Raw genomic sequence first — 56,668 nt, 5'->3', positions numbered from 1 at the left:
CAGCGCCAGCGGAATCAGCAGGCCCTGGCCGAAATACAGGCCGGCAATGACGATGCTGGCCACCAGCAGCCCGGTGAGCAGGCGCAGCGCGGGCACCATGTCGGCCAGCTGTGCCAGGCCCGGCAGGGCCGAACGCACGCTGCGCGCGAAATCGGCATGGGTGGCGGCATGGGTAGCGGAATTCGTGGCTGCATTGGCAGCATTGCCGCCTTCGGCGGCTGCAGGAAGGGCCTGCCGTGAAGGCGGCGGCGCAGGGTCGGGATGTGGGTTCATGGAAACGGGATGTCAGGGCTGGGATGCAGGTATGGATACTGCCTCACATCCGCATATCGGGGGATTGCACAGCGCGCCGCAGGCCTGCCCTGTCAGCGGGCACCGCAATTGCCGGAACGCCGTTGCCGCCGGCGCATCGGCCCGATCACCAGCGCACACGCACCACGGTCCCCCCACCGGCCCGCGGCAGGATATCCAGCACAGCCCCGATGGCATGGGCGCGGCGATGCATGCCTGCCAGGCCCATGCCCTGCAGGCCAGGCGGGATGGCACCCTGCGCAGGGCCAGGGTCGGAAGGCAGGCCGCAGCCGTCATCTTCCACGCGCAGTTCCCAGTGCAATGCACGCCGGGCATCGCGGCCAGGGCTTGCAGCATCTGCACGATCCACCGGCTCCAGCACCAGCCACAGCGTGGTGGCGCGCGCATGCTGCAGCGCATTGCTCACGGCCTCCTGGGCGATGGCCAGCAACTGCTGGGACGGCTGGCCACGCGGCAGGTCTGGCAGGTCTTGCAAGACTGGCAGGTCTGGCACCCCGCGCAGCCCGGCGGCGGCATGCGGATCGGCCACGCTCCAGCAGATGCGCATGCCGCGCCGGTCCAGCACGGGCTGCAGCCGGTGGCGCAGGCGCGCCAGCCGCACGGGCAAGGCGTCTTCCATGGCGTCCATGGCATCCACCATGAGCCGCAGGTCCAGCAAGCCCTGCTCCAGCAATTCCTGCGCCTGGCGCTGGCGGGTCTCGCGCGGGTCCAGCAAGGCCATGGCATGCACCAGCAGCCCGCCCACGCCGTCGTGCAGGTCGGCGGCAATGCGCCGGCGCTCGGCCTGCACTTCGCGCGAGGGCCGGGGACTGCGCCGGCGCCGCCACAGCAGCAGCCTGTGCAGTCGCCAGGCGCCCATGGCGCACAGCAGCGCCGTGGATACCAGCAGCGCCAGGCTGGCCAGGCTCAGCCACGGCGGGGCCTGGGCGCCCGCCTGCCAGAGCCAGGCGCACAGGCCCAGCATCTGCAGCAGGCCCAGGGCCAGGCAGATGGCCAGCGTGCGAAGGGGATCTTTCATGGCCAAGCCGTGCCAGGCGCGGCCGCCATGGCCCGGGCGGCGGCAGGCCGCTGCGGGCAGGACGCCGCCCCAGGATCAGAACAGGCCGCGCAGCGATGCAAAGCGTACCGCCTGGGCGCGTGTGCGCACCTGCAGCTTGCGGTAGATGTTCTTGATGTGCGTGTTGACCGTCATGGCGCTGATCATCAGGCGCGAGCCGATCTCGGCGCTGGTGTAGCCGCTGGCGACCATGCGCAGCACCTCGCGCTCGCGGGTGGACAGGCGGTCTGCCTCGTCGGGCGTGCGGCGCTTGGGCTCGGCGCCCTGGGTCTTGTCGAAGCGCTGCAGCAACCTGCGCGCCAGGCTGGGGGTGACGGATGCGCCGCCATTGGCCACCTGCAGCACGGCCTGCGGATAGTTGCCGAACCAGGAGTTCTTGACGAGGTAGCCCGTGGCGCCCAGCTCGAAGGCGCGCAGCACCTGTTCGTCGTTTTCCATCACGGAGATGATGACGGCCTCGGCCGTGGGCCGCACGGTCTTCATCATGTCCAGCAGCTCGAAGCCCTCGCCGTCACCCAGGTTCAGGTCCACCAGCATCACGTCGAATTCATGCTGGCGGATGGCCTTGCGCCCGTCGCGCACGCTGCCGGCCTGGGCCACGACCAGAGTGCGCGGGTCGTTCATGATTTCCTGCGCAATGACCATGCGGATATGGGCATCGTCGTCCACCAGCAGCACCCGCACGGGCTTGTCGGGCTGGCCCGCCAGGTAGTCGGGCCACATGGCAGAGCTCAGACCTGTGCCCAGCATGCCCTGGGCGCGAGGGGACTCGGCGATCAGGGGACGGGCATCGGCGGGAACGTCGGATGGATTCATGCTGCTCTCCTCAAATGTCACGCCATGTGTATGACGCAACCGATCACAGACTTGCCTTTCCACATTAAGAGAAATCGCAACCGATATCCACAATCTTTGACGAAGTTTGTGAAAGATTGCGTAGATTACAAATTAACACCTTTGTGTGAGGAATCGACTACGGAGTTTCCTGAGCGCCGGTCCGGCAGATCTTGCGGATCCAGACACCGCGCACCGCGCCTTCAATCCCGCCCTGTGACAAAGGCCGATCCTGCCTTTGCTGCCGCCGCCGGCCTCAGTTGCGTGCACTTCGATACACCAGGTTGCCCAAAAGCCCCCCGCACCCGCCGAAACGGCGGCCCCAAGCAAAGCTGCAACCGTAAATTTTCTGTCGTTACACCTTGAAACTACTCAGATCCATTCATCGCGCACGGCTGCCGTTTTAACGCGATGCAGCCTGCCTGCAAACGGCTTGGGTGGGTAAGTACCCGGCAAGTGGATCAGCGCTCATGGCTACCCCGGACAAGAGATGGAATGGACGGATCTCCCCGAGCACATTGGAGTCCAGACAACGAGCAGGGGTCCAGGGAGACAAAGCCGGAAACCTCCGCAAAGTGTCTGCAAAACGGGTGCTTACACACCTCTTCCTGATAGTCCGATTCTTCATCAAGGAGCCATCATGAAATCGCTTGCAATTCTTTCCCTGAGCTTGATCGCAACAGCTGCCATGGCAGGCCCCATGGGTGGTGGCGGCGGTGGCGGCAGCGGCGGCGGCAGCAGCAGCTCCCAGATCGAAATCAATGGCCCCAGCGTTCAGGTCACCCTGCTGAACAGGAGCGGCGTGCTGAACGTGGCAACGGGTGGTGGCAAGGCCTCCCAGAACCTGGCCAGCAATGCAGGCAACGTGACCATCGATCGCAGTGGCAGCTCGCTGCAGGTCGTCGCAGCCACCGGCAGCGGCATCCTGAACAAGGCCGATGGCTATAGCGCAGTGGCCGTCAACAACCTGGCCTCCAACTATGGCGAAGTGGACGTGAAGAGCACTTCGATCCAGGTGGTGGCTGCCAAGAACTCCGGCATCATCAACTACGCCGGCAACGGTTCCATGGCAGTGCAGAACATCTCCAGCAACAACGGCTGCGTGACCTGCTACAACAACCACTGAGCCTGGCTGCCGGACGAAGGAAACTGCCGGGCGGCCCCAGGCCACCCGGCGGCACCTTCCCGGCGAAGACCCAGCTCACCGCACCAGGAGAGCCCACCATGCACACCGCCGCCCATCTCTGTTCGGCTGCCCTATTGGCCTGGCTCGCCCTCGGAGCGAACCCCCTTCATGCAGCGGCCCCCGGCGAAGACCCGGTGGTGCTGAACAAGCCCGTCGACTACCTCAGGCTGCCCACGGCCAAGCAGCCGACATCGTCGGGGCTGGACACCGTCACCGACATCCCCATCAATGTCAAGGCCAAGATCGCGCGCTACGAAGCCATGTCCATGACCAATGCGCCCGGTATCTCCACCGAGGCGAACGTGGTGACCACGACCACGACGAGCAGCACGGGCATGCAGCGCACCTGCACCCAGGACCTGGCCAGCAACACCAACGCCAGCGCATTCAACCGCTACGGGCCCCAGACCAAGGACCAGATCGTGGTCCTCAAGGGCGACCTGGTCAACGTCTGCCGCTAGCGCGACACAGGGCGGCCAGCCTTCGGGCCGCCCACCATTTCTCGATCCCCCATTTCCGGCGCCGACGCCCGTGCGCGCCTGTGCCCTGGCTCGCCGTTTTCCAGCAGAGGTCCATCATGCGCAACCGCCTTCCATCGCCAGGACTTCCCCGCCCCGATGCCGCGCTGCAGCCGGCACTCGGCGGCCATGCGGACGACCGTGGGACTTTTCGCCAGCGATGGTCCGGCAGACAGGGTTGCATGCGGGCCATTGCCTGCGCCGTCTCGGCCTCCATCGTGCTGCTGTCGGGCTGCGCGCCGCTGGATGCGCGCAAGGACGCCAAGTACCTGGACAAGGTCTATGCGGCCGACCGCCCCGTGGTGCGGCCGGTGCGCTCGATATCGAGCTTTTCCGACTCGCTGATGTGCATGGACAGGATGTTCCGCAACAGCCACATGCCCACGGTGCTGATCACCAGCAAGCAGCTGCCCGACTACTCGGGCCGCGTGGCCGTGGCCGCCAAGGAGATGGTGGTCACCGCCCTGTCCCAGATGTCGCGCGTCAGCAGTGCCTTCCGCTACGTGGACTATGAGGTGGACATCGCCCGCCAGGATACGGTGCAGAACCTCACCACCATCTTGCTCAACAACAACCAGATCCAGCTGCAGCGCCCTGCCCTGTATGTGTCGGGCGCCGTGTCCTTCATGGACCAGAACGTGCTGCGCAACAACGTGGACATAGGCACCAGCGCCTCGCGCCTGGAAACCGGCTACAGCGCCAACCGCAGCGGCGCCGTGCTCGGCATGGAGCTGCACCTGGGCGACTTCCGCACGCGCACCATCATCCCGGGCCTGGATTCGGCCAACGAGGTCGTCATCGGCAACGGCAGCCAGGGGCTGGACCTGTCCGGCCGCATCGGCACCTACGGCGTGCAGTTCAGCGTGGGCCGCGACTATGCCCAGGGCTCGGGCCCGGCCGTGCGCACCCTGGTCGAGCTGGGCATGATCGAGCTGCTGGGCAAATGGTCGCGCCTGCCCTACTGGCAATGCCTGACGCTGGACCAGACCCACCCCGACTTCCAGCGCCAGCTGCGCGACTGGTACGAGGAAGGCGAAGCCGGCATCCACCAGGAACTGGTGCGCCAGTCGCTGATCAGCAAGGGCTATCTGCCGCCGGACGCCCCGGCCTTCACCGCAGGCAACCCGCAGTGGCGCGAGGCCATAGGGCGCTTCCAGGCGGACAGCGGCATGGTGGTCAGCGGCGTGGTGGACTTCAACACCTACGAACGCGCACTGCGCGACTTCGTGGCCGTGGGCGCCGATGGGCACATCACGCGCATTGGCTGGAACACCAAGAGCGCAGCGCCGGTCACCACCGCCTCCGAGAACGTGGCCGTGGGCACGGGCGACTACCGCTACGGCGCCCCCGCGCCCGACCGCAAGCTGGACCTGTGGGTGGAGAACATCACGCCCACCCGCACCTCCTTCGAGACGGGTGAGCAACTCTTCCTGTCCACCACCGTGTCGCGTGCCTCCTACCTGTCGTGCTTCATGGCGGGCGCCGATGGCGAGGTCACCCGGCTGGTGCCCAACGACGTGAACCGCTCGGGCTGGATCACCGCCGCCCAGTCCGTGCGCCTGCCCGACTGGATGAGCCCCAACCCCGGCTATGTGATCAACGCCGGCCCTCCCGGCAAGGAAGGCGTGGCCTGCTTCGCCACCGAGCAGAACATGACCGACAAGCTGCCCACGCTGCTGCAGGGCAAGGCCTTCATCGCCATCCCGGGCATGCGCTCCCTGGAGGATGTCAACCAGTACATGGCCAGCTCGCTGGGCGCAGACGGGTACACCGGCTCGGCCCGCTTCTGGCAGGTGGTGCCGGCCCAGGCCAAGCGCTGACGCACGGTGCGGACCACAAGCCAACCAGAGGCACCTGCCATGCCCTCCAGCGCTCATGAAACCTCGCCGCGGCGGCGCCGCGGGCTGCGCCTGACCGCCAGGCTTGTGCTGCCCGGGCTGCTGGTGGTGCTGCCCGGTCTGGCGCCCGCCGTGCTGCCGCATGTGCAGGCGGCAGCCCGCTTCACGCCGGTCATGCCCATCCGGGTGGCGACGGCCAGCGTGTACGGCTCCCAGCCGGGCACCAGCAACATCACTTCGACCTCGGATACCGCCCAGCAACGGGCCCTGTCCCAACTGCGCAGCCGCGCCGAAGGCAAGGGCGTGAGCCCGGCCACGCAGCGCGAGGCGCAATGGGTCATGGGCCTGCTGGCACTGCACGGCATTGCCATGGCCCAGGACGGGCCGCAGGCCAGGCAATGGTTCGAGCGTGCCCAGCGCGCCGGCCATCCGCTGGCCAGCGCGGGACTGGCCTGGTGCGCCATGGACGGCTGCGGCCAGCCCCCCGATCCACCGGCCGCAAGGCCCTGGATCGCCCAGCTGGCCAAGACCGACCCGGCCCGTGCGCAATACCTGGAATGGCTGCTGGCCCGGCGCCTGGCGCCGCTGTCCACGGCCGAGCCCGTGGGCGAGGCCTTGACCGTGGCAGGCACGCCCGACCAGGAACTGCTGCAGCGCGCGGCGCGTTCGGGCAGCCCCGGCGCCCAGCTGGAATGGGGCCTGGCCCTGCTCGCGCAGGACGAGCCCGAGGCCGCCCTGCGCCAGTTCCGCGCGGCGGCGCCACGCTCATCCAGCGCGGCGGCCAATGCGCAGATGCTGGGCGACCGCATGCGGCCCGCGGGCCAGCTGGTGTCGGCCCAGGGCACGTCTGCCCCGCCTGCGGCGCAGGGGCCGCAACGGCTGCAGCGCACGCCGCAGTTGCGGGGCTCGCCCAGCGAGCAGGACATCCAGGTGCGCCAGCCCGTCACGGCCCAGCAGCAGTGGGAGCAGGCCCAGCGCTATCACCGTGGCGAAGGCGTGCCGGCCAACTACACCGAGGCCCTGCGCCTGTACCAGCAGGCGGCGTCCCACGGCCATGAGGCATCGCGGCGCATGCTGGAGTTGATCTATTCGCGCCCTGCACAGGGCGGCGGTGTGGACATTGGCTGGATGCAGCAGCTGGCACGCATCGACCCCATGACCATGCAGCCCATGGCGCCCATCAGCCCCGCGCCCTACCGGCGCGACCCCACGCCGCTTTTCGACATGGTGCCGGCGCCCTGGCACCGGAACTGACGCAGGCCCCGGGTCCTGCCCTAAAGCAGCACATCCAGGCCCGTGTCGGCCATCCAGTCCACCGGGTCCTGGCGCAGCACCATGTCGATGTCCAGGCCCAGGGCCACCCCCACTTCGCCGGGAAAGCTCACGGCCAGCGCGCGCTCGCCCCATTGCGCCTCGCGCGATCGGGCGCGCCAGGCGGCGATGTGCAGCACGCAGGCCAGGGGATCGAAGCCGGGCTGGGCCAGCGGCGCGTGCAGGTGCTGCAGCGCGTCGGCCAGCAGCGGCGGAAGATTCCAGCGCCGGGCCAGGCCTGCGCTGACATGGCTGTATGCGTAGCCGCACAGCCGCATCTCCAGTTCGGCACGGCGCGGGTCCAGCGGGCCGACCAGCTCGGAGATGGTGGCCGCGCGGCCGGGATCGATCATGTGCATGGCCAGCTCGCCCAGCCCGTGCAGCAGGCCTGCCGCATAGGCCGCCGTGGGGCTGGCCTGTACCGTGCCGGCCAGCGCGCGGGCCACGCGTGCGGCATCCACGCTGTAGCGCCAGAAGGCCGGCATGGCCACGCCCGGCACGGCATGGGTGCCCACGCCCAGCGGCATGCCCCGCACGATCTGTCGCAACTGCGCGGGCGCCAGCAGGGCCAGCGCCTCCGGAATGCCGGTGACACGGCCCGCCATGCCGAAGACCGGGCCGTTGGCCTGCGCCAGCAGCCCGGCAGCCAGCGCGGGGTCGGCCGCGAACAGCTGGCTCAGCCGGCGCAGGCTGGGCTGCTCGGGCACCAGCTCGCGCAGCAGCAGCGCAACAATGCGCGGCTGCGCCGGCAGGGCCAGCGTCTGGGTCAACAGCGTCTGCAGATCCAGTGCGTGCGCAGCCATCGCGTTTCCTGCCTTGCCCTGCCCGGCCTTACTTGCGGGTCTGCAGCTTGGCGAAGGCCGAGGCCATGGCCGACTGCTGCGCCGGCTCGGGCGCGCGGCGCTGGCCGCCCTGATGGCCCTGGCTGCCCCGGCCTGCGCTCTCGAAGCGGTTGTCACGGGGGCCGTCGCGGCGCGCGGGCGCCGCATCCAGCTTCATGGTCAGGCTGATGCGCTTGCGCGCCACATCGACCTCCAGCACCTTGACCTTGACGATCTGGCCGGTCTTGACGACCTCGCGCGCGTCCTCGATGAACTTGTGGCTCATCTGGCTGACGTGGACCAGGCCGTCCTGGTGCACGCCCAGGTCCACGAAGGCGCCGAACTGGGCCACGTTGCTGACCGTGCCCTCCAGCGTCATGCCTTCCTTGAGGTCCTTGATGTCTTCCACGCCGTCATTGAAGCGGGCGACGACGAAGTCCGGGCGCGGATCGCGGCCGGGCTTTTCCAGCTCGCCCAGGATGTCCTTGATAGTGATGGCACCGAACTGCTCGTTCACGAACTGCTCGGCCTTCAGGCCCTTGAGCACCTCGGAGCGGCCCATGAGCTGGTCCACGCTCTTGCCCGTGGTGGCAATGATGCGTTCGACCACGGGATAGGTTTCCGGGTGCACACCTGTCATGTCCAGCGGGTTGTCGCCGCCGCGGATGCGCAGAAAGCCTGCGGACTGCTCGAAGGTCTTGGCGCCCAGGCCGGCCACGTCCATCAGCTGCTTGCGGCTCTTGAAGGAGCCGTTGGCATCGCGCCAGCGCACCACCGACTTGGCCACGCTGCCCGACAGGCCCGAGACGCGCGACAGCAGCGGCGCCGAGGCCGTGTTCAGGTCCACGCCCACGGAGTTCACGCAGTCCTCGACCACGGCGTCGAGCTGGCGCGCCAGCTCGCTTTGGTTCACGTCGTGCTGGTACTGGCCCACGCCAATGCTCTTGGGGTCGATCTTGACCAGCTCGGCCAGCGGGTCCTGCAGGCGGCGCGCAATGCTGGCGGCGCCGCGCAGGCTCACGTCCACGTCGGGCATTTCCTGCGAGGCGAACTCGCTGGCGGAATACACGGAAGCGCCGGCCTCGCTGACCACGACCTTCTCGATCTGGCGGTCGGCCTTGCTGGCGATCTTGATCAGGTCGGCCGCCAGCTTGTCCGTCTCGCGGCTGGCCGTGCCGTTGCCGATGGCAATCAGGTTGATCTGGTGCTTTTCGACCAGGCGGGCCAGCACGGCCAGGGAGCCGTCCCAGTCGCGGCGCGGCTCATGCGGGTAGATGGTGGTGGTGTCCACCAGCTTGCCCGTGCTGTCCACCACGGCCACCTTGACACCCGTGCGGATGCCCGGGTCCAGGCCGATGACGGCGCGCTGGCCCGCAGGCGCGGCCAGCAGCAGGTCGCGCAGGTTGTCGCCAAAGACCTTGATGGCCACCTTCTCGGCGTCTTCGCGCAGGCGCGAGAACAGGTCCCGCTCGGTGGACAGGCTCAGCTTGACGCGCCAGGTCCAGGCCACGCACTTGCGGATCAGGTCGTCGCTGGCGCGCTTGGCGTGGCTCCAGCCCAGGTGCAGGGCGATCTTGCCTTCGGCCAGGCTGGGCTGGCCGGGCTCGGGCTCCACGGGAAGAACCAGCTTGGCTTCGAGGATTTCCAGCGCGCGGCCGCGGAACACGGCCAGGGCGCGGTGCGAGGGCACGCGGCCAATCGGTTCGTCGTACTCGAAATAGTCGCGGAACTTGGCGACCTCGGGGTCGTTCTCGTTCTTGGCCTCGATCTTCTTGGAGCGCAGCAGGCCGTCTTCCCACAGCCATTCGCGCAGCTTCTGCACCAGCGCCGGGTCTTCGGCCCAGCGCTCGGACAGGATGTCGCGCACGCCGTCGAGCACGGCGAAGGTGGTGGAGAAATCGGGGCCCGGCTTGCCGTCGTCCAGGGTGGTGGCGGGCTTGCAGAAGGCCTCGGCCTCCTTGTGCGGGTCCAGCGTGGGGTCGGCAAACAGCTTGTCGGCCAGCGGCTCGATGCCGAATTCCTTGGCAATCTGGCCCTTGGTGCGGCGCTTTTGCTTGAAGGGCAGGTAGATGTCCTCCAGCTCCTGCTTGGTCGGCGCATTGGCAATGGCCAGGCGCAGCGCATCGGTCAGCTTGCCCTGCTCGTCGATGGCCTTGAGCACCGTGCCCCGGCGGTCTTCCAGCTCGCGCAGATAGCCCAGGCGTTCGTCGAGCTGGCGCAATTGCGCGTCGTCCAGGCCGCCGGTCACTTCCTTGCGGTAGCGGGCGACGAACGGAACCGTGGCTCCGCCATCAAGCAATTCGACCGCAGCACCCACTTGCTGCGGCTTGACATTCAGTTCTGCGGCGATTTGGCCAATGATTTTTTGCATTCGAGAGGCGCCCCGTGGCGTGGAATCCGGAAAGCGGCCAAGTGTGCCACACGCGATTCGGGCCGGGCCGCTCACGGCCCGCCCGCAAATGCAAGCATTTCTTGCAGGCCAATGAATTCAAGGGCTTGCAACATGAAGCCGGAAGGGCGCGGGAATGGCCGATAGGACAAGCCCGGCTTTCAGGGCCGCACATCCACGATCTGCATCATTCCCAGGTCCTCATGGTCCAGCGCATGGCAATGCCAGACGAACTTGCCGTGGAAATCCGCGAACCGCATGCGAAAGGTGATGCTGCCCTTGGTGACCCCCGCCGCCCCGCTGCTGCCCGTGCCCGGTGGCACGGGCAGGGTGTCGGCCCAGAACGGCGTCACCGGCGCGCCGTTGACCCTGACCACATAGCAATCGTTGACGTGGATGTGAAAGGGATGCGGGTAGCCGTTGTAGTTGTAGACCGTCCACTCCTCCACCGCATTGAAGGGCACGGTCTGCACAGGCGTGAGGCTGGAATGGATGGGCGACATGCCCAGCGGCATGGCCTCGGTGCCCACCGCAAACACCGATCGGTTGCCGCCCACCTTCAGCACCCAGCTCTCGCCGGCCGGCATGGGCGCCAGGGCCGGGTCGCGCACGCCCTTGTCCTCGTCGTCGGCCAGCACGGCCAGGCGCAGGACGCGCTGCACGCCTCCATGGCTGGCCAGTTCGGCATCGGTGATGGGCGTGTAGTCGCCGGGCCGGCGCAGCAGGGCCGGGTCGGGCACGCGGGCCTGCACGGGCTCGCCCTGCACCACCACCCGGGCCAGCACCTCCTCGAAGGGCTCGTTGCCGCTTGGCCGGTGAAAGGACGGGCACGCGGCCGCGCGCAGGAAATACTCGCCCGGCGCCATCGATGCCTGCACCATCATGGACAGGCGCCCGCCCGGGTAGATGTAGTTGCCGGGCCAGTCGCGCATGTCCAGCGGCTGCCCGGCCGTCTGCCGGCTCAGCGGCCGGTAGATGCCGCCGTAATGGTTGCCGTCGCGGCCATAGACATTCATCACATGCCCGTCGAGCACGGGATGCAGCGGGTAGAACGACGAAGGATTGACGATGTGCCAGTGCTGCACCTCGCCGGGCCGCATCACGATGGTGGGCTGGTAGGCGCCGTTGAGCAAAAAGGCGCCGGCCGGATTCTCCATCGAGTCTTCCAGCGTATCGGTGCGGCCCTTGGCGTTGACGGTGAGCTTGTGGGCGAACAGCACGCGCTCGCGCATGTTCACGCTGGCACGGAACGGGTCCTGCGCATCGGCCACGATGATGGCGCCGAACATGCCGCTGGAGACCTGGGCATTGGTGGCGCCGTGCAGATGCGGGTGGTACCAGTAGATGCCGCAACTGTGGTCGTCGGGCAGATGGATCTCGTGGTAGCGCGTGGCGCCGGGCGCGATGCCGGCATCCGGCCCGTCCACCACGTAGTCGCCAAACACGCCGGGCCGTATCTCGCGCGGGTCCACGTGCAGGCCGTGGAAATGCATGTTGGTGCTGTTCTGGTGGTTGAGCAGCGCCCAGTCCGAGCCCTGGGGCGAGGCCGGCAGCTGGTTGTGCACCCACATCTTCAGCGTGTCGCCGGGGCGCAGCCACAGCGTGGGCGCCGTGTATCGCCCATTGAAGCTGCGCAGCTCCAGACGCCGCCCGGGCTGCCGAACGGCCGGATAGCGGGCCCAGCGCGCGATGTCGCTGTCCGGCAGGTCCATGTCCATGGACGCATAGCCCACGTTCAGGTGCAGCTCCAGCACGCCGTTGACGGAGCGCAGCGCCTGCGGTTCGGGCAGATCGTCGCGCGGCCCGCCTCCACCGCCGCAGCCGGGCAGCACGGCGCCCGCCGTCAGCAGGGCGCCCCATTGCAGCAGCGCCCTGCGGTTCAGGCCCGGGGCTGGCATTGACTGTTCCTGTTGCAGGTGCTTCACAGGGCCTCCTTTGCCGTGCCGGCGATTGCGTTGGTTTCGGTCAGGTCATTGAGGGCGTGCAAGGCCAGCGCATGGGGGCGGGACTGGGCCTGGGCCCCGTCCTCGCCCTGGCAGGCGCCATGGCGGTTGTCGCCCCAGGCCCAGCAGCGCCCGCCGCGCTCCAGGGCCAGCACATGCGTGCCGCCCACGCTGATCTGCTGCACCGCCGCCAGGCCGGGCACGGCGTGAAAGCCCGCGCGGGGTACCGCATCGCCCTGGCCCAGCTGGCCCAGGCCATTCCAGCCCCAGGCCAGCACCTGCCCGCCCTGCGTGGTCGCCGCCGAAAAATGCAGGCCCGCCGCCAGACTGCTGAGGCGCCCAGGCACGGCAATGCGCACGGGGCCGGGACTGTAGGCCGCCTGCAGCCCCTGGTCCAGCTGGCCCTGGTGGTTGGAGCCCCAGCCCCACAGCCGCCCCTTCTCATCCAGCGCCAGGCTGTGCGTGGCCCCTGCCGCCACCGCCACCACGGCCGCAGCGCCCTGCGGCAGCACCACGCGCTGCGCACGGCTGCGCTGAACCAGATCTCCCTGCCCCAGTTGGCCAGCCGCATTGGCGCCCCAGGACCAGACCTGCCCCCTGGCGTCCAGCGCCAGCGCATGGCCCATGCCCACGGACACGTTGCGCACGGAGGGCAGGCCCTGCACGCGCTGCGCACCGGGCATGGCATCCGACCATCCCCAGAGTGCGCCTTCGCGATCCTGCACATAGGCCTGCTGCTCACCCGCCCAGATGCGCCGCACCCCGGCATCCGGCCGGCCCAAGGCCAAAGGCCTGGGCACGGCGCCCGCGGCATCGCGGACCTGGGGCGCAACGGCATAGGCCTGGCCATCCGCCCAGGCCAGCAGCGAATGGCCCGCGTCCACCAGCCCCTCCCAACGCGTGCCACGGGGGCTCAGGCGCTGGGGCACGGGCTGGGAAAAGCTGCGGTGGCCGATGCGCGTGGCATCGGGCGCACAGACCTCGGCAGCGTCCACGCCTTCGGGCAGGGTGCGCAACACCTCCAGATTGCCCCAGGCGAATACGCCCTCCGATGTGATGAGCACGGACCGCTGCGGGCCCGCCACTACCTGTTCTATGGTCAGCATCACCCTCTCCTTTGCGTGTTTTGCGTGTTTCGCGTGTCTTGGGGCACCCCGACACGGCGGTACAGCTGCCCGTGAGGTGTCAGTGCGGATTGTTCAAAGGAAGCGGGTGGGTGGCAATCACTGAAAACTGTGATTCCTCAAGAGCGCCTTAGGCTCTGTCAATCGATCCCGCCCCAGGCCTGCGACGCGGCATTGGCCTCCAGGCACATCGCCAGTGCGGCCGGGGCCTGCGTGGCCTGAGTGCCTACGCGGGCTGCGCTGGCGCAGCGGCATCATGGACAATCCATGCTCCAGCCCATGCAAGACGATCTGTTTGGCGCGCCGCCCTCACCGCCGCCCTCCCCACCCTCTTCAGCCCCGGTCCCGCCCGCCGCCAGCGCGGCGCCTGGCGGCCGCACACCGGCACCGCGCAAGGCCGCCGGCGCCGTACAACTTGCGCCCCAGGCCCTGCAGTGGCAGACGCTGGCGGACCAGCTTCCGCAGGGCTTGCGCATGGGGGTCTCCACCTGGTCCTACCCGGGCTGGGAAGGTCTGATCTGGGATGGCGCCTATGACAAAAGCGTGCTCGCCAAGAAGGGACTGGAGGCCTATGCCCGGCATCCGCTGATGCGCACGGTCTGCGTGGACCGCAGCTTCTGGAGGCCGTTGACGGCCAGCCAGTACCTGGCCTTCGCGAGCCAGGTGCCGGCCGATTTCCGCTTCGTGGTCAAGTGCCCTTCGGTGGTCACCGATGCGCAGGTCCGCGACGAGGATGGCAAGGGCATGTCGCTGAACCCCGTGTTCCTTCAACCCGATCTGGCCGTGACCAGCTTCGTCGAGCCCACGCTCGAAGGGCTGGGCGATCAGCTCGGCGTGCTGGTGTTCCAGCTCAGTCCCATGACCTGGGGCCTGCTGAGCCGTCCCACCGAACTGCTGGCGCGGCTTCAGGCCATGCTGGACGCGGTGCGAGCGGCGCTGGCCGCCCATCCGCTGGGCGCACAGATCATCGTGGCGGTGGAGGTGCGCGACCCGGAGCTTTTGACGCCCGAGCTGGCGGACACGCTGCTCGCTGCAGGCGCCACCTTCTGCCTGGGGCTGCACGGCAAGATGCCGCCCATCGAAGAGCAATTGGTTTTTCTGCGGCGGCTGTGGCCCAGCCCCCTGGTCTGCCGCTGGAACCTGAACCGCGAGTTCGGGGCCTACGGCTACCCCGATGCGCAAACCAAGCACGATCCCTTTGACGAGATCCGCACGCCCGATGTGCACACGCGCTCCATCCTCGCCAAGACCATCGATGGCATCACCAGCCGCGGGCTGCCCGCCTTCGTGACGGTGAGCAACGATGCCGAAGGCTGCGCGCCGCGCTCCATCGCGCTGCTGGCCGAGGCCGTGGTGCAAGCGGAGGCGGCCCGGATTCAGCGCTTGCCGTAGGCGCGCTCCACGCGGGCCACGCGCAACTCATAGTGCTCGTACCAGGCGTCCTTGCCCAGTTGCTGGGCGACCAGGTGCTCGGCATCCTGCTTCCAGCGCGCAATGGATTCGGCCGTGGACCAGTACGACACGGTGATGCCGAAACCGTCCTCGCCGCGCGTGCTTTCCGCACCCAGAAATCCGTGCTGCTGCGCGGCCAGGTCCACCATGCGCTGGGCCATGAGGCCGTAGCCATCATCGTCGTCACGCGTCCTGCGCGACGAGAAGATGACGGCGTAGTAAGGCGGCTCGGGGGTGTTGGCAAAGGGGCTCATCGTGGTCGGGGCGGCATGTTCTGCGGGACCGCGCAATACACCACCCGCGCTCAGGAATTCGCCGGTGCCGAGGCGGATGACGCCTGCACCTGCTCGCCGCCCAGCACCTTCCACAGCGTGACGCGGTTGAGCTGCTCGGACAGGCGCAGGCCGATCAGGGTCTGCTGGGCCGTGTAGAGGCTGCGCTGCGCATCCAGCACGGTCAGGTAGTTGTCCACGCCGGCCTTGAAGCGGGCCTCCGACAGGTCGAAGGCCTTTTGCGTGGCGGCGACCATGCTGGTCTGGGCGGCCAGGCGCTCGTCCCACTGCGCGCGGTCGGCCAGCACGTCGGCGGTTTCGCGGAAGGCCGTCTGTACGGCCTTCTCGTACTGGGCGATGGCGATGCGCTGGTTGGCCTCGGCCACCTGCACGCCCGCACGGTTGCGGCCACCGTCGAAGATGGGCAGGCGCACCAGGGGGATGAAGCTCCAGGTGCTGCTGCTGCCGCCAAAGAGGCCATCGAGCTCGCGGCTGCCCGAGCCCACGCTGGCCGTGAGGCTGATGGTGGGGAACATGGCAGCGCGTGCGGCGCCGATGTTGGCCTCCATGGCGCGCAGGTTGTTCTCGGCGGCCTGGATGTCGGGGCGCACCAGCAGCACGCTGGAGGGCAAGGGCGCCGGCACGGGCTGCAGCGCGGCCGCGGGCCGGGCATCGGCGCGCAGCGTGGCGGCGCCGGGCAGCAGGGCCTCGGGCAGCGGGCCGCCCACCAGCAATTGCAGGGCGTTGCGGTCACGCTCCACCTGGGAGGTGAAGCTGGCCACATCGCCGCGCGCCGTGTCCACCGTGGTCTGGTTCTGGGCCAGCACCAGGCCCGATGTGGAGCCAAGCTCGTGCATGCGCCGCGTCAGCTCATAGGCCTTCTCGCGGCTGGCCAGGGTGTCGCGCGCCAGCTGCAGGCGGGCCTGGTCGGCCGCCAGCGTAAGCCAGCCGTTGGCCACATCGGCCACCAGGCCGATCTGCACATTGCGCCGGTTCTGCTCGCTTTGCAGGAACTGCTGCAGCGCCGCCTCGCTGAGGTTGCGCACGCGGCCCCACAGGTCGATCTCATAGCTGGCAAAGCCCAGCTGGGCCGTGTACTGGGTGCTGACCGAGGCCGCCTGGGTGGCGCTGGTCATGCCGGCGGCCGTGCGCGCACGGCTGGCCTGGGCCTGGGCGGTTACGCTGGGCAGCAGGTCGGCGCGCGTGATGCCGTACTGGGCACGCGCGCGCTCGATGCTTTCCACGGCCACGCGCAGGTCGCGGTTGTTGGCCAGGGCCAGCGCAATGACCTCGCGCAGCTGCTGGGACTGCACCCAGCCCAGCGCGGCAGCGGCCTGCAGGCTGGCCTCGTCGGCCTGGGCCGGCGTTGCGGCCGTGCTGCCCACGGTATCGGGCACGGGCATGTCGGGCGTGCGGTGCTGCGGCGCGAGGTTGCAGCCGGTCAGCAGCGCCGCCAGCGCCGCCGCTGCGGCCAGTGCGGAGACATTCGTTGGGCGCCTCATGCTGCGCTCTCCTTTGCGGTATGCGGTGAATCAGGTGATCCGGCAGTGGGCTGGGGCGCGTCGTCCTCGGTGCGCGAATGGCTCTTGAACCAGCTGCGGATCAGCAGGAAGAACACGGGCACCAGGAAGATGCCCAGCACCGTGGAGGCCAGCATGCCGCCGAGCACGGCCGTGCCGATGGCATTGCGCCCGCCCGCGCCGGCCCCCGTGCCGATGGCCAGCGGAATGACGCCGAAGCCGAAGGCCAGCGAGGTCATCAAGATGGGACGCAGGCGCAGGCGCACGGCCGAGACCACGGCGTCGAAGATGCTCTTGCCCTGCTCCTGCAGCTGCACCGCGAATTCCACGATCAGGATGGCGTTCTTGGACGCCAGGCCCACCGTGGTCAGCAGGCCCACCTGGAAGTACACGTCGTTGGTCAATCCGCGCGTATAGGTGGCGGCCAGCGCGCCCACCACGCCCAGCGGCACGGCCAGCATCACCGACAGCGGCACGGTCCAGCTTTCGTACAGCGCCGCCAGGCACAGGAACACGAAGAGGATGGAGATGGCGTACAGCAGCGGCGCCTGGGCGCCGGACTGGCGCTCCTGCAGCGAGGCGCCGGTCCACTCGTAGCCTATGCCGGCCGGCAGGGTGCGCAGGATGTCCTCCACGATCTGCATGGCCGTTCCGGAACTGACGCCGGAGGCGGCGCGGCCTTCCATTTCGTAGGCCGGGTTGCCGTTGTAGCGCATGAGCTGGGGAGAGCCATAGGCCCAGTAGCTGCTGGAGAACGAACTGAACGGCACCATCTCGCCCTTGGCGTTGCGCACCGTCCATTTGGCGATGTCCTGGGGCAGCATGCGGTGCGGCGCATCGCCCTGGATGTAGACGCGCTTGACGCGCTCGTTGTTCAGGAAGTCGTTGACATAGGTGCCGCCCATGGCGCTGGACAGCACGCTGTTGATGTCGGTGTACGACAGGCCCAGTGCGGCGGCCTTGCGGTCGTCGATGTCCAGGCGCAGCTCGCTGGCGTCTTCCAGGTTGGTCATGCGCAGATTGGTGAGCTCGGGGCGCTTGCGGGCCTCGGTCAGGAATTTCTCCTTGGCCTCCAGCAGCGCCTGGTGGCCCAGGCCGTTCATGTCCTTGATCATGAAGTTGAAGCCCGAGCTGGAGCCCAGGCCGCGCACGGCCGGCGGCAGCACGACCAGCACGCGCGCATCGCGGATGGCGGACAGGTCTTTGGTCGCGCGGTGCGCGATCTCGGAGGCCGACTGGCCGGGCAGCGGACGCTCCTCCCAGGTCTTCAGCCGCACGAAGGCGCGTGCCGAGGCCTGGTCGCCGTTCAGGCCCGAGACCTGGTAGAAGCTCACCACGTCGGGCTGCTTGGCAAAGTAGTCGCGCACCTCGTCGAGCACGCCCTGCAGCCGCGTATCGGCCGCGCCCGAAGGCAGGTTGATGTTGACGAAGACGAAGCCCTGGTCCTCGTCCGGCAGGAAGGAAGTGGGCAGGCGCGCCATCAGCAGCCAGACCACGCCGCAGACGGCCAGGAAGATCAGCATCATGCGCTTGGCGCGGCGCAGCGAGTAGGCCACCGTGCCCTGGTAGCGCGCGGCCGTGGCGTCGAAATGGTGGTTGAACCAGCGGAAGAACCGGTCATTCACCCCCAGGATGCCGCTGCGGATGGGGCGGTCATGCCCTGCCCCGCCCCCTGCGGGCGGCTTGAGCAGCGTGGCGCACAGCGCAGGCGTCAGCGTCAGCGCCACGAACACCGACAGCGCCATGGCCGCGACGATGGTGATGGAGAACTGCCGGTAGATCACGCCCGTGGAGCCGCCGAAGAAGGCCATGGGCACGAACACGGCCGACAGCGTCACGCCGATGCCCACCAGGGCCGGCGTGATCTCGCGCATGGACTGGCGCGTGGCCTGCTTGGGCGACATGCCCGTCTCGTGCATCACGCGCTCGACGTTCTCCACCACGACGATGGCATCGTCCACCAGCAGGCCGATGGCCAGCACCATGGCGAACATGGTCAGCGTATTGATCGAGTACCCGGCTAGCGACAGCACGCCGAAGGTGCCCAGCAGCACCACGGGCACGGCGATGGCGGGGATCATCGTGGCGCGGAAGTTCTGCAGGAAGATGAACATCACGATGACCACGAGGATCATGGCCTCGCCCAGCGCGCTGACCACTTCCTTGATGGAGGCGCGCACGAAGGGCGTGGAGTCCGAGCTGACGAAGTAGTCGATCTCGTTGGGAAAGAACGGCTTGAGCTCGGCCAGCTTGGCGGCGATGGTGTCGGCCACCTGCATGGCATTGGCGCCATCGGCCAGCACGATGCCCATGCCGGCGCCGGGCAGTCCGTTGAGCTTGGCCTTGATGGTCAGGTTGTCGGCGCCCAGCTCCACGCGGGCCACGTCCTTCATGAGCACCACCGAGCCGTCCAGCGAGGACTTGAGCACGATATCTTCGAACTGCTCCACCGTCTTGAGCTTGGTGCGCGCCGTGATGGTGGCGTTGAGCTGCTGGTCGGAGACGGCGGGCAGCGCGCCCAGCTGGCCGGCCGAGACCTGGGCGTTCTGCGAGTTCAGCGCATTGACCAGGTCCGACGGCATCAACGCGTACTTCTCCATCTTGGCCGGGTCCATCCAGATGCGCATCGCATAGTTGGTACCGAAGACGTTGACATCGCCCACGCCGTCGAGGCGGCCGATCACATCGACCAGGTTGCTGGTCAGGTAGTCGCCGATGTCGACCGCGGTCATGGCCGGGTCCTTGGAGAAGAAGCTGTAGGTGACCAGGAAGTCCTGGCCGCCCTTGTTCACGAACACGCCCCGGCTCTTGACGGCGTCGGGCAGGCGGTTCACGGCGGACTGCAGCTTGTTTTGCACCTGCACCTGGGCCACGTCGATGTTGGTGCCCGGCGCAAAGGTCAGCGTGGTGCGCGCACGGCCCGAGGCGTCGGACGTGGAGCTCATGTAGAGCATGTTGTCGATGCCCTTGAGCTGCTGCTCGATGATCTGGGTCACCGAGTTCTCGACCGTCTCGGCCGAGGCGCCCGTGTACTGCGCACCGATGGTCACGCGCGGCGGCGCGATGTCGGGGTATTGCTCCAGCGGCAGCGTGAAGATGGACAGCGCGCCGCCCAGCATGATGACGATGGCGATGACCCACGCGAAGATGGGCCGGTTGATGAAGAACTGAGCCATGTGACGGGTTCCTGCGGCTTAGCCGGCGGCCGGAGCAGGAGCCGCTGCGGGTGCAGGAGCTGGAGCAGGAGCTGTAGCAGGCGCCTTGTCCGCAGCGCCAGGTGCTGCCGGCCCTTCGGCCGGCTTGCCCTTGCGGGCCTGGGCCTTGGCGCGCAGGTCCACCTCCACGGCGCGCACCTTGTCGCCGGGCTTAATGCGCTGGAAGCCATCGACCACCACGCGTTCGCCGGCCGACAGGCCGTCCTGCAGCAGCCACATATTGCCCACGGCGCGGTCGATGTTCACGGGCCTGCGCTCGATCACGTCGTCGGCCTTGGCCACCAGCACGCTGGCCTTGCCGGTCAGGTCGCGCGTCACCGACTGCTGGGGCACCAGCAGCGCCTCGGGCGCCAAGCCCGTGGGCAGCAGCGCCTGCACATACATGCCCGGCATGAGAACGCCCTGCGGGTTGGGCACCACGGCGCGCAGCGTCACGCTGCCCGTGGTGGCATTGACGATCACGCCGGCAAACTGCAGCTTGCCCTGGTGGCTGTAGTCCGTGCCATCGTCCAGGCGGATGCGCACGGCCACCTTGTCGCCCTCCACCTTCTGGAAGCGCCCGGCATCCCAGTCGCGCTTGAGCTGCAGCAGCTCGCTGGTGGACTGGGTGAAGTCCACATACATGGGGTCCAGCTGCACGATGGAGGTCAGCGCCTCGGTCTGGTTGGCGGTGACCAGCGCGCCCGGCGTCACCGTGGACAGGCTGATGCGCCCGCTGATGGGCGCCTCGATGCGGCTGTACTTGAGGTTGATGCGCGCGGTCTCCAGATTGGCCTTGGCCACGGCCACGTCAGAGCGCGACTGGGCGGCGGCGGCCTGGCTTTCCTCGAAGGCCTGCTGGCTGATGGCATCGATCTTGACCAGCTCGGCGTTGCGCCGCGCCGTGGCCTCCAGCGTGCGGGCGCTGGCCTCCGACTTGGCAACGGCCGCCTGGGCGCTGGCCTCGGTGGCGCGCAGCGAGGCCGCGTCGATCTGGTAGAGCTGCTGGCCCTGGCGCACCAGGGCGCCCTCGGTGAACAAACGCTTTTGCACGATGCCCGATACCTGGGGCCGCACCTCGGCGGTCAGCGAGGCGCGCGTGCGGCCCGGCAGCGTGGCGTCCAGCTGCTGGCTCTGCTTTTGCAGCGTGACCACGCCCACCTCGGTCGCGGCCTTGGCCGTGGCGGCAGGTGCGGCATCCTTCTTGGAGCAGGCCGCAAGGCTTGCGGCCAGCGCCAGTGCGCACAGCACGGCGGTGCCGATGCGCCGGCCACCGGCCGGCGAGGCGGAAGCTTGTACGTCGTGCCCTGCGCCGGGCTGGGAATCGGAAGGCGCCGCAAGGCGCGGGCTCGGCGAAAAGGGCACGTCAGAAATCATGGGAGCAGCGAAGTCGTTGGGGGCATCGCACGATTGTGCAGTGCCCATATTTCTTGTTTGTAAAGCGGATGGCATGCCACCGAAATCTCCTGGCAAGTCCATCCAGGATGATGCATGTGTCGGAGCGCGCCGACACATGCAAGTTCAATGCCATTTACAGGCCTGTTCAGTGCTTAGGCACGGGTGCCGTGCGCACGCGCAGCAGGCTGAACACGCCCGCCATGGCCGCAAAGCAGCCCGCCACGGCCAGGGCCACGATTTCGGCATGGCCGCCATGCCCGCCCGCGAAGGTGAAGATGGTGGCCAGCACCACGGCGCCCAGGGTCTGCCCCGTGAGCCGCGCCGAACTCAGCATGCCGCCGGCCGCGCCGCTGCGTGCCAGGGGCGCCGTGGTCACGATGGTGTGGTTGTTGGGCGACTGGTACAGCGCAAAGCCGCTGCCCGCCAGCAGCATGCGCCAGACCATGTCCACGGTCGAAGGCGCATCGGGCATGGCCGCCAGCGCCCACAGCCCGCAGGCGAACATGGCCATGCCGATGCCGCCCAGCAGCCCGTCCGCATAGCGGCCGATGAGCCGGCCCGCGATGGGCGCCGTCAGCACCGTGGCCAGCGGCCAGGCCGTGATCAGCAGCCCGGCCTCGATGGGCGACATGCCGTGCGACTCCAGCAGCAGGAACGGCAGCGCCAGGTAGGCCAGCATCTGCGCGCAAAAGGCGCTGACCGATCCGCACATGGACAGCGCAAACACCGGAATGCGCAGCAGGTCCACCGGCAGCAGCGGCGCGGGCAGGCGCCACTGGCGGCGCACATACCAGGCGCCCACCAGCAGGCCCGCGCCCAGCAGCCACCAGCCCGAAGGCAGGGAAGAATCGGCACCGCCGGCGCGCACGCCCAGCTGCTCGCCGCCCAGGAAGATCAGGCTGAACATGAGGATGTTGAGCAGCACATCCAGCGGCGACAGCCGCGCCCCTGCATGGCCGGCCACGGCATTGGCAGGCAGCGCGCGGCGCCCCAGCCACAGCGTGAACAGGCCCAGCGGCAGATTGGCCGCAAACAGCCAGGGCCAGCTGGCCACCGACAGAATCGCCGCCGCCACCGAGGGCCCGGCCATGGATGCCGTCGCCACCACCAGCGAATTCACGGCCATGCCCCGCCCCAGCAGGGCACGCGGATAGATCAGCCGCACCAGGGCGGCGTTGACGCTCATCACGCCCGCAGCGCCCAGGCCCTGCAGCGCCCGCGCCGCCACCAGCGTGGGCAGCGACGTGGCCAGCATGGCCGCCAGCGAGGCCAGGGAGAACACCAGCATGCCCACCAGATACACGCGGCGGTAGCCCAGGCGTTCGCCCAGGGCCGCCAGCGGCAGCAGCAGCACCAGGCTGGCAAGCTGGTAGGAATTGACCACCCACAGCGTATGGGCCGAGCTGGCCTGCAGCTCGCGCGCCATGGCCGGCAGTGCCAGATTGACCAGGGTGCTGTCCAGCACCGACAGCGTCAGCCCCAGGATGATGACCAGCATCGCCTGGCCGCGAGGGCCTGACGGAAGTCCATCGTGGACAGGCGCAGCCTCTGCCGCGGGTGCCAGGCTCATGAATGGTCCTTTGCGCCCACGCGATGGGCACGCGCACCACCCAGCGTGATCCAGGCCAGGGCCACACCGATCAGCGCGCCCGTGGCCATGCCCACCACCATGGGCAGGGGCTTGCCCGTGGAGAACAGGCCCACGATCTGCATGGCCGCAGCGCCCGACAGCATCTGCAGCGTACCCAGCAGCGCCGAGGCCGTGCCGGCAATGGCGCCGTGCTCCTCCAGCGCCAGCACCGAGGTCGTCGGAATCACCAGCCCCATCAGCGCGCTGGCCACGAAGTACAGGCCGATCAGCACGGCCAGCCGCTCACCGCCCAGCAGGTAGTACGACAGCAGCGACAGCATCACCAGGCCCGAGCCGGTGGCCGCCACCTTGACCACGCGCACCAGCCCGAAGCGCTGGCCCAGCCAGCCCGTGAACTGCGCCGCGCCGATGAAGGCGATGGCGTTCAGCCCGAAGGCCAGGCTGTACTGGGTGGAGCTCAGTCCGTAGTAATTGATCAGCACAAAGGGGGAGCCAGCCAGGTAGACGAAAAAGCCCGCCATGGCGCAGCCGCCGATGAAGACCAGGCCCAGGTAATGCCAGTCGCGCAGCAGCACGCCGTAGGCGCGCAGTGCGCCGGCCACGCTGCTGTCCAGCCGCGCGGCGGCCCCGCGCGTTTCCTTCAGGCCCATGAACACGGCCACCAGGCCGATCACGGCCGCCACGGCCACGGCCCAGAACACGCCGCGCCAGCTGCTGACGGCGATCACGCCGCTGCCGGCCAGCGGCGCCAGGATGGGAGAGACGCTGAACACCAGCATCAGCAGCGACATCATGCGGGCCGCCGCGTGGCCGGTGTGCAGGTCGCGCACCACGGCGCGCGGCACGGCCATGCCGGCGGCCGCGCCCAGGCCCTGGATGAAGCGCAGCACCACCAGGGTCTCGATGCTGGTGGCCATGGCGCAGCCCACGCTGGCCAGCGCGAACACGGTCAGGCCAAAGTAAAGCGGCGGCTTGCGCCCCACCATGTCCGAGACCGGCCCGTACAGCAGCTGGCCCACGCCCAGCGAGAGGAAGAAGGCCGTCAGGCTGGCCTGCACCGCGCCCACCTGGGCACCCAGGCTGCTGCCGATCTGGGGCAGCGCGGGCAGGTACATGTCGATGGCAAACGGACCGATGGCCGAGAGCAGGCCCAGGATCAGCACCAGGCGCAGTGTGTGGGAATCAGGGGAAGCGGGAGAAGAGGAAGGCATAGACGCAGACATAGACGCGCCATTGTGGCGGCAAGCGCGCGGGGCTGCAGGAGGCTGCTCACATTTCCTGGGCATGCAGCCCCGCGTACCTGGCGGTGGCGGCTTGCCGTGGCACAAATTCAGAAGCCCGCAATCCTGTTACGCTCTGAAACGAGATTGCCACCCGAGAGGCCAACCCACCTTTTCATCGCTGCAACTGCCATCGCCACTGCAACACACCATGCGCCCATCCCTGCCTTCCCTTCCACCGGCCCTGAATGCATTGCCAGGGCCCCTGCTCGCCGCCCTGCTGCTGGGTGCCTGCACGCTGGGTTCTGCCCAGGCAGCGCAGCGAGAGACACAGCAGGAGGCACAGCGCGGCCCCAGGCCCGGCGCCGCTCCTGTGCTGGAAGTATCAGAAGACGGCCGCGACGTGATTGACCGGCGCGCCCGCCTGCTGTGGCCGCGCTGCGTGGAAGGCATGCAGTGGAATGGCAAGACCTGCACGGGCCTGCCTGAGCTGTTCACGCACAAGCAGGCGCAGGCCCTGGCCGCCGAGCGGGCCAAGCAGGACGGCGTGCGCTGGCGGCTGCCGCGCGTCAACGAGATGCGCCGGCTGATCTCGCGCGATATACGGCCGCAAGGCCTGTCGCCCGAGCTGTTTCCGGGCGCGCCGCGCGGCTGGCACTGGACGGGCACGGCAGCGGTGAACGCGCGGCCCGTCAATCCCTACAACTACAGCAACATCTCGGGCAGCGCCGGTACGCAGCTGTCGGCCCAGCAGGCCTGGGCGATTGACCTCGACAGCCTGGAGACGCGGCCCGACATGGGGCGCGGCAACCAGCTCATGGTGCGGCTGGTGCGGCCCCTGCCCTCCGCGCCGCCCGATGACAAGGCCGAGGCTCCCGCCAGGCCGGCCCCCCACAGGCCGGACCCGGACGAGGAGGACTGACGCTCAGGCCGCGCGCAGCGAGGCCTTCAAGCTGGCGCCCAGTTCGGGCTTGTGCGCGAACGGATCGGTGGGATTGCGCCCTTGCACCACATCCTCCATGCGGGTCTGGACCGAGCCCAGCGCCTGCGGATGGCTGTAGATGTAGAACTGGTTGGCCGCAATGGCGTCGAAGACCTTCTGCGCCACATCGGGGGCCGTGACCTTGCCCGAGCCCACGGCCTTCTCGCTCATGGCCTGGCCGATCTTCTGGCTGGCCGTCAGCGGCTGGGCGGCCAGATGGCTGGGCCGGTTGCGCTCGCTGTGGCTGATGCCCGTGGGCACGAAGAAGGGGCACAGCACGCTGGCGCTGATCTGGTCGGAGACCAGGGCCAGGTCCTGGTACAGCGTCTCGGTCAGGCTCACCACGGCATGCTTGCTGACGTTGTAGATGCCCATGTTGGGCGGCGCCAGCAGGCCGGCCATGCTGGCCGTGTTGACGATGTGGCCCTCGAAGGACGGGTCGGCCTTGGCCGCCTCCAGCATCATGGGCGTGAACAGCCGCACGCCGTGGATCACGCCCCAGAGGTTGACGCCCAGCACCCACTGCCAATCTTCCAGCGTGTTCTCCCAGACCAGCCCGCCCGCGCCCACGCCTGCGTTGTTGAACACGAAGTGCGGCGCGCCGAACTGCTGGCGCACCTCATCGGCCAGGGCCTGCATCTGGGCTGCGTCGGACACATCCACGCGGCGTGCCAGCACGCGCACGCCCTGCCCTTCGAACTCGGCGGCGGCCCTGTCCAGCGCTTCCTGCTGCACATCGACCAGCACCAGGTTCATGCCCAGCTTCGCGCCGATGCGCGCGCACTCCAGGCCGAAGCCCGAGCCCGCGCCCGTCAGCACCGCCGTCTTGCCCTTGAAGTTCTTGATCATTCCCTTGTCTCCTGGTTTTTGTGGTGGTTCAGATCAATTTGACGAGTTGCTTTCCAAAGTTCTTGCCCTTGAGCAGACCCAGGAAAGCGGAAGGTGCGGAGGCAATGCCTTCGGCAATGCTCTCGCGCGGGCGCAGCTTGCCGGTGCCCACCAGACGGCCCAGTTCCTGCAGCGCCTCGGGCCAGACTTCCATGTGCTCGCTGACGATGAAGCCTTCGATGCGGATGCGGTTGATCAGGATGAGCGCGGGATTGGTCATGGGCAGCGGCGTGCCGTCGTAGCCGGCGATCATTCCGCACAGCGCGATGCGCGCAAAGGCGTTGGTGCGCAGCAGCACGGCGTCGAGGATGTAGCCGCCCACGTTCTCGAAGTAGCCGTCGATGCCCTGCGGGCAGGCGTCCTTGAGCGCCTTGGCCATGGTCTTGGTGTCGGGGTGCTCGCGGTAGTCGATGCAGGCGTCGAAGCCCAGCTCCTCGGTGGCGTAGCGGCACTTCTCGGGGCCGCCCGCAATGCCCACCACGCGGCAGCCGCGTGCCTTGGCCAGGGCCGCGAAGGCGCTGCCCACGGCGCCCGTGGCGGCGCTGACCACCACGGTCTCGCCGGCCTTGGGGGCGATGATCTTCACCAGGCCGTACCAGGCCGTCACGCCGGGCATGCCCACGGCGCCCAGGTAGTGCGACAGCGGCACGTGGGTGGTGTCCACCTTGCGCAGCATGCCGGGCGCATCGCCATCGACCACGCTGTATTCCTGCCAGCCGCCCATGCCCACGACCTTGTCGCCGACCGCAAACTTGGGATGACGGCTTTCCACCACCTCGCCCACGGTGCCGCCGATCATCACCTCGCCCAGCGGCTGCGGCTGGGCGTAGCTCTTGCTGTCATTCATGCGGCCGCGCATGTAGGGGTCCAGGCTCAGGTAGTGGTGGCGCACCAGGACCTGGCCTTCGGCCAGCGCCGGGGTCTCGGTCTTGGCAAGGCGGAAATTGCTTTCCACGGCTTCGCCCTCGGGGCGGTTGTCGAGCAGGATCTGCTGGTTCACGGGCATGGGAAAACCTCCGGTGGCATCACAAACAATGGAACCAGTTCCCGGTGCTGCCGGGGCTGGCGTGTGGCATTGGGTATCTGGCAGATTCGCCGTGCGGATCAGTCCGTGGCGAGGGTTGTCTCGGCGGCGGCCGGCTTGGCCACGCGCGGCATGTACTTGAACGTTCCGGTCGCATGGCTGCACAGCCGGCCCGAGGCATCGAACACGCGCGCCTCGGTGTAGGCCATGGAACGCGTGCGGTGCAGCACCACGCCCTTGGCCACCAGGGGGCCGCGCGCCGGCTGCATGAAGCTGGTCTTCATCTCTATGGTCACGCAGCCCATGTCGCGCTGCAGGCTGCGCGCGGCCACAGCCATGGTCACGTCCAGCAGGGTCATGGTGGCGCCGCCGTGGGTCACGTCAAAGGTGTTCAGGTGCTCGGGACGCGCCTCGAAGCGCAGTTCGGACTCCCCGTCCTCCATGCGGTGCAGGGTGAAACCCAGGTGGTCGACGAAGGGGATGGGGTGGCCAAAATCCAGCACGAAATTCTCCAGTTCAGATCGCAATGCAGGCGAGCATAAGGGCGCCCGAAGGCACCATGGCGCGCGGCGGCCCGATCTGCGGGAAAAACTGTCACCTCGGCAGCAGCGCCGCTGCGGCTCAACCGCCCACCAGGGCGCTGACGCCGCCGTCCACGGCCACCCACTGGCCCGTGATGTGCTTGCCCGCGTCGCTGGCGTACAGCAGGGTCAGTCCCTTGAGGTCCTCGTCGTCGCCCAGGCGGCGCAGCGGGGCATGGGATTTCATTTCATCCTCGCCCAGGGTCTCGATCAGCACGCTGGCCATCTTGGTCTTGAAGAAGCCCGGGCAGATGGCGTTGACGTTGATGCCGTGCACGCCCCACTCGCCGGCCAGCGCGCGCGTGAAGTTGATGACGGCACCCTTGGAGGTGTTGTAGGCAATGGTCTTCATGCCCAGCGGGTTGCCGCCCAGCCCTGCGATGGAGGCCAGGTTGATGATGCGCCCGGTCTTGCGCGGGATCATGCTGCGCCGCGCGATCTGCTGGCTCAGCAGGAAGTAGCCGCGCACGTTGAGGTTCATCACCTTGTCCCAGGCGGCCACCGGGTGCTCCTCGGCCGGCGCGCCCCAGCTGGCGCCTGCGTTGTTGATGAGGATGTCCACCTGGCCCAGGCGCTCCAGGGTCTCGGCGGCCAGGCGCTCGATGTCGGCCTCGTTGGCGCAGTCCGCGGCGATCCAGCGGGCGTCGATGCCTGCGGCCTGCAGCTCGGCAGCGGCTTCCTCCAGGTCGGCGGCCTTGCGCGAACTCAGCATGATCCTGGCGCCCGCCTCGCCCAGCGCATGGGCCATTTGCAGGCCCAGGCCGCGCGAGCCGCCGGTCACCAGGGCCGTCTTGCCGGTGAGGTCGAAAAGTTGCTGCACATTGCGAGTCATTCGTCTGTCTCCTGCGCCGGGTCTTGTGTTCCGGTCATGGTTGGAATGGAGGGCGGCCATCCCCAAGCGGAACAGCCTGCAGCGGCGATTGTGCAAGCCGCCCCGCCGTGCCGCATGTCACATGCGTGTCCGGCCCGTCAATCCCCGAACAACGAGCGCGTGCCGCCCCAGGCCGCGCCCTCGATCTCCAGCATGCGCAGCTTGGTCAGCGCGCCGCCGCCGCCCGAGAAACCGCCCGGCTGGGCGCCGGCAGCCAGCACGCGGTGGCAGGGAATCACGGGCGCAAAAGGGTTGAGGCCCAGCGCCTGCCCGACGGCGCGCGAAAGGCCCACCTCGCCCAACTCGCGCGCGATCTCGCCATAGGTGCGCGTATGGCCGGGCGCAATGGCGCGCGTCAGGTCATAGACGCGGCGGTGAAAGTCCGACACGCCGTGCCAGTCCAGCGCCAGCCCGGCCAGATCCGGCAGTGCCTCGCCTGCGGGCAGCATGCGCCGTGATCGCAGATCGGGCAGCACCGGGCCGTCACGCAACTGCTGTGCGCTGGGCGCGGAAGGCTCCAAGGTCCATTCGCCATGGCCCGCCATGAGCACCTGCACGCCGGCGATGGCCTGTGCCACGCTGGCCGGCAGGTCCTCGGCCCGCGCCGCTGCGGCGTAGCTGCCCGGTCTGCGCAATTGCACGCCGCGCAGCATGCGCGTGCGCGTGGCGGCCGGGCCGTCCACCTCGGGCAACTGAAAGGCCACCAGGCCGCAGGCGCCCCAGGCCACGCCGCAGGGCCCCACGCGCGTGGCAAACAGCGCGTGGCCCGTGGCTTCGGGGTCCCAGGCCGGGCAGCCCGTGGTCGATTCATTCGTCATGGCGATGGCTTTCTCCTTGCAGGCGATTGTGGCCGCATGGCTGCAGCCGCTGCCCGGCAGCGACCCCACCGGGATAACACTGTAAAAAAACACCGGAAAAATACTGGATGTGCAGCCAGTTAATACTGTATATTTCGCCAGTCATCATCCTCATCTCGTGAACCATGGACATGCAAGAAGCCGCCTTCACCGTCACCTTGTGTGACTACCCCAACCTGCCCGAGCAGGAACGCAACAAGGCCGAGGCACGCTATGCCCGCGTGCTCGAACGCCAGCTCGGCAGCGCCGAGCAGGTCAGTGAAACCCTGTACCTGGTAGAGGGCCTGGAAGACACGCCCCCTGAAGAAATCAGCGACGACGCCAAGCTCGCCTTCGCCCGCTGGATGAAGGCTGCGCGCGCCGCCACCGAGGCCGGCATGCAGGGCCTGGGCGACGGCGAATGCAGTTTCTTCGAGGTGCGGCGCGGCTGGCGGCATTGAGCCTGCCCGCAGCACCGCTGAATGGGGCCTGAAACCAGGTTTGCCCGGGTTTGCCTGGGCTGGGCCCCAAACTGCATACACTGGCAGACCTTTTCGTCGACCCCTGCCTGGAACCATACGGTCCCATACGGTTCCACCCGGCACACCCGGCGCCCCTGCCAGATCCAGCCTCTCCCATGCAAGCCCTGCTCGACGCCATCGCCCGGATGGCCCTGCCCTCCGACGCCCAACGCATCTTCCACGGCCGTGGCGGCCTGTACCCGGGCTGCGAGCATCTGGTGCTCGATGCCTTCCCGCCCGTGCTGGTGCTCACCAGCTTCCAGCCGCTGGACGATGACGCCCTGGCCGCCATCGGCACAGCGCTGTCACTGCGCTGGAGCGAACTGGCACCGGACCAGCCCCTGAACTGGGTCTACCAGCTGCGCCAGCCCGCCGCGCCCGCCGAAACGCGGCTCATGGCCGGCGAGGTGCCGGACCCCCACATCGTCACCGAGGCCGGCACGCGCTACCGCGTGCAGGTGCTGCGCGGCCAGAACCACGGCCTGTTCCTGGACATGGCCGAAGGCCGGCGCTGGGTGCACGCGCATGTCGCCAACCATCCCGAGCACCGCCACGGCATCAAGGTGCTCAACCTGTTCGCCTATACCTGCGCCTTTTCGGTGGTGGCCCTGCAGGCCGGGGCGCGCCATGTGATGAACATGGACATGGCCCAGGGCGCGCTGGCCACGGGCCAGCAGAACCACCGGCTCAACGATCTGTCGGGCGCCAGCTTCCTGGCCCACGACATCTTCAGCAGCTGGGGCAAGATCACGCGCGGCGGGCCCTACCACCTGATCGTGGTGGACCCGCCCAGCTACCAGAAGGGCAGCTTCGTCGCCACCAAGGACTATGCCCGCCTGATGCGCCGCCTGCCCGACCTGCTGCGCCCCGGCGGCCATGTGCTGCTGTGCCTGAACGCGCCCGAGATGGGCACGCAGTTCCTGACATCGCAGATGCAGGAAGTGGCGCCCGAGCTGGAATTCGTCGAGCGCCTGGCCAATCCGGCCACCTTCGCCGACATCGACGCCGAGCGCAGTCTCAAGGTGCTGGTCTACAGGGCACCCGCAACATCCGCAGCGGCCGACACGGCTTCCTGACCCGCCCGGCCCTTGAGCGCACGGCGCCCCGCATAGACGGCGGCCGGGCCCAGTTCGCGCTCGATGCGCAACAGCCGGTTGTACTTGGCCGTGCGGTCGGCGCGCGACAGCGAGCCGGTCTTGATCATGGCGCACTGGGCCGCCACGGCCAGGTCGGCAATGCTGGTGTCCTCGGTCTCGCCCGAGCGGTGCGACATCACCACGCCGTAGCCGGCGCCATGCGCCAGGCGCAGCACGTCCCAGGTCTCGGTCAGCGTGCCGATCTGGTTGATCTTGACCAGGATGGCGTTGCCCACGCCCCGGGCAATGCCGCCCTCGAACAGGCCGGGGTTCGTGCAGAACACATCGTCGCCCACCAGCTGGCAGCGTCCGCCCAGGCGCCGGCCCAGGGCCTGCCAGCCCTCGATATCGTCCTCGGCCATGCCGTCCTCGATGGAGACGATGGGGTAGTGCTCCACCAGTTGCGCCAGGTAGTCCACCTGCTGCTGGCGGCTGCGCACCAGGCCCTCGCCCGCGTAGCGGTAGCCGTCCTCGCCATGGAATTCACTGGCGGCAGGGTCCAGGGCCAGGGCGATGTCCCTGCCGGGGCGCAGGCCGGCGCGCTCGATGGCGGCCATCAGGTGGTCCAGCGCCTCGGGCGCGCTGCGCAGGGCGGGCGCAAATCCGCCCTCGTCGCCCACGTTGACGCTGTGGCCTGCGGACTTGAGGGCATGGCGCAGCGTGTGGAAGACCTCGGCGCCCATGCGCAGCGCCTCTCCGAAGCTGTCCGCCCCCACCGGCAGCAGCATGAACTCCTGGAAGTCCAGCGGATTGTCGGCATGGGCGCCGCCGTTGATGACATTGATCATGGGCACGGGCAGCAGGCGCGCCTGGGCACCGCCCATGTGCCGCCACAGCGGCATGCGCTGGCTGGCCGCCGCCGCGCGGGCCACGGCCAGCGACACGCCCAGCAGCGCGTTGGCGCCCAGCCGGCTTTTGCCGGGCGTGCCGTCCAGCGCCATCATGGCCGTGTCGATGCAGCCCTGGGCGTCGGCCCGCATGCCGCGCAGCAGATCGCGCAGCTCGGTGTTGACGGCCTGCACCGCCCCCAGCACGCCCTTGCCAAGGTGGCGCGAGGCATCGCCGTCGCGCCGCTCCAGCGCCTCGTGCCGCCCCGTGGAAGCGCCCGAGGGCACCAGGGCCAGGCCGCGCGCGCCGTCCTCCAGTTCGACCTCGACCTCCACGGTGGGGTGGCCCCGGCTGTCCAGCGCCTCATGGGCCGCGATATCGGTGATCTGCATGGAAACTCCTTTTCGTCAAGAAATTGAACTGCGCAAAGGAGCAGGCAAGCCTGCACAACTCCAATGAACAGGCCTCCATGCTAGAAATCACGGCGATGCGGGACAATGCAGTTTTTCTGCCCATGCGTCAGCTTTTCTGACGAATTGATTTCCATGAGACAACTGCCACCGCTGGCCGCCCTGCGCGCCTTCGAGGCCATTGCCCGTACCGGCTCGGTGACACGCGCGGCCGAGGAACTGTGCCGCAGCCACGGTGCCATCAGCCGCCACCTGCGCCTGCTGCAGGAGCACGCGGGCGCGGCGCTGTTCGAGAAAGAAGGCACGGGCCTGCGCCTGACCGAGGCGGGTGCCGCCTTCCATGCCTCGGTGCGCACGGCCTTCGACCAGCTGGAGGCCGCCTATGCCCAGCTGGCGCGCGACGCCCAGGCACCGGGGCTGCATGTGGCCTGCAGCGCTACCTTTGCCATGCGCTGGCTGGTGCCGCAGCTGGCGGTGTTCTACCGCAGCCACCCGCATATCCGCATCCGCCTGTCCATGACCTCGGCGCGCGAGATGCGCCACGAGGGCGCCGACCTGATCATTGCCTGGGACCTGTCCACCTACGCCGAGGCCGACCGCCGCCGCGCCATCGAACTGGCGCCCGTGCACTTCGGCGCCGTCTGCACGCCGGCCTATGCCCGGCGCCGGCCCGCCAATCGCGCGCGCATTGCACATGAGTACACGGCCAGCGCCTGGAACCAGTGGGAAGCCCTCACGGGCCAGCCCGTGGCCCTGGGCGAGACGCTGGCGTTCCCCCACACCCACCTGTGCATAGAGGCGGCACTGTCGGGCCTGGGCGTTGCCCTGGTGGAGCAGCGGCTGATCGCACGCGAGCTCAAGGAAGGGCTGCTGGTGGCGTCCCATGGCTTCGTGCCCTTCGAGGGTGGCCTGCGCGCCGTGCCCGCTGCAGGGCGTGCGCTGCCCGCCCAGGCAGGGGTCTTCATCGAATGGATGCGCAGCGCGCTGGCCAGCTAGAGCCGCCCCCACTCCCGCAGGCGCCGGTACAGCAGCCCGCGCGAGACGCCCAGCATGCGGGCGGCCTGCGAGATATTGCCCTGGCAGCGGGCCAGGGCCTGCTCGATCAGCTCGCGGCTGGCCTCGCCCAGGGAAGACGGTGCCTCGGACGGCGCCTCGGCGGGCGGTGGCAGGGCCTCGATGGCCGGCAGCATCTTCTCGACCTGGGAAGATGCCTCATCCAGCCTCGCCTCCATCCACAGCGTCAGCCCCGTGGGCAGCATCTGCGGGCGGGCCTGGCCGTGGTGGGCCAGCTCCAGCAACTGGTTCAGGCCCAGGCCGAAGACTTCCTCTGCCGCCAGCCCCTCGGCGGGCCGGCGCGGGCTGTCGAACAACTGGGCACCCACGCCGTTGAACCAGCGCACCATGCCTTCGCCATCCACGGCGGCCAGCCCTTCCAGCGGCGTGCCGAACATGCTGCGGCTGGACTGGAAGCGCAGCAGCAGGTGCATGCGGGCGGCGCCCACCAGCAGCCGGTTCTCGATGCAGGTGGCGTACATGTGGGCCATGGCGCCCGCATCGAAGCGAAAGGGGCCCGCCTCGCTGCTCAGGTCCAGCATGGCCACGGTGCGCCCGCTGGCGTCGCGCACGGGCGCGGCCGCGCAGTGAAGCGAGGCCAGGCAGCGAAAGAAATGCTCCCCGCCACGCACATGGCAGACCTCGCCCGTGCGCACGGCCACGCCGGGTGCGCCCGTGCCCACGGCATCCTCGGCGATGTTCACACCCACGCGCGCGGCCGTCAGCAGCAGCGGGCCGTCGCCCGGCGTGGGGCGCGAGGCGATCAGCACCACGCCCTCGCTGCAGGTGAGCATGGCGCGCGCCTGGCTGCCCGCGATCACGGTCTCGAGTTCGGCGATGGGGTCGCGCGCCGCCTCGATCAGCGCGCGGTTGTGGGTCAGCAAGGTGGCCGTGCGGATCTTGCTGACCGGGTCGAAGCTGATCTTCTCGTCGGGGCTGCGGCTGGCGCCCAGGCAGCGCGTCCAGGACTGCAGCACGGGCTCGGACACCAGGCCCGAGGGGCGCTCGCCACGCTCGAAATAGCGCTCGCGCGCCAGCGCCACCCGGTCCTGGCGCGTGGCATAGAAGGGGTTGGAGGACCGTGGGGCGGAAGGCGGCTGTTGCATGACGGACATCAAAACTGCCGCGATTGTTGTTCCGCCACGGCACAGGACAGCACTAGGGAAATCACCCGTGTTGGAACGGATTGCCGGGCTCGGTAACCTCGGGCATCGCCACAGGCCCGCCCGCAATGACACGCTCTCCATACAGCACAAGACACACCCGGCCCGCCCTGTCCACCCTGGGCGCCGCACTGGCCTGTACGCTGCACGCCCTGCCCGCGCTACCCGCCCACGCGGCGGACGCAGCGCAGGACTCCAGCGAGGCCCTGCTCGCCCCCGTGGTCATCACGGCCAGCCAGCCCGGCGCCGGCCCCGACCTGTGGCGTGCCACCGCCGCCATCGACAGCGTGGAAGGCGCCGTGCTGCGAGACGGGCAGATGCAGATCAACCTGTCCGAGAGCCTGGCGCGCGTGCCGGGCCTGGTGTTGCTGAACCGCCAGAACTTCGCTCAGGACCTGCAGATCTCGGTGCGCGGCTTCGGTGCGCGCTCAACCTTTGGCGTGCGCGGGCTGCGCCTGTACGTGGACGGCATTCCGGCCGGCGCGCCCGATGGCCAGGGCCAGGCCGCCAACTTCACGCTGGGCAACGCCGCGCGACTGGACGTGGTGCGCGGCCCGGCCGCCGTGCTCTACGGCAACAGCGCAGGCGGTGCGCTGCTGCTGTACACCGAAGACGGCGAGGAACCCGGCCTGTGGCGCAGCGGCGTGGCCGTGGGGCCGGACGGGCTGTGGCGCCTGTCCACCCAACTGCGCGGCACGATCGGTGGCGGAAAGCCGGACCAGGCGGATGGCGGCTCCGCCCCCTGGCGCTATGCCATCCACATCGAGCGCTTCGCCACCGACGGCATGCGCCCCCAGTCGGCCGCCGACCGCAGCACGGCCCACATGAAGCTGTCACGCAAACAGGGCGACGACCAGTGGCTGCTGCAGTACCAGGAGCAGCGCTCCAGCGCCCAGGACCCGCTGGGCCTGACACGCGCCGAGTTCGAGGCCGACCCCGGCCAGACCACGGCCAGCGCGCTGCGCTTCAATACGCGCAAAAGCGTGCGCCAGCGCCAGCTGGGCGCCGCCTGGCAGCACCAGTTCGGCGCGGGCCAGCGTCTGGAACTCATGGCCTATGCGGGTACGCGCTCCGTGCTGCAGTACCAGTCCATTCCCGTGGCCACGCAGGCACCGCCCTCGCATTCGGGCGGCGTGATCGACCTGGACCGCGACTACGCAGGCATGAACCTGCGCTGGCGCAGCACCCATGAGGACGTGGCCGGCGGCCGGCTGGACTGGTCGGCAGGCCTGGCCTACGACTGGCAGGGCGAGACCCGGCGCGGCTACGAGAACTTCATCGGCAGCCAGCTCGGCGTGCAGGGCCGGCTGCGCCGCGACGAACGCAACCAGGCGCGCTCCGCCGACCCCTATCTGCAGGCTGAATGGAGCACGCAGAACCTGGGCTTGAGCGCCGGCCTGCGCCAGGCGCGCGTGCGCTACCGCTCCGAGGACCACTACATCACAGCCGGCAATGGCGACGACAGCGGCAGCATGGCCTGGCGCGGCTGGCTGCCCTCGCTGGGCCTGCGCGTGAACCTGCTGCCGGACCTGGTGGCGCACGCATCGGTGGGCCGGGGCATGGAGACGCCCACGCTCAACGAAGTGGCCTACCGGCCCGGTGGCCAAAATGGCATGAACAGCGGCCTGAACACCGGCCTGGCCGCCAGCGCCCACAACACCGTCGAGGTCGGCCTGCGCGGGCGCCACGGCAACGCGGGCTGGAACCTCACGCTGTTCGAGACCCATACCCAGCGCGAACTCACCGTGCTGTCCAACACGGGCGGGCGCGCCACCTACCAGAACGCAGGCCGCACGCTGCGCCGGGGGCTGGAATTCTCGGGCAATGTCCAATGGGGGCCGCTCACGGCCAGCACCGCCCTGACCCTGTTGCAGGCCCGCTACCGCGACAGCTTCCTGACCTGCGAGGCCACGCCCTGCACCACGCCCACCGCCCCGGTGGATGCCGGCGCGCGCCTGGCCGGCACCGCGCCGCGCCGCCTGTGGAGCGAGCTGGCCTGGCAGCTGTCGCCGCAATGGACCTGGACCGTGGACATGCTGCACAGCGGCCCCGTGGCCGTGAACGACCGCAACACCGACCGCGCGGCCGGCTACACCGTCTGGGGCTCCAGCCTGCGCTGGTCGCGGCAATGGCAGCAATGGAGCGCCCAGACCTTTGTGCGGCTGGACAACCTGTTCGACCGGCGCTATGCGGGGTCGGTCATCGTCAACGAGGGCAACCAGCGGTTCTTCGAACCGGGTGCGGGACGCGGGCTGTCGGCCGGGGTGACGGTCAGCCGGACGTTCTGAGCTGTTCCACGGCGGTACAGATCCGCCCCCGGGTAAATCCGAATGTTGTGGCGCCGGGGCGCTTTTTTTATCGTCTCCCACATGGTGCCCTTGCCCCCAGCGCCATGCACGCAAAAACAAACCACACAGGAGACGAGACAACATGAAGACCCACGTGCTTTCCTCCACGCTGCTGGCCGCCGGCCTGGTGCTGGCCCTGCCGGGCGCCGCGCTGGCGCAGGCCGGCCTGCCAGGCAAAGGCTCGCCCGAGCACATACGCGCCGTCACCTCGCGCATCGACTCGCAGAGCATCCGCGACAACGCGCGCAGTTCCAAGGACTGGCCCAGCTACGGCATGGACTACAGCGAGACGCGCTTTTCCAAACTCAGGCAGCTGGACACGGCCAATGTGAAGCGGCTGGGCCTGGTCTGGTCATATGACCTGGAATCCACGCGCGGCGTGGAGTCCACGCCCGTGGTGGTCGATGGAATCATGTACGTCACGGCCAGCTGGAGCGTGGTGCATGCGGTGGATGTGCGCACCGGCAAGCGCCTGTGGAGCTACGACCCCGGCGTGGACCGCGCCAACGGCTTCAAGGGCTGCTGCGACGTGGTCAACCGGGGCGTGGCGGTCTACAAGGGCAAGGTGTATGTGGGAGCCTTCGATGGCCGCCTGGTGGCGCTGGACGCGGCCACGGGCCAGAAGGTCTGGGAGCAGGACACCATCATCGACCGCGCCTACTCGTACACCATCACGGGCGCGCCGCGCGTCATCAAGGGCAAGGTGCTGATCGGCAACGGCGGCGCCGAGTACGGCGTGCGCGGCTATGTCACGGCCTATGACGCCGAGACCGGCGCGCAGCAATGGCGCTGGTTCACCGTGCCCGGCGACCCGTCCAAGCCCTTCGAGAACGAGGCCATGGCCCGCGCCGCCAAGACCTGGGACCCGGCCGGCAAGTGGTGGGAGGCCGGTGGCGGCGGCACGGCCTGGGACACCATGGCCTATGACCCCGAGCTCAACCTCATGTACATCGGCACGGGCAACGGCTCGCCCTGGGCGCAAGCCAAGCGCAGCCCGGCCGGTGGCGACAACCTGTACCTGGCCAGCATCGTGGCGCTGAACCCCGATACGGGCGAGTACGTCTGGCACTACCAGGAAACGCCGGGCGACAGCTGGGACTTCACCTCCACCCAGCCCATGGTGCTGGCCGACATCAAGATCGGCGGCAAGCCGCGCAAGGTCATCCTGCATGCGCCCAAGAACGGCTTCTTCTTCGTGATCGACCGCACCAACGGCCAGTTCATCTCGGCCAAGAACTTCGTCGATGTGAACTGGGCCAGCGGCTACGACGCCAAGGGCCGCCCCATCGAGACGCCGATTGCGCGCAGCGGCGACCGCGCGCGCGACGTGATCCCCAGCCCCTTCGGCGCGCACAACTGGCATTCCATGTCCTACAGCCCCGACACGGGCCTGGCCTACCTGCCGGCCCAGCATGTGCCGCTGACCCTGCAGGACAACAAGAACTGGAAGTTCAACGGTGGCTCCCTGCCCGAGCCGCACAGCAATATCGGCTGGAACACGGCCACGCTGGTCAACATGGAGCCGCCCAAGAGCACGCCCTTCGGCCGCCTGATCGCCTGGGACCCGGTGGCGCAAAAGGAGCGCTGGCGCGTGGAGCATGCCTCGCCCTGGAACGGCGGCACGCTGGCCACGGCGGGCAACCTGGTGTTCCAGGGCACGGCCGACGGCCGCTTCGTGGCCTATGACGCGCGCAACGGCAAGAAGCTCTGGGAAAAGCCCACGGGCACGGGCGTGGTGGCCGCACCCATCACCTATGAGGTCGATGGCCGGCAGTACGTCTCCATCGCCGTGGGCTGGGGCGGCGTCTACGGCCTGGCCGCACGCCACACCGAGCGCAAGGGCCCGGGCACGGTCTACACCTTCGCGCTGGACGGCAAGGCCGAGGCGCCTGCCTTCGTCGCCTACCAGCAGGGCAAGCTGCTGCAGGGCGTGCCCTACGACAAGAGCCTGGTGGCCGAGGGCACGGCGCTGTACGTCAGCAACTGCGCCTTCTGCCACGGCGTGCCCGGCGTGGACCGGGGCGGCAACCTGCCCAACCTGGGCTACCTGGACCCGGCCTATATCGAGCACCTGGACAAGTTCATCTTCAAGGGCCCGGCCATGTCGCGCGGCATGCCGGACTTCACAGGCAAGCTGAGCATGGAAGACGTGGAAAAGATCAAGGCCTTCATTCAGGGCACGGCCGACGCGGTGCGGCCCAAGTAGCCAGCGCGAGCTGCCCTCCTCCCCTCCCCCAACCTCCCATCCCCCTCCCCGGCCCTGCTGTCCTGCAGCAGGCCTGGGCAGGGCTTTGCCTGAAAACACCGGACCGGACTCCTCGCCATGCCATCCAAGCCCTTCACCCGCGCATCCCTGGCCCTGGCAGCCATGGCCGCATGCGCCTCCTTCAACGCCCAGGCCGTCGACATCGACGCAGGCGACTACACCGCCCTGCCTCCGGGCACCACGCTGGGCATGGTCTATTACCAGCACGCCACGCGCGACAGCCTCTATGCCAATGGCGACCAGGCGCCCATACGGCCGAGGCTGACCTCGGACATCGGCATAGCGCGCGGCGTGCACTTCATGAAGCTGGGCGACTATGTGATCGACCCGCAGTTCCTGCTGCCCTTCGGGCGCCTGTCGGCCTCGCGCGATATCGCGGCCATGGGCAGCAATACCGGCGTGGGCGACCTGATGCTGGCCGCCACCCTGTGGCTGACAAAGCCCGGCGACAAGGAGCACTTCGGCATCACCCCCTTTGTCTGGCTGCCCACGGGCCAGTACAACCGCAACGACCCGCTGAGCCTGGGCGAGAACCGCTGGAAGGCCGCCCTGCAGGCCGGCTGGATCAAGCCGCTGGGCAAGAGCGTGACCATGGACCTGGCGGCCGATGTCACCGTCTTCGGCAAGAACGACGACTTCGGCGCCCACAGCGCCACGCTCAAGCAAAAGGCGCAGTTCCAGTTCCAGGGCCTGCTGCGCTACCACCTGTCGGACACCTCGGACCTGCGCCTGGGCCTGTCGCACCTGACGGGCGGCGAGACCCAGGTCAACGGCGTGTCGCAAAGCGACCGCCAGTCCACCACCAAGGTCTCTTTCGGCGGCGCGGTGTTTGTCGCGCCCAAGACGCAGCTGCTGGCCACCGTGGGCCGCGACCTGCATGTGCGCCAGGGCTTCAAGGAGAACGCCCGCATCAACCTGCGCCTGCTGCAGGTTTTCTGAATCCACACCCCCTGTCCCCTGCCCACCACCAAGGAGCACACCATGAACCTCAGTGACATCCAGCACCAGATCACCGAACGCGCCAGCGCCTTCCTCAACCGGGGCACGCATGACCTCTTCATCGACGGCCAATGGGTGGCGGCCCAGACCGGCCAGCGCCTGTCCACCGTCAACCCGGCCACCGAGGCCGTGATCGCCGAAGTCGCCAGCGCCGGCCCGGCCGACGTGGACCTTGCAGTGCGCGCCGCCCACCGCGCGCTGCACCTGGGCCCCTGGGGCCGCATGCGCCCCGTGGAGCGCGAGCGCCTGATGCTGCGCCTGGCCGACCTCATGGAGACCCATGCCCAGGCCCTGGCCGAGGTCGAATCGCTGGACAACGGCAAATCCGCCGCCATTGCGCGCGCCGTGGACATCGCCATGGCCATCGACTCCATCCGCTACATGGCCGGCTGGGCCACCAAGATCGAGGGCATGACGCACGAGCACTCCGTGCCCTTCGCGCCCGAGGCCCAGATGTTCACCTACACCCGGCGCGAGCCCGTGGGCGTGGTAGCCGCCGTCGTGCCCTGGAACTTCCCCCTGCTCATGGCCACCTGGAAGCTGGCGCCCGCGCTGGCTGCCGGCTGCACCCTGGTGCTCAAGCCCGCCGAGCAAACGCCGCTGACCGCGCTGATGCTGGCCGAACTGATCCAGGAAGCGGGCTTTCCGCCCGGCGTGTTCAACGTGGTCACGGGCGACGGCCCCGGCACGGGCGCGCCCCTGGTCTCTCACCCGCTGGTCAACAAGGTCAGCTTCACGGGCTCGACCGAGGTGGGCAAGCTCATCGGCCATGCCTGCATGGACAACATGACGCGCATCACGCTGGAGCTGGGCGGCAAGTCCCCCGTCATCGTGCTGGATGACTGCGATCCCGCCACGGCGGCGGCGGGTGCGGCCAATGCCATCTTCTTCAACCATGGCCAGGTCTGCTGCGCGGGCTCGCGCCTGTACGTGCACAAGAGCATGTTCGACCGCGTGGTGGTCGACGTGGCCGACCAGGCCGCCCAGCTCACCCTGGGCCATGGCCTGGACCCCAGCGCGCAGATGGGCCCGCTGGTCTCGCAGGAGCAGATGGAGCGCGTCTGCAGCTACATCGACATAGGCCGCAGCCAGGGTGCCGAAGTGGTGACGGGCGGCGCCCGCGCAGGCCAGCGCGGCTACTTCGTGCAGCCCACGGTGATGACCGGCGTGCAGCACGACCACCGCGTGGCCCGCGAGGAAATCTTCGGCCCCGTGCTCGTGGCCATGCCCTATGACGACCTCGACGAAGTCGCCGCCTGGGCCAACGACACGCCCTACGGCCTGGGCGCCAGCATCTGGTCCAACAACCTGTCCAAGGTCCACCGGCTGATCCCCAAGATCCAGTCCGGCACGGTCTGGGTCAACTGCCACAGCACCCTGGACCCGGGCATGCCCTTCGGCGGCTACAAGCAGTCCGGCATGGGCCGCGACATGGGCCGCACGGCGCTGGACGCCTATCTGGAGACCAAGTCGGTGTTCATCAATCTGTGAGGGCTGCTGCCGGCCTGCAGCTTTTGTGCAGGCCGGCAGCGGGGGCTTGTCGGAAAGCACGGATTCAGATCATTCCGATATCTTTTCACTGCGCACCCCTGCACACTTCCCCGCTTTCCACGCCATGCCGCCTGCAGTGCGGCACAGAAAGAGAGGGAGACCATGGATCGTCGATGGATCGCAGGGCTGTCATGGCTCTTCATCGCCTGGACCTGCCAGGCGCAGGACGGGGGCAAGGCCGACAGGCCCACGCCCGAACAGGCCCGCCAGGAGGCAGCGCGCTGGAGCCACACCGCCGTGGCCGACATCCAGCGAATGCACCAGATGATCCGGGAGGCACATCCCGCCGTTCTCGACCCTGGCGCAAGTGCTTTCCACCAGTGGTTCAGCGAGGGATACGACCAGGCCATGGCGCTGGCTGGGCGCGCAGCCACGGAGCAGCAGGCCTTTGCCGCGCTGCGCTTCTACACCACCGGATACCGGGACGGCCATCTGGCCATATGGCGCAACCACCATGCCGCCACGCCTGTGCGCACGACCTGGGCAGGCTGGGCCGTGCAGCGCCAGGCAGGCCGCTACCGCGTCTCGGGCCGCGCTGCGCAATGGCCGATCGATACGCCGCAGGTGGGGGAGCAGGTACTGTCGTGCGACGGCATCCCCATCGACGATCTGCTCACTGACAAAGTGGCGCCCTTCGTGGACCGGCTCGTGCACCTGGAGGGAACGAAGTCCGATCTGGCATGGCACCTGACCCGCGAATCGCCCAGCGCCCCGCTGTGGGAGCCGCTCAGGGTGCGTCAATGCACGACCCGCTCCGCCGCTGGCGAAATCCGGAGTTTCAACCTGGCATGGCAGCCGCTGGACGACAAGGACGCCCGTGCCTTGGCGCGGCCCCGGGCACCGCGCCAGGGCATCAAGGAAGTGCGACCGGGAGTGCAGTGGGTCCAAGCGTCCAACTTCATGCCATCGTCCGAGAAGGCCATGGCCGCCTTCGAGAAAATGCTGGAGGGCATCCGGCAGGCAGGAGATGCGCAGGCCGTGGTGCTCGATGTGCGCGGCAATGGCGGAGGCAACTCCCTGCTCGGCTACCGCATCCTGATGGCCCTGCTGACAGATGCCATCACGGCAGGCACCACGCAGCACTCCCAAGCCAGGGCTTACTGGCGTGTCTCCGCCATGGCCCTGGAGGCGTTCGAAGAGCGCAGGACACAGCTCCTGCGGACGGAAGGCGCCGGCAGCCTGGTCTACCAGTTCACACAGCAGATGGCCTCGCTGATGGGCGATGCCGCATCGCGCGGGGAAGATTTTGTCGAGCAGCCGCAGGTCGATGAAACGCACAAGGAGTTGCAGCAAGACACCGCCGCCGCACGCGCAAACCCCTTCAAGGGCAAGCTGGTGCTGGTCACGGATGCCCAATGCCAGAGCGCCTGCCTGGATTTCGTGAGTGCGGCGCTGCAGATTCCGGGCATCGTGCACGTGGGCAGCATGACCGGAACGGACACGCAGTACACCGACGTGGCCGACAAGGCACTTTCGCCCACAGTGACGTTCCGCGTCCCCCTCAAGGTCTGGAAGAACCACGGGCGCCAGGACAAGGAGGGCAAGCCTTACCTGCCGCAGTTCGTCTTCGACGGCGACCTTGCCGACACTGCCGCCGTGCAGGCCTGGGTGCTGGACAGCATCCTGCCCACGGCAGGAAACATCCAGCTGGATTGAACAGAGGCAGGCTTTGAGGAGATCGGATGATGCGAAGCAGGTCCCATGACGACGCCATGGCCGAGCTGTACCGCAGCGATCCGATCCTGGCCGTCGAGACCATCAACGCCATCCTGGCCGATGGCGACCCGGCAGAACTGTGGATCGTGATACGCCAGTTGGCTCTGGCGTACCCTTCCACACAGCCCCCTACTCCGAATACCCCTTCGGCCATCCCCCCGGCCGGTCGCAGCACTCCTCCCAGCCCAGCTTGCGCGAGGTGTGGCCTATGCCGGGGTTGAAGGTGTTGGTGGGGTCCAGTTCACGGTAGAAGCCTGCCAGCGCGGGCTTGGCCACGTAGAGGTGGCCCACGTTGTGCTCGGCCGGGTACTCGGCGCGGCGCGCGTCCAGCAGTTCCCACATGCGGTGCTCCATGGCCAGCGGGTCCACGCCCTTCTTGACGATGTAGTCTTGGTGGAAGACATGGCAGAAGAAGTGGCCGTAGTAGAGCTTGTGGACCATGTCGCGCTCGACCTGGGCGGGCAGCTGCTCCACCCATTCGCGGTCGTTGCGGCGCAGGGCCACGTCCAGGGCCACGATGTCCTCGACCTGGGCGCGGTGCACCTCGCGGTAGCGGATGGCCGCGCCCGCGATGGCGAAGCGGTGCAGGAAGGCCTTGCGCCCCTCGTCGGCATCGCACTCGAACCAGCCGCCCGTGGTGCTGCCGCTGAATTGCCGCGTGAGGAATTCACGCGTGGCCTCGGCCGTGTCGTTGGACACGCGCACCAGCAGGTGGTGCTCGTAGCGGTCGCGCCACTGGCGCATGCGCGCGGGCAGGTGGCTGGGCAGCAGGTTGGTCAGCGCCTGGATCACGCGGTCGGTGACGCCGCGCAGGCCGAAGCGCTCGAAGAAGCCGTCCACGCGGCTCTTGAGGGCGAAGGCGGCCGGCACCCTGGCCGTGCCGAAGCGGTCGATCAGCAGGAAGGTGTCCTTGCCGTATTTCTCGCCGATGTCGTAGGCCGTGCGGTGGATGTACTCGCCCGCGATCGGCAGGCGCGGCAGCGCGGTCAGCAGCTCGCGGCGCACGGCCGTGAGGTCGTCGGGCGCATTGCTGCCTATGTAGAAGACGGTGCTGGGCTCCTTGGGAAAGGTGTCCAGCCGCACGGCAAACAGGCACAGCTTGCCGGCCGAGCCCGAGGCCTCGAACAGGCGCGAAGGGTCGGCGTTGAAGCGCGCGGGCGTGTCCTCGTCCACGGCGCGCACGGCCTCGGCATAGCGCGGGTCGGAGGCGGCGCGCTGCGCATCATGGGCGATGTCGGCTTCGGTGTAGTCGCCGTTTTGCAGCCGCGTGAGGATTTCCTCGGGCGTGCGGCCCAGGGCGATGCCCAGGTGGTTGACGAGTTCCAGCGAGCCGTCGTCGCAGACGCGCGCGTACAGCGCCAGCTCGGTGTAAGCCGGGCCGCGCCGCACCAGGGCGCCGCCCGAGTTGTTGCAGATGCCGCCCAGCACCGAGGCGCCGATGCACGACGAGCCGATCACCGAATGCGGCTCGCGCCCCAGCGGTGCCAGCGCCTGCTCCAGCCGGTCCAGCGTGGCGCCGGGCAGGCAGACCACCTGGGCGCCGCCGCCAATGACCTGCACGCCGGTGATGCGCAAGGTGTTGATGAGCACGATCTCGCGGTCGTAGTCCGCGCCGTCGGGAGTGGAGCCGCCCGTCAGGCCCGTGTTGGCGGCCTGCATGATGACGATGCGCCCGGCCGCCACGGCGGCCTGCACCACCTTCCACTGCTCCAGCAGCGTCGCGGGCCGCACCACGGCCAGCACCGGGCCCTCGCCCGTGCGGTGGCCCTTGCGAAAGCGGCGCGTGGCCTGGTCGTCGGTGAGCACATGGGCGGCACCCACGGCTTCGCGCAACTGCAGCAGCAGGGCCTCGCGGGAGACGACCGGAGTCTGCAGCGCGCTCATGGCTGGCGCACCAGCAGGTCGCCGGTGATGTCGGATACCTTGCTCACGCTGGTCAGCGTCATGGCCACGCGCATTTCCTTTTCCAATAGTTCCAGCAGGTGCTTGACGCCCGCCTCGCCGGAGGTGGCCAGGGCGTAGATGAAGGCGCGGCCGATCATGGCGCAGTCGGCGCCCAGGGCGATGGCGCGCACCACGTCCAGGCCGTTTCGGATGCCGGAGTCGGCCAGGATCTTGATCTGGCCCTTGACCGCATCGGCAATGGCCGGCAGCGCGCGGGCCGAGGACAGCACGCCGTCGAGCTGGCGGCCGCCATGGTTGGAGACGATGATGCCGTCGGCGCCAAAGCGCACGGCGTCCTTGGCGTCCTCGGGGTCCAGGATGCCCTTGATGACCATGGGCCCCTTCCAGAAGGCGCGTATCCATTCGAGATCCTTCCAGGAGATGGAGGGATCGAAGTTGGCGCCCAGCCAGCCGATGTAGTCGGCAAGGCCCGTGGGGCTGCCCCGGTAGGCCGAGATGTTGCCCAGGTCATGCGGGCGGCCCAGCAGGCCCACGTCCATGGACCAGGCCGGGTGCGTGACCGACTGCCAGTAGCGGCGCATGGCGGCATTCGGGCCGCTCATGCCCGAATGCGCATCGCGGTAGCGCGCGCCGGGCACGGGCATGTCCACGGTGAAGACCAGGGTGGAGCAGCCGGCCGCCTGGGCACGCTCCAGCGCGTTCTGCATGAAGCCCCGGTCCTTGAGCACATAGAGCTGGAACCACATGGGGCGCTTGATCTTGGGCGCCACCTCTTCGATGGGGCAGACCGAAACCGTGGACATGGTGAAAGGAATGCCATGGGCGTCGGCCGCGCGTGCGGCCTGCACTTCGCCGCGGCGGCGGTACATGCCCGTCAGGCCCACGGGCGACAGCGCCACGGGGATGGACAGCTTCTCGCCGAACAGCTCGATGCTGGTGTCCAGCCGGCTCATGTCCTTGAGCACGCGCTGGCGCAGCGCCACAGCGGCCAGGTCTTCCACATTGCGGCGCAGCGTCTGCTCGGCATAGGCGCCGCCGTCGATGTAGTGGAACAGGAAAGGCGGCAGGCGCTTTTGCGCCGCTGCGCGGTAGTCGGAGGTGGAGGAGATGATCATGATGGGTGTCTCATGTCTTTCGTATCAGGTCTGAAGTGGGCAGCAGCGCGGGCGCGGCGTCCAGAGGCAGCCGCATGGAGCGCTCGCGCCGCGCGCGGTCCTCGTCCAGGCGCTGGATGGTGGTGCGCACATGCTCCAGGTGCTCACCGATGCATTCGCGGGCGCGCTGCGGGTCGCCGTCCAGGATGGCCTGCATGAGGCTCTGGTGTTGCACGGTCAGCTCCTGCAGGGTCTGGGGTGCGCTCAGGCGGAACATGTCATGGCGGTTGCGCTCCACCGTGGACAGCACCACGGTGAACAGGCTGTGCATGACCTGCACCAGCACCAGGTTGTGCGAGGCCTCGGCAATGGCCAGGTGGAACTGCGCATCGGCGCGCGCCGCCAGCTCGGCGTGACCGCTTTGCTGGTGCTGGATCATCACCTCGAAGCAGCGCTGGATATGGTCCTTGTCGCGCTCCGTGGCGCGCTGGGCGGCCAGCCAGGCCGTGCTGGTCTCCAGCGCATGGCGGGTTTCCAGCACGTCATAGCGGTAGTGGGAGTCGGACTCCATCAGGCCGGCCAGCGGCCGCATGGCGTCCTTGAGCCAGTCCGCAGGCTCGGCAGCCGGCGCCGGCTCCTGCAGGTAAGTGCCATCGCCGCGCCGCGCCGCCAGCACGCCCTGGCTGGTGAGTTTCTGTATGGCCTCGCGCACCGAGGTGCGCGAGACACCCAGCTCGGCCGCCAGTTGCCGTTCCGCGGGCAGCCGCTGTCCGGGCTGCACTCCGCTGGCCTGCACCAGGGCAAGCAATTTCTCGACAACTTGATCGGCAACGCGCATGGGGATTCTCAGAATTGGTTTTCAGTGATTCACGGCGCTATGCGCCAGCCTCATCGCATGAAACCCGCACTGCCCAAGCCAGGGACACCGAGCAAGGGCCGCCCCGCCGCGAGGGTGTCGTCCCCCTCCCCCGCGAAGCGGGTAGAGAGTGGGAAGGCGCGCAGCGACTCAGGGGGTGTTTCATGTCAATACCCAGGAATCATCCACGTAAACACATAGGCTTGCAGCGTGGTGATCACCCCGATGATCACGGCGAACATCAGGCTGTGCTTGACCGTGAAGCGGAACAGGTCCGACTCACGGCCTGCCAGGCCCACGGCCGCGCAGGCAATGGCGATGGACTGGGGCGAGATCATCTTGCCCGTCACGCCGCCCGTGGTGTTGGCCGCCACCGTGAGCACCTGGGGCAGGCCCAGCTGCTGCGCCGTGGTGGCCTGCAGCGCGGCGAACAGCGCGTTGGCCGAGGTGTCCGAGCCCGTCAGGAACACGCCGATCCAGCCCAGGAAGGGCGAGAAGAACGTGAACGCCTGGCCCGTGTGCGCCAGCGCCAGGGCCAGCGTGGCCGACAGGCCCGAGTAGTTGGCCACGAAGGCGAAGGCCAGCACCATGCCGATGGAGTAGATCGGCACGGCCAGTTCCCTGAAGGTCTCGCCCAGCGTGGCAACGGCCTTGGCGGGAGACAGGCGCGTGAAGGTGATGGTGATCAGCGCCGCGATCAGGATGGCCGTGCCGGTGGCCAGCAGCCAGTTGAAGGTGTAGACCGCGCCGTAGGGCGCAGCGGCGGCCACGACGGGCGGCGTCTTCTCCACCAGGTTGTGCAGGAAGGGCACGGGGATGTTGATGACGGTGGAGGCCAGCGGGCCGCCTGCGGCGAACAGCGCCTTGAAGGGCTTGATGCTCCAGACCGTCACCATGGCCGTGAGGATGATGAAGGGCGACCAAGCCTTGATGACGGCGCCGGCCGTCAGCGGCGCACCGGAGGTGATGGCCGGTGCTGCAACTGCCGCAGCCTTGCCGCCCTCGCCTTCCGTGTCGAAACGGAAGATGCGCTTGGGCTGCCAGACCTTGAGGAACAGCGTCAGCGCCACCAGGGAGACGATGGCCGAGGTGATGTCCGGCAGCTCGGGGCCAATGTAGTTGGCGGTGAGGAACTGCACCACGGCGAAGGAGCCGCCGCCCACCAGCACGGCAGGCCAGGTTTCCTTGACGCCGCGCCAGCCGTCCATGATGGCCATCAGCCAGAACAGCACCAGCACCGTCATGAAGGGCAGCTGGCGGCCGGCCATCTGGCCGATGGCGAATGCATCCACGCCCGAGACCTGCCCCGCCACGATGATGGGAATGCCCATGGCGCCGAAGGCCACGGGCGCCGTGTTGGCGATCAGGCACAGGCCCGCTGCATACAGCGGCTTGAAGCCCAGGCCCACCAGCAGCGCGGCCGTGATGGCCACGGGCGCGCCGAAGCCGGCCGCGCCCTCCAGGAAGGCGCCGAAGCAAAAGCCCACCAGGATAAGCTGCAGCCGCTGGTCGGGCGTGACCGACAGGATGGACGAGCGGATCACGTCGAACTGCCCCGTCTTGACCGAAATCTTGTAGAGGAACACGGCCGCCACGATGATCCAGGCGATGGGCCACAGGCCGTAGAAGAAGCCGTACACGGCCGAGGCCAGTGCCGCGCTCACGGGCATCTTGTAGAACAGCAGCGCCACGCCCAGCGCCAGCGCCACAGTGACGGTGCCGGCCTGGTAGCCCTTGAGACGGAACCTGGTCAGCGCCAGGAAGAAAAAGATGATGGGAATCAGCGCGATCAGCGCCGAGATCCAGATGTTCCCGGCGGGATCGTAGTTCTGCTGCCAGATGGTTTGCATGACCGTGTCTCTAGATGATGGGGAGGGCGCGGTAAGCGCCCCTTGTCGGCCACTCCCTCTCGTTGCAGCGTTGGCATGCGGTGCGATCCGCACAGGATGTCTGCTGGCTGGCTGCAACGGTGACCGGGAGTGTTCCCCGCGCTGGCGCCTTGTGGGCCATTGGCAAATTGGTCCAACCAATTAAACCAAAATTCAGACCATTGCGCGAAGTGGTGCGATTCTCAGAGCTTTCAAGTGGGCAGATGAACAGGGTAAACACCTAAAAGAGTGCAGATAATGCACCACGATGTTTATTGGTCAGACCAATCATGGATGTTTTGGTGCAACGCATGCTCAAGTCCCCGGCCAGACAAGGCCCCAGGCGGTGCACAAAACCAGCGCTCGCGGGAAAAGATCGGCGGCAGCGCTGTGCCCGCAGGTCCGGCGCTCATGCCTGACGTCCCCAACGGAAAAGCCCGCTCCCTACAATGCAGCCTCAGCGGTCGGTGTACCGCCCTTGTACCTTCGGCGCCCGGTCATCCCGGGCGCCCATTAAATCGCCGTGTATCCGGACGGCGGTGGCTGATTGAACGGAGCCCATCCATGAACCACATTCCTGCGCGCCGCTCGGCGCTGCGCCAGGCGGCTGCCTGCGTGCTGGCCGCCTCCACCCTGTCCAGCCTGCCTGCGCTGGCCGCCGAACCCGCCGTGCTGCGCGTCTCGGCCATCCCGGATGAAGCTCCCACCGAGCTGCAGCGCAAGTTCGAGCCGCTGGGCAAGTACCTCTCGGCCCAGACCGGCATGAAGGTGGTGTTCACGCCCGTGACCGACTACGCCGCCGTGGTCGAGTCGCTGGCCACGCGCAAGCTGGACCTGGCCTGGCTGGGCGGCTTTACCTTCGTGCAGGCCAAGATCCGCACCAACGGCACGGCCATCCCCATCGTGCAGCGCGAGGAAGACGCCAAGTTCACCTCCAAGTTCATCACGGCCAACCCCGCCATCAAGACCCTGGCCGACCTCAAGGGCAAGAGCTTTGCCTTTGGCGCGCCCTCGTCCACCTCGGGCAGCCTGATGCCGCGCTTTTTCCTGCAGCAGGACGGCATCAACCCCGAGAAGGACTTCAAGACCGTGGCCTTCTCCGGCGCGCATGACGCCACCGTGGCCTTCGTGGCCGCAGGCAAGGCCGAGGCCGGCGTGCTCAACGCATCGGTCTGGGACAAGCTGGTGGAGAGCAAAAAGGTCGATACCAGCAAGGTGCGCGTGTTCGCCACCACGCCGCCCTACTTCGACTACAACTGGACCGTGCGCGGCGACCTGGACCCGGCCCTGGTCAAGAAGCTGACCGACGCCTTCCTGGCGCTGGACCCGGCCAAGCCCGAGCACAAGGCCATCCTGGAGCTGCAGCGCGCCGCGCGCTTCGTGCCCACCCAGGCCTCGAACTACGAAGGCATCGAGGCCGCCGCCAAGTCGGCCGGCCTGCTCAAGTAAGCCCCGGCAGGCGCAATCCATGAGCTTTGAACTGCAAGGCGTGGGCCTGACCCACGCCGGCGGCGGCATTGCGCTGCGCGGCGTGACGCTGGCCGCACGCCAGGGCGAGGCCATTGCGCTGATCGGCCCCTCGGGCGCGGGCAAGACCACGCTGCTGTCCGTCATCGGCACGGCGCTGGCGCCCAGCCAGGGCCGGCGCAGCGTGCTGGGCGACGAGGTGCCTGCGTCCAGCGCGGGCGCTCCCCAGCTGCTGCGCGCGCGCATCGGCACGGTGCACCAGGCGCCGCCCATACCGCCGCGCCAGCGCGTGGTCACGGCCGTGCTGGCCGGGCGGCTGGGCCGGTGGCCGGCCTGGAAGGCGCTGGCCTCGCTGCTGTATCCACAGGACACCGCTGGCGCGCGCGAGGCCCTGGCGCGCGTGCAGCTGGCAGACAAGCTGTTCGCGCGCTGCGACCAGCTCTCTGGCGGGCAGCTGCAGCGCGTGGGCATCGCCCGCGTGCTCTACCAGCAGGCCGAGCTGATCCTGGCCGACGAGCCCGTGGCCGCGCTGGACCCGGCCCTGGCCCTGTCCACCGTGCAACTGCTGGTGCACGAAGCGGCCGCGCGCGGCGCCACCCTGGTCGCCAGCCTGCATGCCGTGGACCTGGCGCTGGCCTGCTTTGCGCGCATCGTGGGCATCCGCGATGGCGCCATCGCCTTCGACCTGCCGGCGGCTGAAATCACGCAGGAACACCTGCGTGCGCTGTATGGGTCCGAGCATCCTGGCGATGATCCCTCCGGCCCTGCGTGGACACCCGCGCCCGCCGCCTTTGCCGCACCGCTGTCCGCATCCGCATGCCGTTGAGTTCCGATCTGCACGCGCTGCGTGACCCCGCCGCGCCCCGCCGCCTCGGCGCCCTGGTGCTGGCCGCCGTCGTGCTGTGGCCGCTGTTCCAGGGCGCGGGCTTCAGCCTGGGTGCGCTCTTCGATCCCGGCAACCTGCAGGTCATCGGCCGCTTTCTGGCCACGTTTCTGCCGCCCGAGACCGGGCGCGACTTCCTCGGCTACCTGGGCCGCGCCACGCTGGAGACCCTGGCCATTGCCACGGCCGGCATGGCCCTGGCCTTTGTGCTGGCCGTGCCGCTGGCCTACCTGGTCACGGGCGCCGCGCGCGAGCGGCGGGCGCTCAATCCCGTCACGCGCGGCCTGCTCACCATCCTGCGCGGCGTGCCCGAGCTGGTCTGGGCCCTGGTCTTCGTGCGCGTCTTCGGCCTGGGGCCGGCCGCTGGCGTGCTGGCCCTGGGCCTGACCTATGGCGGCATGCTGGCCAAGGTCTATGCGGAAATCCTGGAATCGGCCGACCCCGCGCCCGCACGTGCCCTGGCGCAGGCCGGCGCGCGCCGGCCGCTGGCCATGTTCTACGGCCTGCTGCCCCAGGCCGCGCGCGAACTGACCTCGTACACCGTCTACCGCTGGGAGTGCGCCATACGCGCCTCGGTGGTCATGGGCTTTGTGGGCGCGGGCGGCCTGGGCCAGCTCATGGACCAGGCCATGAAGATGCTCAACGGCGGCGAGGCCTCCACCATCTTGCTGACCTTCATGCTGCTGGTCTGGGGCGCCGACCTGCTCTCGCGCGGCCTGCGCCGCGCGCTGGACACGCCACCCGCCGCACGCGCCAGCGCCTGGGGCTGGCGCAGCGCCCTCACCTGCGCCGCCCTGGCGCTGGGCGTGGTCGCCAGCTTTGCCATGCTGGAGATGGACCTGCCCTCGCTGTTCACCGGCGCGGCGGGCCGGTCCATGCTGGAATTCGTCATCAGCTTCTTCCCGCCCGACACCAGCGCCGAATGGCTGCGCAAGGTGGCCGTGGGCGTGTGGGAGACGCTGGCCATCTCCGTGGTCGGCACCTTGCTGGCGGCCGTACTGGGCCTGCTGCTGGCGCTGCCGCGCTGGCGCGCTCCCTGGAGCCTGGTGCTCAACGTGCTGCGCTCCGTGCCCGAGCTGGTCTGGGCCACCATCACCGCCCTGGCCGTGGGCCTGGGCCCGTTCGCAGGCGCGCTGGCGCTGGCGCTGCACACGGCCGGCGTGCTGGGGCGCCTGTATGCAGAGGCCCTGCAGAACCAGCCCGCCGCCCCCACCCAAGCGCTGCGCCTGTCCGGCAGCGGCCGCGCCATGGCCTTCCTCTACGCGACGCTGCCCGGCGCCGCGCCGCAGTTGCTGGCCTACACGCTGTACCGCTGGGAGATGAACATCCGCATGGCCGCCATCCTGGGCTTCGTGGGCGCGGGCGGGCTGGGGCAGCTGCTGTACTTCGAGCTGTCGCTGTTCCACTACGCCCAGGCCAGCACCGTCATCATCGCCATGCTGGCGCTGTCCGTGGCCGTGGATTGGGCCAGCGCGGCGCTGCGAAGGCACATGGGTTAGGTGGTGGAGGCCGCGGCGCCCTCACCCTCCACCTCGACCAGGTAGTCGATCAGCGCCCGCAGCTTCAGCGGCACATGGCGCGTGGGCGCATAGACCGCATGCACCACGCGCGGCGCGTACTTGCCGCACAGCGCCCAGCCCGGCAGCACGGGCGCCAGCTGCCCGGCCTGCAGCGCCGCCTGCGCGGCAAAGTCGGCCACCACGCCAATGCCCGGCCCCTGCTGCAGCGCGTGGATGATGCCCAGGCTGCTGGCAATGGTGATGGGCGTATTCACCAGCAGACGCGTGGCGGGCGCGGCCGCAGGGTGGAGCGGGCGCAACTCCACCTCGTTCTGGAACTGCCCGTAGCCCAGGCTGATGAAGGGATGCGCCAGAAGTTGCCCGGGCTCCGTGATCTGCGCATGCTGCGCCAGATAGCCGGGCGTGGCCACCAGCACATAGCGGATGGTCTTGAGCGGCCGCGCCACCAGCCCCGGCGCGATCTGGCCCGGCACGCTGATGCGCAGGCCCAGGTCCAGCCCCTCGGCCACCAGGTCCACCATGCGGTCCGTCATGTCCACCTGCACCTGCACCTCGGGCCAGCGCGCGCAAAAGCCCGGCAGCAGCGGCGACAGCCAGATATCGCCCAGCACGGCCGGCGCGCTGATCTTCAGCAGCCCGCGCGGCTGCTGGCGCAGCTGGCCGGCCAGCGCCTGCACGGCCTGGGCATCCGCCACCAGCCGCAGGCAGGCCTGGTGGATCTCGGCTCCCGCCTCGGTCAGCGACAGCGAGCGCGTGGTGCGCTGCAGCAGCCGCAGCCCGAAATGCGCCTCCAGCCGCCCCACGCTGCGGCTCACGGCCGAAGTCGTCAGCCCCAATTGCCGGGCCGCGCCCGCAAAGCTCTGGTGCTCCACCACGCGGGCGAAGACCAGCATTTCATCCAGGGGCATGGCGGTATCGGGCAAGGCGCTACTCCGGTCTTTGTTGCATGACAGGCAATATTAATTTGAATGACTGGTAGATTGTTGATTGATTGCAGGGTCCGCAAGATACGGCCATGCGCTCCATACCGAAGCGCGCCCAGGAATAGACACCATGTCCCACAGCCCCAGCCTCACCTCTGCAACCTCACATACACGGCCCCGAACCAGCCAGGGCGGCACCTGGCGCATGCTGCTGGCCATGGCGCTGTCGGGCACCATTGGCCTGCTCGTCGTGGAAAGCGCGCTGCCGCCGCTGCTGGTCGTATTCGCCCGCTGCGTGCTGGGCGCACTGGGCCTGGGCCTGTGGCTGGCCTGGCGGCGCGAATGGGTCGCCCCTCAAGGCCGTGAATGGCTGTGGCTGGCCGGCGGCGGCATCGCCCTGGTGTTGAACTGGGTCGCCCTGTTCAGCGCCTACCACTACAGCTCCATCGCCGTGACCACCGTGGTCTACCACGTGCAGCCCTTCATGCTGCTGGCTCTGTCGGCGCTGCAGGGCGAGCCCGTCGAACGCCGCAAGCTGCCATGGCTGCTGCTGGCCCTGCTGGGCGTGGCACTGAGCAGCGGCCTGGTCGGGCTGGACGGCATGGATGCATCGCATGCTGGAACAGGCGCGTGGGTCGGCGTCGCCCTGGCCCTGCTGGCCGCCGCTCTCTACGCAGGCACCACGGTGGCCACGCGCCGTCTGGGCCACATGCCCTCGGCCCAGATCGCCATGCTGCAGATGCTGGCGGGCGGACTGGTGCTGAGCCTGTGGGCCCTGCCCCTGCTCACCCATATCGCAGCAGCCAGCCCTCAATTGCTGTCAGCGCGGGCCGCCTCCATGGTGCTGACCCTGGGGCTGGTCCATACGGCCTTCATGTACACGGTGATGTATGCCGCATTCCAGCGGCTGCCGGCGCCCGCCATTGCGGCACTGTCCTTCGTCTACCCCGCCATGGCCTTGCTGGTGGACCTGGTCTGGTTTGGCGCCGTGCCGTCAGCCGCACAGTGGGTCGGGATGGGCTGCATCCTCGTTGCAGTCGTGGGCCATCGCACAGGCATTGCATTGCGCCGCCATTGAGCCCCTGTGAATTACGGAGATTTCCGGAATTCATCCATCTTTCATGAAATCCACCCAATTGTTTCAATATATTTCCAACAAAGAGGTACACAGTACATTTCGAATTATTTTCATCCCTTCCGCCCGTATGCTCTCCCGGCTTTCCGCCATTCGCATTCATTCAGCCGGAATACAGAGGGAGAAATAATTGGCCACTATCGAAAAAGGATTGATGGTAGACAAAAGCGTCGAAGTCAAGACCTATCCGTCCATAGAGCACGGCGCCTTGCTGTCCGTCACCTCCATCGTGCTACACCGCACTGACTCGTCCACGGCAGCCAGCGTGCTCAATGCCTACAAGAGCGGCCAGAAGACGGGGGCGCACTTTCTGATCGAGAAGGACGGGAAGATCTACCAAACAGCCAGTCTGGAAAAGATCTGCTGGCATGTGGGAATTCTTCAGCCGCGCTGCGTCAACGAGAGCACCTGCGATCCCACGGAACTCAAGAACATCAATGCCCTGCTGCACCAAAAGGGCCTGAGCTTCAGCAAGCGGGCCAAGAATGTGTCATCGCACGAGAACACAAAGGCCTATCCGTTGCGTTATCCGGCCAACAGCGACTCCGTGGGCATCGAGGTGGTAGGCCGTTTCCTGCCGTCGACCAAGGATTACGAGGCGCCCACCCAATCGCAGCTGTTCCAGACCAAATGGCTGACCCAGCAATTGGTGGACCACTACAAGCTCAAGCTTCTGTCCGATGTCTACTCCCACGGCGCCATTGCCCGCAAGGAGGCGACGGAAGGCGCCCAATTGCTGCGCTACATCTTCACGGGAGCCTGAGCCATGCCATCCAGCACGCTTTTCAACAATCCCTCTCGCAGCCTGCGCATTGCCGCCTGGGCTGCCGTGATGCTGTGCCTGCATGCGCCGCTGCAGGCCTCATCTACTTCCACATCCACGCCCAAACACGCGGCCAAGGCGGCACCCATTTCCGTCATCGGCCCGGTCACCCGTTCCGTGGGCACGGGCGAGACCATGGGATGCGAGAAAGTCAGCCTGGACGCCGCCGACGTGGTCCGCTATTTCGCGACGGCAAAGCAAGTCTCGGCTGGCAGCTTCCATGAGGAATCCATCATCCTGCCCTGCAGTTTCAGCGGACGGCTGCTGCGTTCGGGCAAGGTCTATGAATGGAATATCAACGCAGCCGGGGCCGGCTACCTGCGCAGTGAAGATGGCGATCACGACCTGCGCTACCTGTGCCGCAAGGCCTGCGAGAAGGCATTGCCGCAGTTGACGGGGCTTTGACCTGTTGTTCAGACATTTTCTACAAAGGCGTCTAATCACTCCGATTGAGTGATGCCCCATCCTCCTGTCAAACACAGCGGATACGATGGCGCCTTCCACAATATTCCCAACAGACCATGGACTGACTGATTTCCCAAGGAATGCATGCCTTCAGCCAGGGCGACCACGCGCGCATGCATGCGATATGGTCCGGCACCACGGTTTTCAGCCATCTGGACAACGAAGCGATTGCCAGCCTCTTGACCAGCATTCAGGCCACTGCCGAATCAGGCCAGGGTAGCGAATGGTCATGGCTGATGCTGTGCCTGGTGTATCTCGATTCCAGTGACCAATTCACCGAGGACCGCAGTGCGGCATTGCGCCAAGTCGGCGAATGGGCGCAGCGCGCACTGGCAATGTCACCAGGCAATGCCTATGGACACCGCTATTTGGGCAGTGCCCACTATTGGCTGGACGAACCCGAGCCCACGCTGGCGGCCTACCGCAAGTCTCATGCCTTGCAGCCCCAGGTGGACTTGCAAGCCCGCATTTTCGAGATGGAGCATGCCGTGCCCTGGCGCAGCATCTTTTCCTATCCCGAGTTGGCTGATAGCCCGGCGGCACCCGACTACTACACGGCCGGCGTGACCGTGGGCA

46 protein-coding genes (2 of these 46 only partly in view) are annotated in these 56,668 nt (G+C 68.3%); 21 read left to right on the top strand and 25 right to left on the bottom strand.

Annotated elements, in window-relative coordinates; all coding sequences use genetic code 11:
• From AC57B5_RS04000 to AC57B5_RS03990, 3 genes are all read right to left on the bottom strand, one after another.
• A protein-coding gene (locus AC57B5_RS04000) for an AI-2E family transporter (protein ID WP_496398787.1) crosses the window boundary here: on the bottom strand, positions 1-273 show its 5' end (the start). The gene continues 2,343 nt to the left of window position 1, outside the view; only the first 273 of its 2,616 coding nucleotides appear in the window; its start codon is at positions 271-273; its stop codon lies off the left edge, out of view.
• A gap of 145 nt (positions 274-418) precedes the next feature.
• Positions 419-1,330, bottom strand: a complete 912-nt coding sequence (locus AC57B5_RS03995; protein WP_496398786.1) for a sensor histidine kinase — start codon at positions 1,328-1,330, stop codon at positions 419-421.
• Between the two features lie 75 nt (positions 1,331-1,405).
• A complete protein-coding gene (locus AC57B5_RS03990; protein ID WP_012205218.1) occupies positions 1,406-2,185 on the bottom strand; it encodes a LuxR C-terminal-related transcriptional regulator in 780 nt (259 codons plus the stop codon).
• A 658-nt stretch (positions 2,186-2,843) separates the two neighbouring features.
• On the opposite strand from AC57B5_RS03990, the gene AC57B5_RS03985 reads away from it, so the two are divergent.
• From AC57B5_RS03985 to AC57B5_RS03970, 4 genes are all read left to right on the top strand, one after another.
• Entirely contained in the window at positions 2,844-3,329 is a 486-nt protein-coding gene (locus AC57B5_RS03985) for a hypothetical protein (RefSeq protein ID WP_012205217.1), read from the top strand.
• Positions 3,330-3,427: 98 nt separating this feature from the next.
• Complete coding sequence (locus tag AC57B5_RS03980; RefSeq protein ID WP_012205216.1) at positions 3,428-3,850, top strand: hypothetical protein; 423 nt, start codon at positions 3,428-3,430, stop codon at positions 3,848-3,850.
• Between the two features lie 239 nt (positions 3,851-4,089).
• Positions 4,090-5,727, top strand: coding sequence for a DUF4384 domain-containing protein (locus AC57B5_RS03975; protein WP_034392811.1), 1,638 nt, complete (start codon positions 4,090-4,092; stop codon positions 5,725-5,727).
• Between the two features lie 39 nt (positions 5,728-5,766).
• Positions 5,767-6,999 carry an SEL1-like repeat protein gene (locus AC57B5_RS03970; protein WP_496398785.1) on the top strand — a complete coding sequence of 411 codons (1,233 nt, stop codon included), beginning with the start codon at positions 5,767-5,769 and terminating at the stop codon, positions 6,997-6,999.
• A 20-nt stretch (positions 7,000-7,019) separates the two neighbouring features.
• Here AC57B5_RS03970 and AC57B5_RS03965 read toward each other — a convergent pair whose 3' ends face one another.
• The 4 genes from AC57B5_RS03965 to AC57B5_RS03950 all read right to left on the bottom strand — a co-directional run bounded on the left by AC57B5_RS03965 (position 7,020) and on the right by AC57B5_RS03950 (position 13,315).
• The gene (locus AC57B5_RS03965) at positions 7,020-7,859 is read right to left on the bottom strand and encodes an HDOD domain-containing protein (RefSeq protein ID WP_043820881.1); all 840 of its coding nucleotides are present in this window, start codon (positions 7,857-7,859) and stop codon (positions 7,020-7,022) included.
• A 28-nt stretch (positions 7,860-7,887) separates the two neighbouring features.
• The gene (locus tag AC57B5_RS03960) at positions 7,888-10,248 is read right to left on the bottom strand and encodes a Tex family protein (protein ID WP_043820880.1); all 2,361 of its coding nucleotides are present in this window, start codon (positions 10,246-10,248) and stop codon (positions 7,888-7,890) included.
• A 179-nt stretch (positions 10,249-10,427) separates the two neighbouring features.
• Positions 10,428-12,164, bottom strand: a complete 1,737-nt coding sequence (locus tag AC57B5_RS03955; RefSeq protein WP_496398784.1) for a multicopper oxidase family protein — start codon at positions 12,162-12,164, stop codon at positions 10,428-10,430.
• A 23-nt stretch (positions 12,165-12,187) separates the two neighbouring features.
• Positions 12,188-13,315: an RCC1 domain-containing protein gene (locus AC57B5_RS03950; RefSeq protein ID WP_496398783.1), complete on the bottom strand. Its 1,128-nt coding sequence runs from the start codon at positions 13,313-13,315 to the stop codon at positions 12,188-12,190.
• Between the two features lie 297 nt (positions 13,316-13,612).
• Here AC57B5_RS03950 and AC57B5_RS03945 point away from each other — a divergent pair, with 297 nt between their 5' ends.
• Positions 13,613-14,725 (top strand): DUF72 domain-containing protein, encoded by a 1,113-nt coding sequence (locus AC57B5_RS03945; protein ID WP_496398782.1) that lies wholly within the window; start codon positions 13,613-13,615, stop codon positions 14,723-14,725.
• Here the strand turns inward: AC57B5_RS03945 and AC57B5_RS03940 are convergent.
• The 6 genes from AC57B5_RS03940 to AC57B5_RS03915 all read right to left on the bottom strand — a co-directional run bounded on the left by AC57B5_RS03940 (position 14,710) and on the right by AC57B5_RS03915 (position 23,971).
• Positions 14,710-15,039 carry an antibiotic biosynthesis monooxygenase family protein gene (locus AC57B5_RS03940; RefSeq protein ID WP_099752420.1) on the bottom strand — a complete coding sequence of 110 codons (330 nt, stop codon included), beginning with the start codon at positions 15,037-15,039 and terminating at the stop codon, positions 14,710-14,712. The two genes, AC57B5_RS03945 and AC57B5_RS03940, sit on opposite strands and share 16 nt — an antisense overlap.
• 50 nt (positions 15,040-15,089) lie before the next feature.
• Positions 15,090-16,559 (bottom strand): efflux transporter outer membrane subunit, encoded by a 1,470-nt coding sequence (locus AC57B5_RS03935; RefSeq protein WP_496398781.1) that lies wholly within the window; start codon positions 16,557-16,559, stop codon positions 15,090-15,092.
• Positions 16,556-19,753 (bottom strand): efflux RND transporter permease subunit, encoded by a 3,198-nt coding sequence (locus AC57B5_RS03930; RefSeq protein WP_043820874.1) that lies wholly within the window; start codon positions 19,751-19,753, stop codon positions 16,556-16,558. The genes AC57B5_RS03935 and AC57B5_RS03930 overlap by 4 nt, the downstream gene beginning before the upstream one ends.
• A gap of 18 nt (positions 19,754-19,771) precedes the next feature.
• The gene (locus AC57B5_RS03925; protein ID WP_496398780.1) at positions 19,772-21,148 is read right to left on the bottom strand and encodes an efflux RND transporter periplasmic adaptor subunit; all 1,377 of its coding nucleotides are present in this window, start codon (positions 21,146-21,148) and stop codon (positions 19,772-19,774) included.
• Between the two features lie 166 nt (positions 21,149-21,314).
• Positions 21,315-22,739: an MFS transporter gene (locus tag AC57B5_RS03920; RefSeq protein ID WP_043820870.1), complete on the bottom strand. Its 1,425-nt coding sequence runs from the start codon at positions 22,737-22,739 to the stop codon at positions 21,315-21,317.
• Complete coding sequence (locus AC57B5_RS03915) at positions 22,736-23,971, bottom strand: multidrug effflux MFS transporter (protein ID WP_013802722.1); 1,236 nt, start codon at positions 23,969-23,971, stop codon at positions 22,736-22,738. Before AC57B5_RS03915 ends, AC57B5_RS03920 begins: the two co-directional genes overlap by 4 nt.
• 220 nt (positions 23,972-24,191) lie before the next feature.
• Between AC57B5_RS03915 and AC57B5_RS03910 the strand changes: the two genes are divergently transcribed.
• On the top strand, positions 24,192-24,902 hold the full coding sequence (locus AC57B5_RS03910; RefSeq protein ID WP_496398779.1) for an Lcl C-terminal domain-containing protein: 711 nt from the start codon (positions 24,192-24,194) through the stop codon (positions 24,900-24,902).
• Between the two features lie 3 nt (positions 24,903-24,905).
• Here AC57B5_RS03910 and AC57B5_RS03905 read toward each other — a convergent pair whose 3' ends face one another.
• From AC57B5_RS03905 to AC57B5_RS03885, 5 genes are all read right to left on the bottom strand, one after another.
• Positions 24,906-25,811 carry an SDR family oxidoreductase gene (locus AC57B5_RS03905; RefSeq protein ID WP_013802724.1) on the bottom strand — a complete coding sequence of 302 codons (906 nt, stop codon included), beginning with the start codon at positions 25,809-25,811 and terminating at the stop codon, positions 24,906-24,908.
• Positions 25,812-25,839: 28 nt separating this feature from the next.
• A complete protein-coding gene (locus AC57B5_RS03900) occupies positions 25,840-26,856 on the bottom strand; it encodes an NADP-dependent oxidoreductase (RefSeq protein WP_013802725.1) in 1,017 nt (338 codons plus the stop codon).
• Between the two features lie 98 nt (positions 26,857-26,954).
• Positions 26,955-27,377, bottom strand: coding sequence for a PaaI family thioesterase (locus tag AC57B5_RS03895; protein WP_016446794.1), 423 nt, complete (start codon positions 27,375-27,377; stop codon positions 26,955-26,957).
• 118 nt (positions 27,378-27,495) lie between these two features.
• A complete protein-coding gene (locus tag AC57B5_RS03890; protein ID WP_012205198.1) occupies positions 27,496-28,287 on the bottom strand; it encodes an SDR family oxidoreductase in 792 nt (263 codons plus the stop codon).
• Between the two features lie 137 nt (positions 28,288-28,424).
• Entirely contained in the window at positions 28,425-29,144 is a 720-nt protein-coding gene (locus AC57B5_RS03885) for a methylated-DNA--[protein]-cysteine S-methyltransferase (RefSeq protein ID WP_313233916.1), read from the bottom strand.
• Positions 29,145-29,308: 164 nt separating this feature from the next.
• Here AC57B5_RS03885 and AC57B5_RS03880 point away from each other — a divergent pair, with 164 nt between their 5' ends.
• Both AC57B5_RS03880 and AC57B5_RS03875 read left to right on the top strand, forming a co-directional pair.
• Complete coding sequence (locus AC57B5_RS03880) at positions 29,309-29,623, top strand: hypothetical protein (RefSeq protein WP_013802728.1); 315 nt, start codon at positions 29,309-29,311, stop codon at positions 29,621-29,623.
• 176 nt (positions 29,624-29,799) lie between these two features.
• Positions 29,800-30,759 carry a class I SAM-dependent methyltransferase gene (locus AC57B5_RS03875; protein ID WP_043820865.1) on the top strand — a complete coding sequence of 320 codons (960 nt, stop codon included), beginning with the start codon at positions 29,800-29,802 and terminating at the stop codon, positions 30,757-30,759.
• Here the strand turns inward: AC57B5_RS03875 and eno are convergent.
• Entirely contained in the window at positions 30,714-32,039 is a 1,326-nt protein-coding gene (gene eno, locus AC57B5_RS03870) for a phosphopyruvate hydratase (RefSeq protein ID WP_496398778.1), read from the bottom strand. The genes AC57B5_RS03875 and eno overlap by 46 nt on opposite strands.
• Before the next feature lie 105 nt (positions 32,040-32,144).
• On the opposite strand from eno, the gene AC57B5_RS03865 reads away from it, so the two are divergent.
• Positions 32,145-33,053 carry a LysR substrate-binding domain-containing protein gene (locus tag AC57B5_RS03865; protein WP_496398777.1) on the top strand — a complete coding sequence of 303 codons (909 nt, stop codon included), beginning with the start codon at positions 32,145-32,147 and terminating at the stop codon, positions 33,051-33,053.
• Here AC57B5_RS03865 and AC57B5_RS03860 read toward each other — a convergent pair.
• Positions 33,050-34,216 (bottom strand): helix-turn-helix domain-containing protein, encoded by a 1,167-nt coding sequence (locus tag AC57B5_RS03860; RefSeq protein WP_496398776.1) that lies wholly within the window; start codon positions 34,214-34,216, stop codon positions 33,050-33,052. The two genes, AC57B5_RS03865 and AC57B5_RS03860, sit on opposite strands and share 4 nt — an antisense overlap.
• Before the next feature lie 125 nt (positions 34,217-34,341).
• Between AC57B5_RS03860 and AC57B5_RS03855 the strand changes: the two genes are divergently transcribed.
• From AC57B5_RS03855 to AC57B5_RS03835, 5 genes are all read left to right on the top strand, one after another.
• Positions 34,342-36,561, top strand: a complete 2,220-nt coding sequence (locus AC57B5_RS03855; protein WP_496398775.1) for a TonB-dependent receptor domain-containing protein — start codon at positions 34,342-34,344, stop codon at positions 36,559-36,561.
• Between the two features lie 142 nt (positions 36,562-36,703).
• On the top strand, positions 36,704-38,827 hold the full coding sequence (locus AC57B5_RS03850; protein ID WP_496398774.1) for a PQQ-dependent dehydrogenase, methanol/ethanol family: 2,124 nt from the start codon (positions 36,704-36,706) through the stop codon (positions 38,825-38,827).
• Positions 38,828-38,944: 117 nt separating this feature from the next.
• Positions 38,945-39,826 (top strand): transporter, encoded by an 882-nt coding sequence (locus AC57B5_RS03845; protein ID WP_496398773.1) that lies wholly within the window; start codon positions 38,945-38,947, stop codon positions 39,824-39,826.
• A 42-nt stretch (positions 39,827-39,868) separates the two neighbouring features.
• On the top strand, positions 39,869-41,377 hold the full coding sequence (locus tag AC57B5_RS03840; protein ID WP_496398772.1) for an aldehyde dehydrogenase family protein: 1,509 nt from the start codon (positions 39,869-39,871) through the stop codon (positions 41,375-41,377).
• 162 nt (positions 41,378-41,539) lie between these two features.
• Positions 41,540-43,093: a S41 family peptidase gene (locus AC57B5_RS03835; RefSeq protein WP_496398771.1), complete on the top strand. Its 1,554-nt coding sequence runs from the start codon at positions 41,540-41,542 to the stop codon at positions 43,091-43,093.
• Positions 43,094-43,282: 189 nt separating this feature from the next.
• Here the strand turns inward: AC57B5_RS03835 and dld are convergent, their stop codons facing one another.
• The 4 genes from dld to lldP form a co-directional block, all read right to left on the bottom strand.
• Complete coding sequence (gene dld, locus AC57B5_RS03830; RefSeq protein ID WP_496398770.1) at positions 43,283-45,037, bottom strand: D-lactate dehydrogenase; 1,755 nt, start codon at positions 45,035-45,037, stop codon at positions 43,283-43,285.
• The gene (gene lldD / locus AC57B5_RS03825; RefSeq protein WP_012205184.1) at positions 45,034-46,173 is read right to left on the bottom strand and encodes an FMN-dependent L-lactate dehydrogenase LldD; all 1,140 of its coding nucleotides are present in this window, start codon (positions 46,171-46,173) and stop codon (positions 45,034-45,036) included. Before lldD ends, dld begins: the two co-directional genes overlap by 4 nt.
• Before the next feature lie 10 nt (positions 46,174-46,183).
• Entirely contained in the window at positions 46,184-46,990 is an 807-nt protein-coding gene (lldR, locus tag AC57B5_RS03820) for a transcriptional regulator LldR (RefSeq protein ID WP_063326343.1), read from the bottom strand.
• A gap of 185 nt (positions 46,991-47,175) precedes the next feature.
• Entirely contained in the window at positions 47,176-48,858 is a 1,683-nt protein-coding gene (lldP, locus tag AC57B5_RS03815; protein ID WP_099752771.1) for an L-lactate permease, read from the bottom strand.
• Between the two features lie 582 nt (positions 48,859-49,440).
• Here lldP and AC57B5_RS03810 point away from each other — a divergent pair.
• From AC57B5_RS03810 to AC57B5_RS03800, 3 genes are read left to right on the top strand one after another with little or no spacing between them, the layout of a single operon-like run.
• Positions 49,441-50,325, top strand: coding sequence for a putative selenate ABC transporter substrate-binding protein (locus AC57B5_RS03810; protein ID WP_043820849.1), 885 nt, complete (start codon positions 49,441-49,443; stop codon positions 50,323-50,325).
• 19 nt (positions 50,326-50,344) lie between these two features.
• Positions 50,345-51,169, top strand: coding sequence for a phosphonate ABC transporter ATP-binding protein (locus AC57B5_RS03805; protein WP_496398769.1), 825 nt, complete (start codon positions 50,345-50,347; stop codon positions 51,167-51,169).
• A complete protein-coding gene (locus AC57B5_RS03800) occupies positions 51,160-52,725 on the top strand; it encodes a PhnE/PtxC family ABC transporter permease (RefSeq protein WP_496398768.1) in 1,566 nt (521 codons plus the stop codon). Before AC57B5_RS03805 ends, AC57B5_RS03800 begins: the two co-directional genes overlap by 10 nt.
• Here AC57B5_RS03800 and AC57B5_RS03795 read toward each other — a convergent pair.
• Positions 52,722-53,654, bottom strand: a complete 933-nt coding sequence (locus tag AC57B5_RS03795; protein WP_496399427.1) for a LysR family transcriptional regulator — start codon at positions 53,652-53,654, stop codon at positions 52,722-52,724. The genes AC57B5_RS03800 and AC57B5_RS03795 overlap by 4 nt on opposite strands.
• Positions 53,655-53,799: 145 nt before the next feature.
• Between AC57B5_RS03795 and AC57B5_RS03790 the strand changes: the two genes are divergently transcribed.
• From AC57B5_RS03790 to AC57B5_RS03775, 4 genes are all read left to right on the top strand, one after another.
• Positions 53,800-54,747, top strand: coding sequence for a DMT family transporter (locus AC57B5_RS03790; protein ID WP_496398767.1), 948 nt, complete (start codon positions 53,800-53,802; stop codon positions 54,745-54,747).
• A 211-nt stretch (positions 54,748-54,958) separates the two neighbouring features.
• Complete coding sequence (locus AC57B5_RS03785; protein ID WP_013802750.1) at positions 54,959-55,567, top strand: peptidoglycan recognition protein family protein; 609 nt, start codon at positions 54,959-54,961, stop codon at positions 55,565-55,567.
• Positions 55,568-55,570: 3 nt separating this feature from the next.
• Positions 55,571-56,032, top strand: coding sequence for a hypothetical protein (locus AC57B5_RS03780; protein WP_496398766.1), 462 nt, complete (start codon positions 55,571-55,573; stop codon positions 56,030-56,032).
• 140 nt (positions 56,033-56,172) lie between these two features.
• On the top strand, positions 56,173-56,668 hold the 5' portion of the coding sequence (locus AC57B5_RS03775; protein ID WP_496398765.1) for a tetratricopeptide repeat protein. Its footprint extends 713 nt past the window's final position; the window shows 496 of its 1,209 coding nt (coding positions 1-496); the start codon lies at positions 56,173-56,175; the stop codon falls past the right edge of the window.

This window comes from Delftia sp. BGA-UO-ETr-SB1 (assembly GCF_059567865.1).
This window is presented reverse-complemented; position numbering and strand designations above follow the sequence as displayed.

What these genes read in the sequence shown, in the direction of transcription:
- AC57B5_RS03930 (WP_043820874.1), bottom strand. Translation starts at nt 19,753, where the DNA reads ATGGCTCAGTTCTTCATCAACCGGCCCATCTTCGCGTGGGTCATCGCC.
- AC57B5_RS03995 (WP_496398786.1), bottom strand. Translation starts at nt 1,330, where the DNA reads ATGAAAGATCCCCTTCGCACGCTGGCCATCTGCCTGGCCCTGGGCCTG.
- AC57B5_RS03945 (WP_496398782.1), top strand. Translation starts at nt 13,613, where the DNA reads ATGCAAGACGATCTGTTTGGCGCGCCGCCCTCACCGCCGCCCTCCCCA.
- eno (WP_496398778.1), bottom strand. Translation starts at nt 32,039, where the DNA reads ATGCAGATCACCGATATCGCGGCCCATGAGGCGCTGGACAGCCGGGGC.
- AC57B5_RS03880 (WP_013802728.1), top strand. Translation starts at nt 29,309, where the DNA reads ATGGACATGCAAGAAGCCGCCTTCACCGTCACCTTGTGTGACTACCCC.
- AC57B5_RS03805 (WP_496398769.1), top strand. Translation starts at nt 50,345, where the DNA reads ATGAGCTTTGAACTGCAAGGCGTGGGCCTGACCCACGCCGGCGGCGGC.
- AC57B5_RS03940 (WP_099752420.1), bottom strand. Translation starts at nt 15,039, where the DNA reads ATGAGCCCCTTTGCCAACACCCCCGAGCCGCCTTACTACGCCGTCATC.
- AC57B5_RS03865 (WP_496398777.1), top strand. Translation starts at nt 32,145, where the DNA reads ATGCAGTTTTTCTGCCCATGCGTCAGCTTTTCTGACGAATTGATTTCC.
- AC57B5_RS03990 (WP_012205218.1), bottom strand. Translation starts at nt 2,185, where the DNA reads ATGAATCCATCCGACGTTCCCGCCGATGCCCGTCCCCTGATCGCCGAG.
- AC57B5_RS03985 (WP_012205217.1), top strand. Translation starts at nt 2,844, where the DNA reads ATGAAATCGCTTGCAATTCTTTCCCTGAGCTTGATCGCAACAGCTGCC.
- AC57B5_RS03835 (WP_496398771.1), top strand. Translation starts at nt 41,540, where the DNA reads ATGGATCGTCGATGGATCGCAGGGCTGTCATGGCTCTTCATCGCCTGG.
- AC57B5_RS03845 (WP_496398773.1), top strand. Translation starts at nt 38,945, where the DNA reads ATGCCATCCAAGCCCTTCACCCGCGCATCCCTGGCCCTGGCAGCCATG.
- AC57B5_RS03785 (WP_013802750.1), top strand. Translation starts at nt 54,959, where the DNA reads ATGGTAGACAAAAGCGTCGAAGTCAAGACCTATCCGTCCATAGAGCAC.
- AC57B5_RS03900 (WP_013802725.1), bottom strand. Translation starts at nt 26,856, where the DNA reads ATGCCCGTGAACCAGCAGATCCTGCTCGACAACCGCCCCGAGGGCGAA.
- lldR (WP_063326343.1), bottom strand. Translation starts at nt 46,990, where the DNA reads ATGCGCGTTGCCGATCAAGTTGTCGAGAAATTGCTTGCCCTGGTGCAG.
- AC57B5_RS03915 (WP_013802722.1), bottom strand. Translation starts at nt 23,971, where the DNA reads ATGCCTTCCTCTTCTCCCGCTTCCCCTGATTCCCACACACTGCGCCTG.
- AC57B5_RS03885 (WP_313233916.1), bottom strand. Translation starts at nt 29,144, where the DNA reads ATGACGAATGAATCGACCACGGGCTGCCCGGCCTGGGACCCCGAAGCC.
- AC57B5_RS03840 (WP_496398772.1), top strand. Translation starts at nt 39,869, where the DNA reads ATGAACCTCAGTGACATCCAGCACCAGATCACCGAACGCGCCAGCGCC.
- AC57B5_RS03860 (WP_496398776.1), bottom strand. Translation starts at nt 34,216, where the DNA reads ATGCAACAGCCGCCTTCCGCCCCACGGTCCTCCAACCCCTTCTATGCC.
- AC57B5_RS03905 (WP_013802724.1), bottom strand. Translation starts at nt 25,811, where the DNA reads ATGATCAAGAACTTCAAGGGCAAGACGGCGGTGCTGACGGGCGCGGGC.
- AC57B5_RS03780 (WP_496398766.1), top strand. Translation starts at nt 55,571, where the DNA reads ATGCCATCCAGCACGCTTTTCAACAATCCCTCTCGCAGCCTGCGCATT.
- AC57B5_RS03790 (WP_496398767.1), top strand. Translation starts at nt 53,800, where the DNA reads ATGTCCCACAGCCCCAGCCTCACCTCTGCAACCTCACATACACGGCCC.
- AC57B5_RS03975 (WP_034392811.1), top strand. Translation starts at nt 4,090, where the DNA reads ATGCGGGCCATTGCCTGCGCCGTCTCGGCCTCCATCGTGCTGCTGTCG.
- AC57B5_RS03980 (WP_012205216.1), top strand. Translation starts at nt 3,428, where the DNA reads ATGCACACCGCCGCCCATCTCTGTTCGGCTGCCCTATTGGCCTGGCTC.
- AC57B5_RS03970 (WP_496398785.1), top strand. Translation starts at nt 5,767, where the DNA reads ATGCCCTCCAGCGCTCATGAAACCTCGCCGCGGCGGCGCCGCGGGCTG.
- AC57B5_RS03960 (WP_043820880.1), bottom strand. Translation starts at nt 10,248, where the DNA reads ATGCAAAAAATCATTGGCCAAATCGCCGCAGAACTGAATGTCAAGCCG.
- AC57B5_RS03920 (WP_043820870.1), bottom strand. Translation starts at nt 22,739, where the DNA reads ATGAGCCTGGCACCCGCGGCAGAGGCTGCGCCTGTCCACGATGGACTT.
- dld (WP_496398770.1), bottom strand. Translation starts at nt 45,037, where the DNA reads ATGAGCGCGCTGCAGACTCCGGTCGTCTCCCGCGAGGCCCTGCTGCTG.
- AC57B5_RS03855 (WP_496398775.1), top strand. Translation starts at nt 34,342, where the DNA reads ATGACACGCTCTCCATACAGCACAAGACACACCCGGCCCGCCCTGTCC.
- AC57B5_RS03965 (WP_043820881.1), bottom strand. Translation starts at nt 7,859, where the DNA reads ATGGCTGCGCACGCACTGGATCTGCAGACGCTGTTGACCCAGACGCTG.
- AC57B5_RS03950 (WP_496398783.1), bottom strand. Translation starts at nt 13,315, where the DNA reads ATGCTGACCATAGAACAGGTAGTGGCGGGCCCGCAGCGGTCCGTGCTC.
- AC57B5_RS03795 (WP_496399427.1), bottom strand. Translation starts at nt 53,654, where the DNA reads ATGCCCCTGGATGAAATGCTGGTCTTCGCCCGCGTGGTGGAGCACCAG.
- lldP (WP_099752771.1), bottom strand. Translation starts at nt 48,858, where the DNA reads ATGCAAACCATCTGGCAGCAGAACTACGATCCCGCCGGGAACATCTGG.
- AC57B5_RS03875 (WP_043820865.1), top strand. Translation starts at nt 29,800, where the DNA reads ATGCAAGCCCTGCTCGACGCCATCGCCCGGATGGCCCTGCCCTCCGAC.
- AC57B5_RS03850 (WP_496398774.1), top strand. Translation starts at nt 36,704, where the DNA reads ATGAAGACCCACGTGCTTTCCTCCACGCTGCTGGCCGCCGGCCTGGTG.
- AC57B5_RS03925 (WP_496398780.1), bottom strand. Translation starts at nt 21,148, where the DNA reads ATGATTTCTGACGTGCCCTTTTCGCCGAGCCCGCGCCTTGCGGCGCCT.
- AC57B5_RS03800 (WP_496398768.1), top strand. Translation starts at nt 51,160, where the DNA reads ATGCCGTTGAGTTCCGATCTGCACGCGCTGCGTGACCCCGCCGCGCCC.
- AC57B5_RS03890 (WP_012205198.1), bottom strand. Translation starts at nt 28,287, where the DNA reads ATGACTCGCAATGTGCAGCAACTTTTCGACCTCACCGGCAAGACGGCC.
- AC57B5_RS03935 (WP_496398781.1), bottom strand. Translation starts at nt 16,559, where the DNA reads ATGAGGCGCCCAACGAATGTCTCCGCACTGGCCGCAGCGGCGGCGCTG.
- lldD (WP_012205184.1), bottom strand. Translation starts at nt 46,173, where the DNA reads ATGATCATCTCCTCCACCTCCGACTACCGCGCAGCGGCGCAAAAGCGC.
- AC57B5_RS03810 (WP_043820849.1), top strand. Translation starts at nt 49,441, where the DNA reads ATGAACCACATTCCTGCGCGCCGCTCGGCGCTGCGCCAGGCGGCTGCC.
- AC57B5_RS03955 (WP_496398784.1), bottom strand. Translation starts at nt 12,164, where the DNA reads ATGCCAGCCCCGGGCCTGAACCGCAGGGCGCTGCTGCAATGGGGCGCC.
- AC57B5_RS03910 (WP_496398779.1), top strand. Translation starts at nt 24,192, where the DNA reads ATGCGCCCATCCCTGCCTTCCCTTCCACCGGCCCTGAATGCATTGCCA.